Here is a 53,081-nt window from a genome sequence, read left to right as displayed (position 1 = left end):
CAGGTGCCTTGTCACAGTGCAGGCAGTGCTCGCAGTTGAGCGTCCGGCAAAGCCAGGCTTTTACCGGCTGCCAGTACGTGACCATGAAGATGTGCCGAGCACCGGCCAAAGCCAAAGCTACATGCAGCGTCAGGCCTGCGGTGGTCGGACCGAAGAAGATGTTCTGGCTGCGCACCGACACGACGAAGCCAGTAATGGCGATCGTTGTATAGATCAGCTTCCCAAGGATGCCGTCCCTCACCTTCCCGCTCAGTACGCACCAGGCTGCCCACAGCGCGATAAGGCCGCAGGCGATGGAGTTGATCAGTTCAAGATTCATGGTGGATTGCCTCCTCCGAACCGCTGGCGAATGAGCGCCCAGAGGTCAGCGGATTTGATGGCTCGATTGATGGCCGCCAAGAGCGAGCCGCCGAAGGCACCGAGCAGGAAGCCGATACCGGCGACGATCTTCGGCTCGGTCACGCCCAGGTAGGTGCTGACCATGCTCGTCAGGTAGATCGAGCAAGCCATGCCGGTGATGAGAAATATCATCCAGGCACGCCAGTCGTTCAGGTCGTCCTTGTGCCACCAGCTTGCGATGACGGCGCCAACGAGGCCCGCAATCAGTAATTCAAACCTGTCGATCTTGTCGAGCAGGCGCTGTAGATACTCCATGCGCTCGACTCCGTGGGGCATGTTTGAAGAGGTCAGCCCCAGTGGCACTCCCAGCTCAGAGCGATGGATGTGGTGGGGCCGAATACGAAAAAGCCCCGCACAATGGAGGGGCCTTGAATAGTTGCGTGATCTCAGCCACGCGGCGTTGCTTGAGAGCCCCCTTCTTACCCGGGGCTCCATCCTTCAGCGTGACTTACGCAACAGTGCCATCGGCGTTGAGTACGTCCCAGGACATTGCGATGTTGATGGTGTAATCAGCCGAAAGGTTCATGAACAACCCATTACCTGCCGGAATCAGGACATCGTTATAGGAAAGCATGACGCTTGGAATTTGGATCAGGCTGACATCGAAGCGGTTACCTGGTGGCGGAGCCTTCTTGCCGTAACTGGTATCAGCACCACCTGTCTTGGATCGCAGGATGACACCGTGCAGGTTATCTTCAGGGGCAATCAAGGTAGCGATTGAGATTGCATTGCCATTGAAGGATGTATTTTTGAAATATTTACCGAGGGTACGTACAGCCATTTTTTCACCTATTGAGTCGAATGATTTATCGCGGAAGATTTCCGCTTTCATGTCGCTCAGAGGCGATGAGGTGAGGTTCTCGACCTTCTTGTAACTAGGCCCACTACAATGCCGCGGGCCTGAATGGGCACATCCGTCAGTGTTTAGAACTCATAGCCGATATGGCCATAAGTCGGGTACGGACTGGTGCTGTTTTGCTCCGGATCAGCGTTGTTCGGGTAGTACACTTTGCGAGCGCGGATCGTCGGCGTGTAGCCAAATCGAGCCCAAGCGGGACGCGCCTGAGTGATGGTGAGCCGGCCGTTTGCCTGAAGGCTCAGAACCGCATCTGGATTCCCGCCTGTATTCGTATGCCACAAAGCAACACCGCTGGCGTTGAAAATCACCAAGTTGCCGTCACCCTGCATCAAGCAACTGGTACCGCCCTTGCCCTGGGTGTAGCTCGCCCAAACAAGAGCGTTGCCTGCGCCGTAGACAGCCAGATTCCCATCACTTTGGAATACCACGCCAAAGCTACCAACGCTGTAGATCTTACCGACCTCAAGGAAAGTGTTAGGCGGGAAGATGTAAGACGGTTGATCGTAAACAATCGGCAGGCCGGAGGTGGTCCAAAGCGGAGCCAACTCAACGATCACCATATTGCCGTCGTCCTGCAGCTGAAGATGAGTTCGCTGTGCAAGGGTATCGTGGTACTTATCGCCGCCCGGAACGTCGCTGTTTTTTGTCTGCCAAATGCGCTGACGCCTAAAGTCGTTCAGCACCAGGCTGTAGTTCATGAAAAGTTGAGGCGTCGAAACGGCCTTCCACTTGTAAATCATCTGGGTCACGTACGCATTACTTGCGTCTGCGATCCATACGATTGATTCGCCATCGTATAGCGCCAGATTCTCGTCCGGCTGATAAACCAGTCGGAAGCGCTTATTAGGCGACTGCAGAAACTGGCCAGCGCTCATGAGGTTTCGCGGCGGAAGCACGGAGCTGCCATTGGCTGTGAACGGAGTAAATTGAAAACTCATATTGTTTACCTATTGAGTCGACTGATTGTTCGCGGAGGATTCCGCACTCATGTCGCTCAAAGGCGATTGCTCGAGGCTCGCGGCCTTCACATGATTCAACGTCCCACATCGGGTACATTTGATCTGGAGCTCTGTAAACCCACCCGTACGGGCGAGAAGTCTTTTGCAGTTACCGCATCTGAATTCTTTCAACATCTGCAAATTCCTTTTGCTGAATCGCCCTTCCGTGGGCAAAAAAAGCCCCGCACTTGGCGAGGCTCAAAAAATCGAATTGGGTCAGTTGATCTGGACGGCAGTAACTTCAGCAGTTTTGAAATCCAGGCCAGATGTCGCAGTGAATTTCCAGCTCTCTCCAGGGCCTAGCCCCATGCCGCTCGCAACTGCGTTCCCGACCATATTTCCTGCTCCGTCGTAGACCTTGAAAATTAGCGTCGTAGTTCCGAAAGCCGCGCTGGTTTCATTTCGAGCGTAGCCCTGAACAACTTGGGAGCCATCCACTTTAACTACCCGAATATCGGAGATCGAAAGGCGGTTGTCAGCCATAGCGACCGAGGAAAGAAGCATTGCTGCAACAGCTAGGAATTTGCGCATCAGCGAAACCTTAAATTTGAGATGAGCCTCACTTTTGCCCATCGCTGCAATGCTGTCAATATGATGGCGACGTACAATTGACGGACCATCCAAACAGGAAACCCGGCACTTGGCCGGGCTTAGAGTTTCATGTTCGTTTCGCGTTACTTGTGCACTATGGAAAAATTACGCGCAAAACCCCGTCATGTCAACATGATTATGCCGCATCTTGATCTTTTTCTGCGTGGATCACCTGCCATAGTGGTTGTTGAGCCTGAATATCCACTTCCTTGATCACTTCTTTCAGGGCTTCCCACAGATCGAGCCAGTCACGCGTCCAGTTCTTCGGGTCGATGGTCACGCCGAAGAACGTGTTCATCTCGGCGGCTACCCGCGCCGGTCCCCACTCTGCCGATCCGGCGACCTCCCCCTTGTACGATTGCAGGGCCAGGGTAACCAGATACTGCGCCTTCACACGCTTGGCCGATGTCAGGTCAGGCAGCGCCGCTTTGGCGGTGATCAGCAGCACCGCGTTCAACAGATGCCTCATGTTCATCGCCGGGTGGTACAGGTAGTGCCCGAACTGCTGCACCTGGAACGGAAGCGTGTCGATGGCACGCAGTACTTTGCCGATCGTGGCCAGGTGAGCTGCCCGGGCGGTTGACCGGCCGGCAGACGTGCGCCGCGTTTCGCTGATGCTGATGCGCTGCCCCGGCACCGAGAAAGATCCGGCCTCCTCGCCCTTCTCACTGCCCATCGCCGGGAACCTGGCGTCACGCTTGCCTATTGGCCCGCCAGTCTTCAGTGGTGCCGTCTCCGCCCTGTCGATGGCCACAGCGCTGATCGACGCGTTCGATTCGTGCTGAGCCTCAGTCCATACCTGCCTTGCGTTGATCAGTTTCATGCTGCGAGCTCCTTCTTCAGTTCTCTGGCCTTCGCCCGGTAGTAGGCCTTGATGCCCTTGATCTGCTCGACGGTGTATTTGCGCACGCTCTGGTCAGCTTCCAGAGCGTCAACCGCTTCCTGGCCGATTCGCGTGATCAGGCCGATCCGGTAATCCACGGCATTGCCCGAAAGGAAGCGGTTGTCCTGCTTGCTCTGGGCGTGACAGTTACGTTCATCGAAGCGCAGGTGCGGCGCGGAGCCAACGCTGCGATAGTGGCCGGCATCGACTGCGTTGCCGCTCCAGTCCAACGGCTTGCCGCTGGAGATGCAGAGATGGCCGGCGGCATGGTCCCGAGTGCGGATGTATTCGTTGAACGCCTGCTGAGCCTCACGCATGTGTTCACCGCGGCTCTTCAGCTTCTCCTTGCGAACCTTGATCTCGCGGCGCTCAACCTGGGCCAGCGACTTACGCGCTTTGGCCTGGTTCACGTCCTTGATGGCCAGGCCACACTTCGGGCTGCATACGGCTTGGCCCAGGCGCTGCGGCGGAAAGCTGATGCCGCATGCCGGGTTCTTGCACTTCTTCGGTTTGGGTTGCTTGGCGATCATGCAGCCTCCTTGCTGAGTAGATCAGTGAAAACCACACCTTGGCCTGTGAAATAGGCTGCGATGCGGCCGGTGTAATTGATGCCCTGGGCGCGATTGAACAGGCTGGTCACTGGGAAACCGTCGGGGCCGAACAAATGGCACTCGCCCATCATGGCCAGCTTCGTTTCGTAGGGCAGATGGCGCATGACCCGGTACCACTCGGCCTGAAAGCCGGCGTCCTCGTTCAGCAGGATCTGCACGCCGAAGTGCAGCTTGCAGTAACGCCGGGCGTCTGCCGCGTCACCGATCTGGGTCATTTCGGCGATGCGCTTGTACATCCCGAACCACAACCGGTTTTGGTCGAGCGTGCGGTCCTTGCCCGGGCGCAGGGTCACCACGACAAACTTCTTGTCTTTGTACATAGCGCTGATTTTGGTGATGACTTCGGAGAGCTTGGCCTGGCAGTTGACGCTGATTTTGTCGGACATCAGAAACCCTCCTTTCCGCGCTGCGATTCCCACTCAAACGGAATGACGATCACCCCGCCCTCTCGAAGGCGATCAATGCAGCGCTCGCCGATGGCAGCCGGCAGCGACTGCCCATCCAGGTTGGAAACGATCACCGTCGGGCGCAGCTCTTCGTACCGGCCGTTGATGATTGCGAACAGGGTCGTCAGTTCGAAGTCGCTGGGCTTCTCCTTGCTGACGCCGATCTCGTCCAGGATGAGCAGCGAGGGGCTGATTAAGCTCGACAGAATCTGGCTTTCACTCTGGTCGCTGGAGTGATCGTAGGTTGCGCGGATGGCCTGCAGCACAGCGCCGATAGTGCGGTACACCGCTGTTGCGCTGGACTTGGCCATGATCTCGTTGGCGATCGCTACGGACAGGTGCGTCTTGCCGGTACCGGGTTTTCCCAGCAGCAACAGGCAGCGGCCAGTCTCGGCGATCTGCGGGAACTCCGCGGCATATCGGCGGCAGGTGTTCAGCGCCTTTCGCTGTTCCGTGGTGGTGGCGACATAGCCGTCCAGGGTCTTGCTGGCGAAGCGCTTGGGGATCAGGGCGGCACCGAGCTTGCGCTCCATAGCCATGCGGAGCTCCATCGCCCTGTTGGCCAGTTCTGCAGCTTCGGCCTTCGCGCGGATGATCCGGCCGCACTCAGGGCAACCGCTCTTCAACTCCTTGCCCAGCACCGGGAAAATCTTCTGGTCGTAGTGGCCGTGGGTCTCGCATTCGGCGGGCTGGATGCGGGTGCCTGGCGGCAGTTCAGGAGTTTGCTGGGCCGGCTCAGATCGCATAGGAACCGTCCTCACGCTGAATCAGGCCATCGGTGTAGTTGCGCTCAGCAAACCCGGTGTGGCGTGACTGAGGAGCTGGTTCCGGTGCGGACTCAGCCAAGCGCTTGATCACCCAGGAAGCCTTGAAACCCTGCCAGCCAGAATTCAGCGCTTCGGTGATTGCGTCGTCTGCGGTGATACCGGCCTCGGCGCACTTAGCCAGTTCGGTGTTCACGGTCGACCAGACGGTGGCGGTCACTGCGGCGCGCTTGGCTTTGCGCTGTGTCAGCCAGTCGGCCAGCAGTTGCTCAGGGACGTTGTGCGGGTTGTCGGCCAGCAACTGGGCCATGCCGAACGGAGTTTTGCGATCAGGCTTCGGAGGTTCGGCCGGCTCTTGGGGCGGATTAATCTCTTTCGTAGAAAGAGTTAATAGGGGTTCTTTCTTTGTATAAAGAAGGGAGTGAGCAGTTTTGGTCTCACTCGCAGGCGGTCTCAGTGAGACGATATTGTCTGAGTGAGACGTATTGGTCTCAGTGAGACTCGGTTGTTTTTCTTCGAAGAAAGACCACTCGCGGACATGCGCGATGCCGATATCCCCACGGCTCCCGCCAACGCGAAAAATGATCCGGCGCTCAAGGAGGTGGCTGATCGCCTTCGACGTGACGTCACGGCGCAAGTTGGTCTGTTTGCCGATATCGTCGGCAGTCAGGCGTTTGGTTTCCAGTTGATAGCCGATGGTCTGGCGTGCAATGGCCATGAGCACGCGCAGCTCACGCGCTGGCAGGTCAACCGTAGCCAATGCCTCCATAAGGCTATTGTCCATACGGGTGAATCCCCGAGGGTTGTGTAACGCAAAAATGTTTGGCATGATTTCTCTCGCTTAAAGCTGTTGAAGAAGCCGACCTCGTACGTCGGCTTTTTTGTGTCTGAAATTCAGGCTGCCTTCACCGACGCATCCATCACGTCCAGGCTCTGCCGAACGTGATTGATCTCTTGGCGGATCAGGCTCTTTTCGAAAGAGCTGACGTGGTTGTCGTCCAGCGCTTCGTGCACCGCGATCGTCAGGTCGGCAACTTCCTTACCTACGTTGATCAGCGACTTGGTGAGCGCTTGCGGCTCCGGCGCCGACTTCGATACCAGATCAAAGCCGAATTCATTGGCCAGGGCCATCAACGGGCGCATGTCGCTGGTGTGCAGCAGGATCCCAAACAGATGCTCCACGGTCAGGTGATGAGCCTCGTTGTCAGGGTTGGCGCGCTGAAGCAGGCCAACGTGCGGAATACCCATCTTTGCAGCCAGGGTCTTGGGCTCGTTGCCCTTCACTGCGGCCTGACATGCATCCAAAAAGTCTTCCATTCGTAAAACCTCAAATTTGTTTCCGTGGCGCCCTGCCGATGCAGAAGCGATCATTTGCTCAATGGATCGGCGGACATGGATGTCAGGCGGCCTGAGCCTTCTTTGCTGCCTTGAACCTGCCCTTGGAGAGAACCTGAATCTGGTATTGCCTGGATTCAGGGATTGTTTCGCCCCACATGGTCACTGCGCTTGGGCGGATACCCAGGGCTAGCGCCAGCTTTGTCTTGCTGCCGAAGAATTCGGCGACTTCATGCGTGTTCATTGCGCATCCTCGTTCGAGCCTGTCGCAATTTAAGCATGCTTAAGTTATGGCATCAACGGTGTTTTCTGCCTACTGCATGCTTAAATTCAGTTAACTTAATATTGAGTCCATGGAAAGACACGAACGCATCGCCCGCGCCATACAGGTCAGCGGTAAAAAGAAAGGAGAAATTGCATCGCTTTGCGGCGTTGCAAATTCTGCCGTTACTCAATGGATTACTGGTGAGAGCAAAAGCCTCAGACCGGAGAACCTTTACGCGCTGGCGAAAGCGACTGGCTTCCGGGCCGAGTGGCTTGCTATCGGTGAGGGTGAAGAGCGCGAGGTTTCAGAGTCGAATGTCTCCCCCGCAGCTCAACCAACCAAATCATTCCGCTACCCGGTAGTGAGTTGGGTTGCCGCCGGCGCCTGGGCGGAAGCAGTGGAGCCATACCCGGCTGGAATCTCGGACACCTACGAGTTTTCGGAGTACGACTCCAAAGGCCCGGCGTTCTGGCTGACAGTTAAAGGTGACTCGATGACAGCGCCCGCCGGCCAGAGCATCACCGAGGGCACTTTGATCTTGGTGGACACAGAGGCCGAGGTCGCACCAGGTAAGCTGGTCGTGGCCAAGCTACCGGACAGCAATGAAGCCACATTCAAGAAGCTGGTCAGCGACGGCGGTCGGTTATTCCTGAAACCGCTGAACCCAAGCTACCCGATCGAGGCAGTTGACGAGAACTGCCGGATAGTGGGCGTGGTTGTACAGGCACTACAGAAATTTTACTGATGCGCAAGTGTGCCGGGGCGGATATGCCCGGGCGGCAAGCTAAATCGAAATATCGCGAGCTGATTAGCGCTCGTATACACAAGGGAATGTGGTAATGAATGCCTTTCGGATCGCGACTCTAATAGTCGCCCCGCTTTTTATCTCCGGCTGCTACAGCGCGTCAAAAGAAAAAACTGAGTACGAAAAACAGATCGACGCAGTACCGATGCCTGTAACGGAAGCTGAACGGGTTGAACAGTGTCGTAACTTCAAGAAAAGCGCAGATTACCAGCAGGCTATGGATATTTTGCAGTACTCACAGCGATCCAAGCTCGGCGCCTCGTATTATGAATTTACAGAGTCTCTAGCGCTTTCGCGTCGCCTCAGAGCCATGAAGTGCCCTGGGTATGGGTGGTTTTCCTGATGATGCTGCCCACAGTGAGCCAATGATGGCATGGCGAAAGCAGAGCTTCTTGAGCAAGGCATAGACCTATGCGTTACTGGCACTTATCGTAGTTTTCACCTGCGCAACGGGTGCAATTCGGGCAGGCGAGGAGTTGTCCATCCGCAAACGTACGTTCTGACTACTAGGAGGGAATATGCGGTCACTCGAAAAGAACTTTGAGGGCGCTGAGAGGCTTTCCATTATTTCCGATTTTGACTTCTACAACCTAAATCTTGTGCAGGGATTCAGATTGGAGCGAGAGAATACGGGGCAGACAATTCAAACCTATAAAGTGAGCCTTGAGATGCTTTATGAGTGTGAGCAGTCGACGTTTGAGGTTCTCTTAGAGCTTACAGGAGTTCGTCACTTAACATTTCCTAACGTGTGCGGAGGTTTTTGCTTAAGTGAGATTGAAGTGGACGATATCTCCACTGATCAGCTTGAGGGCGTTAAATACAGGCTTAAGGACTATGGCGGCACAGGGTTTGAAGTGCTTTCTCGAGGATTTTCAGTTATCCGCTGCAATCGGCAACTGTGATTATGAAAGCTAAAATTTTGCTTGTCGTTACTGACTCACCGCTGCCTCCAACTCCTTCGCCCTAACCGATTCAGGCTCAGTCAGCTGTAAAAAGCCAGGCGGCAATTCTGAAATATCACCTTGGCCGACGGCTAGCAAACCGGCCTTTGCGTCTTCGGGTGCAGCGATGTTTTTGAAGAGTGGACTCTCTCTACGGGGCGAGTATTGATCACCAGGCTTCTGCTGACCAGAATACAGGCCTGAGAGCCCGGCCCAGCGCCGGGCTTCTTGTTTCTGCCCTTCGTCGTGCCACCATTGAGCCGGCAATCCGCGAGATTGCACACTGGCAACGCTGAAGGATCGGCAGCCCCAGGTGTTATAGAGAGCCCGCCCAATGCGGGCTTTTTCATGCCTACCGGAATGCACTCACCATAAAATATGCATTTATGCATGAAACCACTTGTCGCCCTCTTGCCAAGACACGTCAGCACAAATACTGTGTATACATACAGCATTCGCAAGGAGCGAAGGATGATCCAAGCCCCCTACCCCACACCGAAACCGAGAAATTCCTACGAGCTTGTCGGCCGCCGACTGCAAGGTCTCATAACCTCCCCCCGAGTGCAGAGGATTCAATTGGTTGAGGTTTCCAGGCGCGACGATGAAAGCCCTGAAGCGTGGCGCCAGGTCATCCAAGACATAGGCGAAACCGTAGGAATAAGGGTCGAGCATCTGGCTGACGGCGCCGTCAGGATCGGCTGGCGCGAGTACTGCGATTCATAAAAGAGCCCGCCACTGAGCGGGCTTTTTATTGCCTGTAAATTTCAGCAATCTGAATTATTTAATTAAGCATGCTTGACACGCTAATTTCAGCTTGCTTAAATTCAACTCAAGCCAGCTACGAAGAACGCCGGCCAGCAGCTAAACCTGCGCCGCTCTTTAGCGACACCCCTTGCCGGATCACCACCGGCCCAGATTCAAAGGCAGCGATGAACCGGCCTAAACGGTTCAGAGGGTTGGCAACTGACCCGGGCGTGCAGCGTAAAGCGCCAAGAACAGTTATCCAGCGGGAGAACAAGCCGAAAGGCCCGCGGCTGGAAGAACAATCAGAAGAAGCCGGTGACCGACGCCAGTAGCGGGTCACGGCGGAAAGCATCACTGAGCAGCCTTCTCGCGAGGGCTGCTTGGGATGACAACCGGGAGTAAGTGAAATGCCGAAGTAAATGCTCGACTACATCCGGCTTTGCCGGGAGTGCAGCCTGGATCTGCGCACGATCGGCAACATGATCAGCATCGTGATTCCAACTCTGCAGCGTGAGGCGGCCGGACTGCGCGGCGCAGTAAGCGAGTTTGCCGGAGCCTTCCCTGAGCTTGAGCAAGACGCCGAACTGCTGGAGTCAGCAATACGGGCCGGAATCCAGCGCTGCACGCCCCAGCCTCACCAGCAAGAGCTGTTCGCAGCATGACGGACCTTTTCACTGATGCACCTGGTGACGGGTGCATTGGGAAAACAACCGGAGGAAGTGAGATGGCCTACTACAAGACAAGCGATGCCGGTGTTCTGGCGGCTTGGAAGGCGTACAGAGAAAGCGCGGATCGTTTGCAGGTGCTGGGCGAAGAGTTCGCCAAGCGGTTTGTAGGCGCCACCGCACTGTTCCAGACCAGCATGCACAGCGGTCGTAACTTCTACGGCCTGAAGTTCAGCCCACCAATGCCACAGCCGCTGTGGACGAAGCCAGACCCAAAGGCAGATAGCTCGCAGTTCCCGCGCTCAAGTCTGCCGCCGGGCACCAAGGGCGAAGAGCGGAAGGCGTTGAAGCTTGAGCTGCAAAAGCTGCAAGAAGAATTCAAGGAGCATAAGCCGAAGGACAAAGCGGACCTCCAGCCGTTCCTCGACGCAATGGGCCTTGGCGGTGGTTCGCTGTTCTTCTCCAGTTACAAGCATGTGGTCACGCCTGACTGCATCTACGTCAGCACGTCCGCCAAGCCGAATGGTGTGATGACCGAAATCCTCGGCAGCGAGTACGAAGCCGCTGAAGCCGCAAACAACTGAACAACCAGCGCCACGACAGCCTGTCGTTAAATGCCCGGTCACCTGCATGACAAAATTTTCGTACTTTATGGAGCCAATACAATCTAGTAGCTTAGAACTGAAATCCTAAACGTGAAACGGCATACCGCCGCTACATGATGAACATCTTAAGGTCTCGTAGAATGAGTTTGACAAAAAATTGGCTGAGGCTGTCCTTTGCGCTTTTGTGGCGCGCGTTTCTATTGTTCCAAATTTTCGGTTTGGTATTTGGTGTACTGCTTGGAAAACTCCTACTGCCGAGCTCATTCGTCATATTGATTAAGCCTACAATTTTGTACGGATCATTAGCTCTGGTAGTAGTTATCGCTGAAGCCGGATTCAAGCTCAATCTACTTCAATGCATTTTTGGAAAACGTTTAAATCTGTCAAAACCACAATGGCGCATGTGTGCACTTTCACTGGCGTTGCTTCTCGCAACTATGGCTGTGTTGAACGTTGCGGTGGCTTTTTCCACGCCATTTGATCTTTGGCTTTACTACAAAGTTTTCGGCAGTCCGGTGATATTTGTTGCTGGCATATTCGCTATTTCTTGGATTGCCATCAGCAAGACCAGCATTCACCAGTAATCGCACCTCCCCTAGTGGTGGCTGACTGCTCTGAACAGGGCCTCAGCTCCACCATTCCTACAGCAATGCATTGAGGACTCCCTGTCCTCTCATATCAATCCGATTTTTTGGATTCCCACCTCTACCCGTCAGCACTCCTCCCCCGCGCCCATCGGCAACCAGCGGGAGGCATGAGTGTTGACGAATACAGGTGAACCAACGAATGGAGAAAGTCATGACGACAGAAACCGGCGGCCCAGCGTTCCCAGGAACCGAAGCCAACTACGTGCATGAAGGTGAAGCAGGCATGACGCTGCGCGACTACTTCGCGGCGAAGGCAATTGTGAAGATCGCACCGAGCTTCGGAGAAATCGGCGAGCTTGCAACTGCAGGCAATGAGGTAGACGAGATCCTGTCGACCGCGGCGAAGTATGCCTATGAAATTGCCGACCGGATGCTCGCCGCCCGCTCTACCTAACCTCAAACACTGGAGGTCACCATGCACCACAGCATCCAATCACGCCGCGACATCGTCGATGGCTTGCGTCAACGCTCCCGCATCGCCACTGCCGACTTCTACCGACTGATTGGGCGGCCGGAGCCCGCGGTCCGCTTCAGGATGACAGTGAAGCCGGCGGGACGTGACTTCTTCCATGTGGTTGATACCCGGACCGACAAAGTGATGGGGTTCCGCCGCGATCACAACGAAGCCTGCGCGCTAGCTCGGCGCCTGGAGTCCCTCAATGCCGACCAGTTACGCGGATAGTGCCCAGGCACGTGAATCAGACAGGCGCTGGGACTTCCCGGAGCGAACACCGCAAAGCCGTGCAGCCCTCTTTCACGAGTACACCGAGGAAGATTTGGCAGAGCGTGAAGTCCGCCGGCTCGCAGAGCGTGCAAGTCTCAAACGCCGCATTGGACTGGCTATGGCTCAAATGGAAAACATTTGTCCGCCGATTCGTGGAGAAACATGAACACCGCCCAGCGAGACCACCAGAACGCCGTCAGCTGGATCGAGGCAGAGATCGAAAACATGATCCGCAACCTTGGCCAGCCCAACGCCAGTTCGGCGGCGACATCCTGCGTCACCCTGGCCTTCATGCTGCGGGCCATTGACGAGGCCGAACATCGATACTTCCGGGCGCGCATCGACAAGATTTATGCCAACTACAACGCCTCTATCGCTTCCGCCGCTTAACGGCCCCACCCCACCACAAAACTTTCAATGCTGCGCTAGGCGCGGCGAGGGATCGTCATGTCCACCAATCCTAAAAAGGCACCCGCACAAGAATCGCTCGAAATGAGCGAAACGGAAGAATCCAAGAAGTCCATTGCCCCTGCTGTCGCCGTCACCGACATCGCGGAGTATCGGCCGCACGAGGAGCAAATCGTTCGCCTGGAAACAACTTACGCGAAGCTGGTCGTTGACTGCTCGACCAGCGAAGGCTTGGCGAGCGCGAAGGAAGTTCGCGTCGATATCCGCGATGTGCGCTACGCCCTGGATAAGACCACCAAAACCGCATTGGTGCCATATCAGCAAAAGGTCAAAGAAGCTCAGGCTCGCGTCAATCAAGTTAAAGAGTTCGGTGAAACGCTCAAGACTCGTGTGCTGGCGATTGAAGAGCCTGTCGATGAAGCGATCAAGGCGGAAGAAAAACGTATTGCCGACGCGAAGGCCGAGCGCGAGCGTGTCGAGGCTGAGCGTGTCGAAGCCATCCGGGCCAAGATTACCCGCTTCAGCTCTGTCGCTGCCGCATACGCAAGCCGCAGCGCTACCGACGTCTCAAGCGTTCTCCAGAATGTCAAAGACTCGGTAATTCTGCCCGAGGAATACGGCGAGTTTGAAGCCGAAGGCACCATCGCCCGCGATAACGCCATTGAGCAATTGGAAGCGCTACACAAGGCTGCCATTGATCGAGAGGAAGCTGCTGCCAAGCTGCTGGCCCAGCAGAAAGAACTGGACGAGCTGCGCGAAAAGCAACGACTCGCCGACGCAGAGGCTGAAGACCTGCGCAAGCAGCGCGCCGAGGAAGACCGTCTGCGCTTGAAGAAGCAGCAGGACGAGCTGGACCAGCAGCGCCGCGACATGGAAGAACAACAACGCAAGCACCGTGAACAGCAGGAAGAGCAACAGCGCCAGCAACTAGAACGTGAAGCGCAGTATCAGCGTGATCAGGAAGAGCTGGCCCGTCTGCGTGCCCAGGCTGCTGCGCCCGCCCCAGCAGCGACTGTTGTTGCGGCTCCAGTGATTGCTGACCCAGCACAAACGGTTGTAGCCGCAGTTAATCCGGCCCCAGCAGCGGACGCACTCGCTGACTCGAACATTCCAAGCGCCATCGAAGTAGTCGAGGTCGTAGCAATGGCCTTCTGCGTCAGCAATGACGAGGCCTCTGCCTGGCTGCGCGCCTTGTCGTTCTAAAGAACCCTGAAGCCACCCCGGAGGCCGGCCAAAGTCGTCGGCTATGGAGTTAGCAATGAACGCCCCAACCCAGATTTCTACCGTACCAATGGACACCAGCCCGACAGGGCTGATCCTCAATCGCGACAGCATGCAGTCGATGACTGAGCTCGCGGGCATCATGGCGGGTGGCAAAACCACCCTGCCGAGGCACTTTCACGGCAACACCGCCGACTGCATGGCAGTGATCATGCAGTCCATGCAATGGGGAATGAACCCATTCCAAGTGGCGCAGAAGACCTTCATCGTCAACGGAGGCCAACTGAGCTATGAAGCCCAGCTGGTCAACGCGGTCATCACCACTCGAGCCCCGACCATTGATCGAATCCACTACGAGTGGTTTGGCGACTGGGACAAAATCATTGGCAATTTCCGCGAGATCGAAAGCAAAAAACAAACGGATGACCACGGGCAGCCGAAAAAGTATCGCGTCCCAAACTGGAACATAAATGACGAGAAAGGGTTGGGCGTTCGTGTTTGGGCTACGTTCGTGGGCGAGGATACCCCGCGCGAACTGACCACCTTGATGACCCAGGCACGAACCCGGAACTCGACGCTGTGGGCAGACGATCCGAAGCAGCAGATCGCCTACCTGGCCCTCAAAAAATGGGCTCGCCTGTACTGCCCTGACGTGATCCTAGGCGTGTACACACGCGAAGAGCTAGACGATGGCTATACGCTTCCGGAAACAGACGTTACCCCGAGATCTACCAGCGAAAAGCCCGCTGACGTTGGTGCCGCCTCAGTACCCCAGGGCGACACAACAGACGCGACCTCCGACCTTTTCGAACAGCTGAAAAAAATCGCTCAAGAGCAGGGCATCGATGGCTATGAAAAAGCTTGGAAATCCCTGAAACCACAGCAGCGCGGCGCCATTGGCGTGACCCGTCACGGCGAACTGAAGGCCATTGCACAAACCATCGACGCCGAGTTCACAACTGTCAGCGATAGCGCCGACGCTGCTGCCGGCGTCGATAGCCAGGACGATGCTCAATGAACGCCTCTGTAGACCTTCAGCGCACCGAGCAGTGGCACCAGGACCGCAGCGGGCGACTCACCGCCAGCCGATTCAAGGATGTTATTGCATGGGGCGATCGTGACAAACACGGCAAACGCAAGCCGCTTGCGGCCCGTACTACCTACATGCGCGAGCTGGCTTTTGAGCGCCTGGCCAACCGATCGAAACATTCGGTCAGCAGCAAGTCGATGGCCTGGGGAACCGAGGTTGAGCAGTCGAGCCACGACTTCTACGAAATCCTGACTGGTAATAGCGTCATAAAGTCGGGTTTCGTAGTTCATCCAAAATACGACTGGCTGGGCTGTTCGCCGGACGGATTGATTGGCGAGGACGGGGGTATTGAGTCGAAATGCCCATTCAATGAGGCCGTCCATGTCCGCACCTGGCTCGAAGGCATGCCCGAGGAACATAAGCCGCAGGTTCAGGGCTGCATGTTCGTCACGGGCCGGGAGTGGTGGGATTTCCTGTCATTCGATCCACGCCAGGATGAAGACTGCCGGCTGTATATCGAGACCATTGAGCGCGATGAGGAGTACATCGCGATGCTTCATCAAGAGTTGGTCCAGTTCAATCTGGAGCTTGGCAGGATGGTTGATGAAGTCGCGGACAAAGCCCGGGCGCAAGCCTATCGCCTAGGAGCCTGATCATGATCAGTAACCTGAAATCAGACATCGAGTTTCGGCGCGAGAAAGCGCTGGAGCTTTCCAGTCAGGTCCGTCGGCACCTGGCCGCCGGCGGCAAACTCACCATCGGCGATAGCCCGGCGATCAATCCAGCGCCGGCGAAGCGTTCGGAATTCGTCGATCCGACAACCATCCTCAAGCGCCGCAAGCCGCTCATCACCCGGGCCGAGCGTGAAGCGCTGCGCAAACTCGCGGAGGCATTATGAGCAAGCGCAAACCGCATAACCTGCAAGCACGCATTGCCCGGTCGTGCCGCTCGCTGCTGGCATCCAATCACGTCGCAGTGGTAAACATCGACCCCAGCGGCCGCCAGGGGATGATCAACTACAGGTCGCTGAAGAACATCGCACCGGGGAAGATTGGCCAGGCCGTCTGCGGTATCCCCCACCGGTGGACGATCTACCTAAGCGCCCTCTGCATCGACGCCCGCGGCGACCGCTACAGCAAGTCGGTGGAGGTGGCGCCTGATGGCGTCTACCTCTCAGACCACTTGGAGGACGTGATCGAGCATTGCTACAAGAAGCTGCGCGACGAGGCCAACCAAAGCCAGATGGTGGCTTCGGGTTGGATCGCCATACCAAAAGCGATATCGCTGGACGAGGCGCACGCCGCGCGGATCTTCGAAGCTGTCGGTGCCTGGCACCAGGTGAAGGTCGATTCATGCGCCGCATAGCCCGCACCCAGCAACGCAAACGTCAAACCTGGCTCGCACTGCCGGCCAGCGGAATAGAAGAGGTAGGCCATGGCCAAGACTGTTCAGGAACGATCAGCCAAAGCAGCGCAGAAGCGCTTGGAGGTCGCCGAGAAGGAATTGCGGCACAAGGTCAGGCCGGGTATCGAGCAGGCCATGGAGCGTATCCGGCTTCGCGGCAAGGTGCCGATCATCAGCGAGGTCCTACAGATCGCCATCATGAAGATGGACTTGATGGGCGACAACGAACTGATCGAGTTCTTGCGTTATCCGCGCCACGAAATCGTGATTAGCGAAAACGTGGCGCGTGCATTTCAGGAGAAAAGCATCGCTGAGGCTAGCCGAAATCCTGGAGATGAGATCCTTAAGCCCTGTGTCCCAGACACCAGATAACTTCGTTGTTAGATTGCTTCGTTGTTCTTCGGAAGTGAGCGAACGCGCCCGGCTAAATCCTCAATCGTCACAGCTCCCGCCAGCATGCCATTTAATAGATCTTCTCGAACAGAGTCGAAATCCATATTATTAATTCCGGACCCTATGGGCGCGATAATAAAATTGTACGGTGTAAGAAATCTTGCACGAATTTCGGCATTTCCCTCAAGCGCTACTACTTGTCCATCCACAACAGTCGCACCGTCGTCATATTCTTCTCTGGTAATATAACGCCCCTGGAAAACCCCAAATTCTTCAGAGGCATACCCCTTCCGCTTAACCTGGGACTCAATATCTCTATTCGGATAGACACCGGTCGAGGGCATCGGGTTGGTTTCCACATATACGAACTGTTGCCAATATGCACCTGGATCAACTGCGGCTATCCGCTTGATGAGTAACTCGTCCCCATTCATTACAATCAAATCATCTGATTCTCGAATCAGTGATGTAATTTGCAAATCGCCAGTGCGCCACCACCAAATAGGAGATGTATTAGTAAAAACCAAAGGATCTTTCAATAAGAGACAGAGTCTATCAGCGGCGATTTTTGGTTCATCAAACCACTCAATACCCCTGACACCTGGAAATGCCTTTCCGAAGCGTTCACTAAAAAATGAGGATGAGCTTTCATACAAAGTTGGTTGTGGCTCAGGCGGAGTGGCGAATGGGCTAGGCCCTAGTGCAGGTTTAGGCTGGAGCTTAACTCCGTACAACTCATGGATCAGCGTCTTAAGGTTATTGTCATAGTCATCTTGATTAGTAAAATCAGTATACATCCTGCCATCCAAACAGGTAGGCGTTTTGGGGTCAGTAGTAGCACCAAAAACCACAGGAATATACTTTACGCTATCTTGCCTCCTATATATCTCAGCGGTGAGTATTTGTCCTTCGTAACCCGCACCGCCTTTTCCTGCATTTGATTTTTCGTTATAATTATTAGTGCAGATAACTAATACTTTAGCAGCAGAACTTAGCCCCTGCTCCATAAATCTTGGTAAGTTCCCACCCAAGACCAAATCCCACTGATCAAGTATTGCATCAAGTCCTTGCGCTCGGAGATCAGTTGCAAGCTTAAGAACCCACTGTTTGTGTTCATCACTATCGTGAGAATACGAGATAAAAACCTTAATCGGTTCAGTAGTCATCTTGATAATCCTTCCCTGAGAAACTCATAAAATCTATACGGAAAATCTTTACTTAACCCACCCTGCTCGCTGCATCCGGCACTGGAAGCGTAAGTCTTATGGTCCATGTATTTCCTCAGCCGTAGGCCTTGGTGCTCCTGTCGAAGCTGCTGCCTTGCAAGTTAGTACAGCAACAGCAAGGTGGTCCTGGATCTCAGAAAGCATTTCAGCCCATTTTTTGTGATACGGCTCGTACTGCTTAACATTACCCCACGAGTGATGAGTAAGCGTACCGATAGCATCGGCGGCGAAAGTTTGTATCAATCCCAATGCTCTTGCCGATCTTTTGGCTGCGTGATTATTCAAATGAAGCAACGGATATAAATCTTCAATTGAAATTGCTCGGGCCGCTGCCTCTAGTTCCTGAACCCTTAAAAAAACATATGTGTATTGACCATCGAACTCTTCGTCTTCGAGGAAGAACCAGGCAAATAGGTACGACACTTTACTCTCGAGCGCCGAGAGTGGGCTGAGCATCTTCGCTGCTGCCATTTCCGAGCGATCCTTTTCGGCTCTTCCGTTTGACCTGACAGACTGAACGGAAAACCACAGAGCAACTACAACAGCCGCAAGAGTTCCTACAGCGGACAGCGCGTTCCACCACCAATCTTCCATAATTTTCCCCGTCAGTTGCTCATTAACTGCCACGACTCCTCGTCGGTCACTTGTAATACCCCAACCCAAACCAAATTGCCACTACCTCACTCGGTGACGACATGCCTGATATGTACTCAGACCAGCGCACGCGGTTGCTCAAAGAAAAGATCGCCTACGACCACGAGACCGGCTGGTTCACCTGGAAGGTGGATCACTGCCGTCGCAAGGCAGGCGAAGCGGCTGGCTCGATAAAGCCTGATGGCTACGTCTACCTGAAGCTCCACGGGCAAACCTACAGTGCTCATCGGGTTGCATGGATGCTGATTTCGGGTTCATGGCCAGAAGGCCCAATTGACCATCGAGACGGTGACCGGAGCAACAACCGACAAACAAACCTGAGGTCGGCCACCAGGGCGCAGAACAATGCAAATGTGCCTGGTAGAGGCGCGTCAGGGCTGAAGGGTGTGTGTTACAGCAAGACGGACCGAAAGTGGAAGGCTCAACTCTGCATCAAGGGTAAGCAGACTTGCTTGGGATATTTCCATACGCCCGAGCAGGCTCGCGCCGCATACCAATCAGCAGCCAGTCAGCACCAGGGCGAGTTTGCGCACCACCGCTCACGAACAGCTTGAACACTCCCCTAAAAACGAATCACGCCAGCCGGCGAGGCAGGCGCACGCTTGGAGATAACCCATGAGCACCTTTGCAGTGTTTGGAATGACCCTCGATGTCGCCAAGACAGAGGCCCGCAAGAAGACGGCTGGCACCCGGAAGAACCCGAAGGCTCCTGGCGGCGTCGAGCCGATCCCAGAAGCCGAATGGCTGGAACTGGTCGCAAAGCGCACCGAGAAGATCATGGGGGGGGCGGCGGTCCGCCAGCTCTCGCCACTCTTCGACGCGCCGCAGTACGCCGAGCAATTCATTGAGCTGGCCCGCAAAACGCTGAGGTGCCGAGACATGCAGATCAGGGCCAAGGCCGTGCTGGTGGATGCCAAGGGCAAGCCGATCATCAATCCCAAAACAAAGGCGCCACGCGTGGGGTTTTCGGAGTGGCCACCGAGGGATGAAACGCGAGCGGCCTGACCGAGTAGACAAGGATCTTTAAATTACCATGGTCTGCTTGGTGAGCGACCATACTTGGTCATCCAAACTAAAAACTCGCTTCCTCGTGGCGCAATATTCAGAACGCCATCCCCTTGAACTATAAGTTCCCTAGCGATTAAAAAGCTTATAAAGGGTTCTGGCTGCCATTCGTCCAAGTGCGGCTTGAACCGCTCCTTGTAGGCAGCCCACTCAACTTCCGCCTCGGAATTTGACAAGCCAGTAATCCGTCGCTCGTTTAGCAATTGCAGTAATTGAATCTGTCCACCAAAGATATATGAATACGTATTTTCAAAAAGCCATAGAACTCGCCATCCCGCATCAACACCTATCAGATATTTGAGCTGCTCATCCTGATTTTTCCCTGCGACCTCTGACTCTACAAGATTTAGAGCAACTGCAAACGTGCTCGGGTAGTCGACGCTCTGGTTATATTGCGGGTCCTTCTCTTCTTTAAGTGTCGGCTGTGCAAGAGGCGGTTGCGGGTCTACTTCCACTCCACCAGTTCCGATTTTTTTAATTCTCGGAATGACGCCTCTAACTTCATGCCTAAAAAAATAGATCCCGATACAAACTATTATCAACGCGGAGTGAGGCCACTCTAAGCCGCTCCAGAAAACTGAAACAAAATTTTCAAACCAGCCAAAAGTGGCGCTTGCCACTCCAGCAAGTTCTGCCCAAAAACCGGCTTCCGATGATCCGCTCACTGCCTTCTCCTTTCCAGTAAATCCTGGGCCAAACACAAATACCTTTTTTCTACGAACCACGCCAGTCCGGGCATGGCCCAAGGACTCCCCGTGCTCACAGCAATTGACTTGTTTTCTGGTTTCGGCGGATGGACCCCGGGGGGGGGGCGGGAAGGACGCTAGGGTGAATGTTTAAGGCCGCCAACCACGGGCTGGCAGCCGCGAATAGTGCATCAAAATAAGCCATAGCCCCAGCATGGCTGCCAGTAAGGTCTCCAGATAGAAGGCCGCAATCTCCGAAGCCAGAAGACTGCTGCCCCTCCAGCAGTCAGTTGCCCTGCTGAGTCGACTTACATGCCAGTGCACTGCATCAATCCTACGCCCTTAAAATTGACCTGTCCGTTATTGGGTGCATGACCTTGTATTATAGATTTCTAATACCCCAAGCATAGCCATTACTTACCAAGACCATGGCCCTGGCCTTAATCTCTGCCAGCTTAAGAGCTTCGGATACTAACTGTATAACATCATCCCGAATTTTTCCGGTCGTTGCACCTTCAAACTTACCGCAATAAACCATATCAGGCAAATTAAGCTTTACCTTCTTATCGCTAACAACATAAGTATCAAACCCCAACTCGCGAATGACATTCTCCATATCTTCCTTTTTTTGAGGTGAAAGCTGATCCGCCGACAATACGACCGTAACAAAAGAAATCACTGACCTTCCTCCTCGGCCGCGCTACCAACACCATCGCTACCAGCACTTTTCTGCTTCAGCGGCCGAGTGGTCAAAGATTTAGCACTAAATGGACTAAAAACAATTGCAAGGATAAGACCAAAAACCCCCAAAACTATCCCGCCCACCCACTGAATAGTAGATATCTGGGAGTCAACAGCATCTTTAAGAGCGTATTTTCCTTGATCACCAATCAGATTCTTGTAGTTCCCTTGCAACTCCTTAAGTTCAAAAAATGATGACGGGTCTTTCGCAACAAAGTCTTTCAACCCTTTAACCTCTTCGTTCAACTTCACCAGGGAGCGAATATCATCAACATTCAACTTACCCCCAGCGACGGCCAACTCAATTTTTCGAATACGCCCGTCAACGGACTCAGTAGTTAGTAAGGCCTGCCTCTTTTCTATCCTTCCAAGCGCCTCTTCAATACGAGGAATTCTCTGCAGCCCGTCAAGCTGGGCCGACATAATCTCTTCTTTTTTAATCAGAATTCCTTTAATTGGCGGTATTATAGAGAAAGCGCAATAGAACAACAGTCCGATTACCATGTTCACCCATAGCAAGGTATACACTCTACTGACCACTACCTCCCTACTTCCAGACAACCACTTATTTGCCTGATTTTTTGCTACTGAATCGTCCGATGCCATTTACAGTCCCTGTTAGTTAACCGTGCGCCTTCGTAAACTTTGCTCAACAAATAAACAATTCGTAAAAACAAAGTACCTCTATAAAAATTTCGACGCAAATTATGCCCACAACTAAGGCCTCATGCAACAATGAAATATGGATAACACCACATCTAGGCACACAATTCGCGTCGGCCAGTACCCGTTGATTACTTACAAACGTGCCTATCAATCAAAGCAAAACGCCATAGCGGCAAGGGCACCCTTTACGGCGCAAATTCACCCAGGCTTTTGCGAGCAGTTGGGATGGCGTACTCAAGCAACTCTAAAGGGACATCCTGCTCGAACAAGGTCACCTAAAAACGCAGCCTCTCGTCATTCCTGAATATATCAAAGACTAAATCGTTGCCGCGCCAGCACTCAATAGCCAACCCGTCATGCCTCTTTGTTACGTGTGAGGCGGTAAAACTCGTATTCAACTCCGTGTACGACCATATCGCACCTCCTTATCTGAGGTGGCAACGATACCTCTCCCCTCTACGAATTTGATAGCCGCTATCGCGGCAAGGACGAAGTTATGCCCGAACAAAAGATTACGTTCGTCAACAGTGAGCCCGCCAAGTGCGGCTGCAAGATGGAATTCAGCTCTGGTGGCGGGCACTACTCCGACGTGGTTTACGTCACTCCCTGTGAGGCGCACAGCGGCAGCAAGCCGTTTGGGCCGGTCGATGTGAAGCGCGATGCAGGCGGCTGGTGGTATCACCCTAACATTCCGAGCTTTGGCGAAGGCGAAGACCCGGCGCCCTACATTGCCTGGATCAAGGAGCAGGGCCTGGAACTGAAAGGCTGGCACTCTGGCGACGAAACCTACGATCTTCCAGATGAAGATGCCGCATGCACCACCTGGAACCCCGAATCGCCAGGCCCTGAGTGGTTCCTGATGGGGATCTTCGATACGGATGACGGCCCCTATGTTCAGTGGGCGCGCCGGGTGACGCCATGATCGCCACCCTCTGGTTCGCCTACGTCTTCATCTATAAGGGGCCGAGGCCATGATCATCAAGATCGCTTTTGACCCAGACAACCTGAAACCAGACGATGAAGCCTACCCCGCATTCCAGGCTGGCGGCATCACGCTTAAGGTTTGGGCGCTCTACAAAAAGCACTTCATAACCTGCCAATACTTCCGGGAAAACCTAATCGCGATGGCAGAACTGTTTGAGCGAATGCTTGATATCGAAGACCACGACATTCTCCCGTACACAAACATTGATGAGTTCGTTGCCTACCTGGGCGCCTGTGGAATTTACGGGACAATCGCTGGCCCACGGCACAAAGAGATGGTCGGGTGGGTTGTTCGGTACTGGGACTATTTCAACCTGGCCACCCAGTGGTCTTTGACCCTTCAGTACAAAGTCGTGAAGGAGGTTGACGAAACCTTGACCATTCGCGGCTTCCACACCGCAACAGCCTAACCCCAATCCCCCTACATGCCTGCCGGTGAGCGGCGGGCGAGGTATTCCCGTGGACGAAGAAAGCCAAGTGCAGTGCACCCGGTGCCGAAACAAACACCTTCACAGCGATCGCAAGAGCGTGCCAAGCAGTTGGCTCAAAGGTGTTCGCGATCTCGTATGCCCACGCTGCAACTGCCGCAATTACTACCGTCTCGGCGCCGACGGCAAACGCACCAACTAACTCACCTTCTGCCGCCCAGCGCGGCAAGGACACCACATGTTCGCATTCAAACTCACCCTGATCCTGCTGGGCGCTTTGCTGTACCTGGGAGGCACCGCCGGCTGGTTCTTTTGGCTCGCCCCACGCCTTCTGGCGGACGGCGAAACAGCCGACATCCTCTACGCCTTCGCCGGCACCTGCGGCTGGCTGCTGATCACCTTCGGTTTCATCGTTCACATCATCAAGGCAGCGCGGCCCACTACGGGCGCACGGAGCGATCCATGAGCGGAGTTCAATTCCTATCGCATGAAGAGGTTTGCGAGCTGACCGGCGCTCGGACAAAGGCTGGCCAGATCCTGAACCTCAAAAGGAACGGCATCAGGCACACCATCAAAATGAACGGTTGGCCGAGCGTGACAGCCATGGCAGTTACTGCCGTCGGCATGTCCGAGCCAGAAAAACTCGTATGGAAACCACGCAAGGCAAGCTGAAATGGGAAGAAGACCAAGTAAGCCGGGCTCCATCGCCCGGCTGAGAGAGCGCAAGAAAGCCAGCGGCCGTGTTTTTTACTATTACGACACCGGCGGAAAGGACCGCAAGGAAATACCCTTGGGTAGTGACTACGGCTTGGCCATCATGGCGTATGCAAAGCTGGAGCGTGATCGCACTTCAACCGAACTGGTTGCCAGGGTGATCACCTTTCGGTACGTGGCAGAAAAGTACCTGGTTGAAGTTGTGCCCACCAAGGGCGCAGCGACTCAGCTCGACAACCAGCGAGAACTGAAAAACTTAATGGCGTTCTTCGATGATCCGCCCGCACCGCTTGAGACTATCGAGCCTCTTCATGTTCGCCAGTATCTGACCTGGCGAAAGTCAGCGCCGGTAAGAGCCAATCGAGAAAAGGCCCTGCTCAGCGCGATATGGAACTACGCCAGGGACAAGGGCTATACATCACTGGCGAACCCATGCGCCGGAATCAAAGGAAACAAGGAGACTGGACGGGACACATACGTTGAGGACGAGCTGTTCAAGCGAGTTCACGACAAGGCTGACGCCGGGTTGCGTGATGCCATGGACCTCGCCTACCTGACTGGTCAACGAGTCACGGACACACGGCTGATGGACGAAAGAGACGTAAGGGATGGGCAGATCTGGGTCCTCCAAGGGAAAACAAAGGCAAAACGTCGAATCGAGGTCACCGGCGAACTGAAGGTTTTGATTGATCGAATAATGTCCCGAAAGTCAGGGCATAAAGTCCGCTCGACGCGGCTGATCGTTGCGGAGGATGGCACACCGATGACGGTGGCAATGTTGCGTAGGAGATTTGATATAGCGAGGGAAGCTGCTGGGGTGGCTAAGCCTGAGTTTCAAATGCGGGATCTGCGCGCCAAAGCTGGTACGGACAAGGCCGAGTCCAGCGGCGACATCATGCAGGCCAAGGATCAACTTGGGCATACCACCGTCGTGATGACTGAGCAGTACATCCGCAACCGGAAAGGCAAGAAAGTCTCACCAACGAAGTGAATTGCGGACCAGTTATTTTATTGCGGACCGGAAACAAACAAGGGCTTGCATCAGCTTTCGCCCGCAAACCCTTGATTCTAGATGGTGCCCGAAGCCGGAATCGAACCGGCACGCCCTTACGAGCGGGGGATTTTAAGTCCCATGCGTCTACCAGTTTCGCCATTCGGGCGGTAGCGCTATACAGCGAGCCAAGCAGCTTCAAAAGCCCTTGAGCGTTGCAGCAGGCTAGGGAATATATAGATCCAGCCCCCTCGATGCAAGGTCGGGCGCGGGCTTTTTCAAACAAACCAGCGGCTCCTCTGCAAACAAAAAAGCTCGCCAGATCAGTGATCTACAGATTTCAGCCGCAGTGCTGAGCAATAGCAGCACCCACCGCTTCGGCATCTGCGGCACTCGCCACCAGGCGCATCAGGAAAAATAAGTCATGACGGCAATGACCACTGAAACCCAAACCAGGGTCATCAAAAACGACAGCGCAGCCAATGTTTTGCCCATTTGCCTACTCGCCCCGATGAAAACCGCTTCAGTGAATCAACTCTTTTGCCTTCTCCAGGCACTCCGTGGCGCTGTCCAGTGCTTCGGCCGCTTTGGCTGAGGCAGAATTGCCATTTTCAGCGCGATTGCCGGTGATGACAAACAACACATCGACACCGACCTTGGCAATCGCCGCCAGGTAATCTGCCCGTGGAAAACGCACACCGTTTTCATAACGCCCCTGGGCATTGGTCTCAACGCCTCCGACCTTGCCCAGCGTCGCTTGAGAATAGCCAAGCCTGACACGCTCTGCCTTTAACCTCGCCCCAATGCTCATAAACAACCTCCTTTGTGGGATCGTGGATACGATACTGCGCACAAAAGGTTAGTTCCTTGACCGAACTGAGCCGCTATTTATTGCCTGATCCTAGAAAACCATCACCCCTTGTTATCCGGCACCTGCGGCGCCTGAGGGCATCTGATACGCTTTTTTCTTCTGCATCTGACCCTGTAACGAAACCCGTCCTGGCCTGACAATACACCCACTCCCGACACGCCCGTGGAGCCCGACAGGAACCGTCCTGCCGGCCCGTTCATTTCGGAGGCCTTATGGCTAAGATGGCATTTTTCCTGTTCGGTTTTCTTGCGCTGACCATTGCGATTGGTCTGCTTGCCACCATCTCACCGGTCTAGGATCCCTCCCCTCGCCTGACGTCAGAGGGAGTTTCAGCCGGCAAAAAACATCGGATACAACGACAGCACCAACAACCCCGCCATCGACCAGTTGAACACCCACAACCAGCGCGGCTCGCGCAACACATTGCGCAAGCCGCTGCCACAGCCGGCCCACACACAAACACTGGGCAGGTTCACCAGGGCAAACACCGCCGCAATCAACAGCACGTTGGTGACATAACCGTCGGCAGGCGTATAGGTGGTGATCGCGCCCAATGCCATGACCCAGGCCTTGGGGTTGACCCACTGGAATGCCGCCGCGCCGAGAAAAGTCATGGGTTTGCGCTTGTCATCGGTGTCATCGGACATCGCGCTGGAGGTTGCAATCTTCCACGCCAGGTACAGCAAATACGCCGCCCCCACATAGCGCAATACGGTGTAGGCCCACGGCAACGCCTTGAATACCTCACCCAGCCCCAAGCCTACGGCGATCACCAACAACATGAAGCCAATGCTGATCCCCAGTGCATGGGGAATCGAGCGAATAAAACCGAAGTTCACCCCGGACGCCAGCAACATGGTGTTATTGGGACCTGGGGTGATTGAGGACACAAAGGCGAACAGCGCAAAGGCTGACAACAGGCTTGAAGACATAAGCATGGCGCGACATCCGAACGAGTACTGTGGCCGTGACAGTAGAACGTTGCGCCAGCCTGCGCCCCGTACAGCTACGGGTAGATAGAGGCATACACTTCGTCAGCCCCCCAACAAGCGCCTTCGAACCAAACTGCCATTGGTTTGCCTTCATTGATCGGTATACTTGCGCCCTCCTCTGCACCCTGTGCTGAACACATCCTGAAAGGACACTCGATGAGCAACTACCTCGACCGCGCGCTGACGGGCCTGCGGACCCTGGGCATTAATCTTCTGCAGCCGGTTCCAGATGCACCGGTACTGGTATTGCTGGACCGCGTGGCCCAGTACGACACCGCCAAAGTCACCGCTATCGCTGCCGTGCTGCAACAGTCGACCACCTTTAACAGCGTGGTTCGCGAACAGATCGCCGGCATGGATATCTCCACACGCTTCATGGACATCACCCAGAGCTTCACCTCGATTCGCGAAGACGCCGCCGCCATGGCCGGCTGGATGGATGACGGGCGCCTGGATACGCTGGAGAAGCTCAAGCTGAGCTGGATGAACCTGCGTCGTGGCTCGATCCCCAGCCGCTTCAGCGAGATCCGTGAAAACTACCTGCAGGTGTGCAAGTCGGCCAATGACCAGATCTCCCGGGAAACGGTGATTCTGGAAGCCTACCTGGACTTCCGCATGGCCATGAAGGCGGCCGAGGTCGATGCCCAACAAGTGCTTGCCCTGGCCGGCCAGGTCCTGGAGCAGCGTACCCAGGCCTTGAACGAAGCCAACGCCCAAGTTACGGCTGCCGAAACCCTGGCGCCGGCCGAACGCGCGGCCCTGGAGTTGCGTCGCGATGAAGCCGTACGCGCGCTGCAGGACGAAGACAAGCGCTACCAGATCGTCAAGGACATCGCCGATGACCTCAAGGTCGGCTACAACACGGCCGAAATGGTCTTCGCCCGGATCAACCAGGTGCATGTGATCAAGGAGCGCCAGTACCAGCGCATGGTCTCGTTTTTCTCCACCAACGAAGTGGTATTGACCGGCCTCGCCGTGTCGTTCACCAGTAACAGTGGCCTGGCCGAAGCCACCAACACGCTGAATGCCACCACCGACGGCATCAGCAAGGGCCTTGAAGCCCTGGGCAGCACCGGCAACACCCAATTGGAAGCGGCGGTCAAGGCCAGCTATGGCTCCACCATCAAGGTCGACTCGGTGCGCGCCCTGGCCGAAGCCACCCTGAGCTTCCAGACTGACATGCACGGCCTGACGGAAACCTACCGCGCTGAATCCAGCAACGCGTCCCGTGACATCGCCGAAGCCGTCGAAGAGGCCAAACGCAAGTTCGCCGCATTGCTGACAAAGGCCGCTTGATGAGCGACATTCTTCTCTCCGAGCAACTCGGCGCGATGGCGCTGGTGGATCAACTGCGCCACCAGCAGATGGCGGTTGAAAAGGACTTGAGCCTGCCCCAACGCCGTGCCGAAGTGGCGGCGCGCATCCGCGAGTATTACCAGAACAACGGCATTCAATTTACCGAAGCGCAGATCGACCAGGGCGTGCGCGAATTCTTTTCCAAACGCCTGGTGTTCGAGGCCCCGGAACTGAGTGCGCTTGACCGTTTCTGGAGCAACGTACTGCTCAGGCGGCATCGCGGCATACTCGTCATCCAACTCATCGCGGTCACCTTGCTGGTGGTGCAATGCAGCCGGGTGATGGTCGCCAGACACGAAATCCAAGAAGCTCAAAGAGCGGCCATCGCCGTCGAGACGAGCGCGGCACAAAAACAATCAGACATCGCCCACCTGAAGGCTCGCCTGAGCGCCGTGCAACAGGACCCGGCCTATATTGAGGGCGGCGACCTGTTCAGTGCCCTGCCCCGCCTGAATACCAAGGCCGAACATGCCCTGGCCATGGTCGATACCTCCGGGGTCGATTACGCCAGTGAGCAGATCGGCGTGCTGGAGGCGTTTTTAGCCAAGGTCAAGGCAGTCCAGCCGATGACCGATCAGCTCAACGAGTTGACCCGCAAGGTCGCCGACATTCACCTGCCAGCCGCCGACAGTAAAGCGACGCGGGGCATGCAGGCCGAATTGGTCATGATCAAAGACCTCATCGGGAAATTCGAGATCGAAAAAGCCGGCGGCCAACTCAGGGCCCTGCGTGCCAACACCGAACTGATCCCCAAGGAGGTGACCATTCGGGTTGTCGACCGCCCCGGCACGCCGTCCGGTGTCGAGCGCTGCTACGACAAGGCGCTGTGTAATTCCAATCCTGGTTCGACCCAGGGCAAGAGCTGGTATTTGGTTGTTGAAGCCGTCGACCTGTCGGACAGGCCGGTGCTGCTGCCCACCGTCAGCAGTGAGACCGGCACCGGCGCCTGGGCCAGCCAGTTCGCTGTGCGGGTACCGCAGGCCGAATACCTGAAGGTCAAGGCCGACAAACTCGACGACGGCCACCTGACCAACCGAGTAGTCGGCCGCAAGCCAGCCGGCAGGATGGAAGTCACCTATTTGAGCCAACGGACCACCGACCCGCTCGAAACGATATTGGAGTGGTGAAGACATGACGCCTGACACCCTGATCGGCATCACCGAACGTAACTCCCGCAACGCCGAATTGATGATGCGCACGGCCGAGCAACACCTGTCTGAACTGCTCGGCGAGCAACTGGCGCTGGAGCAGGACATTACCCAGCGCCTGGGTAAAATCGCGGCCCTGCACCTGGACCAGGGCAACACGCAGAACGAGCAAGTCGCCGCCGCCCTGAACCTGCGCCAACAGTCCCAGGACCTGCTCCACCAGCAACTGCGCGACGCTGAGCAGGCCGTGGCCCAGGCGCTGGCGGGCAAGGAAAAATTGCAAGCGCGTGCCGACACCCTCGATCAGCAAGCCCGGCAATCCCTGGAGCAAAACCCTGACTACGCCCGCCAGGTCGAGCAACTGGACCTGGCCCAGGCCGCCCACCGAGAACACGTCAGCGGTTATGAAGACCTGCGCCAGGAGTGCGCACTGAAGCGTCCGACCTTTGATACCAACCTGGTCTACGTCTACCTGCGCGGACACGCCTTCGGCACCGACCAATACCGGCGCAACCGTCTGAACCGCTGGATGGACAACTGGCTGGCGACCAAGGTGAACTACCTCGCCAACCGTAAGAACGAGCTGAGCCTGATCGCCCTTGGTGAGCGAAACGAGACCTTGCAGGCCGAGCGCATCGCCCTGATCAGCACCTTGAGCGCAAGTGTCGATGCGCAACTCGCTCAGGCACGTGACCAGCACGGACAGGCCTCAATACAACCCGAGCTCGATACCCTTCAACGCGTGGTCGACAACGCCAAGCGCCAGGCCAATACCATCCAGGAAAAACTCGGCAGCTACTCACGCAACGAAGACCCGCAGTACCAGCGCGCTCGGCAGTTGCTCACTGACCAGTTGAAAACCCAGAGCATTGGCGAATTGATCGACCTGGCCAGCCACACCCCGGGCGACGCCGACGACCTGATCGTCGAGCAGCTGCAAACCCTGAACCTGCGCTTGAAAGCGGTGGTACAGCAACTGGAGCAGACCCAGGAAGAAGCCGTGGTGCACCAAAGCAGCTACCAGCGTGCCAAAGACCTGGAGCGCAAAGTTCGCAACGATGCGTTTACCGGCCGCGATGTTTACTTTGACCTGTCGACTGACTTCGAGCGTCTGGTAGAGAGCTACATGACCCAGGGTGCAACCCTTGGCCAGGTTGTGGATGTGCTAAGCCGGGGCCTTAAAATCGTGCGCCGCAGCCAGGTAGCGGCAGGGGCGACGCGAGGCTATGTCAGCGCATCGATCAGCCCTGTCGTCCTAGGCGTCGCCACCGTCGAAAGCAGCAATAACAACACGGCCAGCTTTTCGACGTCAGGCAGTACAGGCGGCGGCAGCTTCAGGACGACCGACAGCTTCTAGCCTGGCGCGAAGCAAATCCGGGACTTCCTCGTTGCTAGCTGTCAGACAACGAGGAAGTGATCTGCGCAATCGCATCCTGATCCAGCCCGTCCAGCGTGCGGTAGTGGTTGATGATCAACGTCTCCTTGTCACTCAGGGTGGCCTGGTTGATAACCGCCCTCTCCCCCGTCAACACGTAAAGCACGTCCACGCCTTTATGCCGGAGGGCAATCAGGTAATCGGTCTTGGGCGCCCGCGCGCCACTTTCGTAGTGCACCTGAGCATTCGCACCCACACCGCCAATCGCACCAAACTCCTGTTGGGAGAGCCCCAGGATCTTGCGTTCTTCCTTCAGGCGGATGCCGAGTTTATCGTCCATGGTGGGTACCTCAATAAACGTGTTTAACACCCACCATACGCTTATGTGCCGGAGCGGGGTCCATTCATTCGGAAGGGTTACCGGCAGACAATATTCATCAGGGTTCACGTGACGTCAGCGGCGAGCCGACTTACCTTGGCCACCCGCCCCTCTTACTGGTGCAGAGCGTGCTAAAGATCACCACCCTTGCCGCCGGGTTTATCTGCCTGTCGATGCTGCCTGCTACCCAGGCGAGTGATGGGTTCTACGTCAACCCGCAGTCCACCGCCGCACAGTGGGTCCAGCAGCACCCCGATACGCCTGCCACTGCAAGTATCCGCTCAACCATTGCCGAGGTGCCCAGTGCCCTGTGGCTGACCGGCACCAGCCAGGCTGCGGGCACGCTCCCGGCTCGAGTCAATCGTTACGTATCGGCCGCTGCCGGCGCGGATAGAACGCCGATCCTGGTGGCCTACAACTTGCCCCATCGCGACTGCAGCGGCGGCGCGTCTGCAGGGGGCGCACCGAATGCGACAGCGTACCGGGCCTGGATAGACCAACTGATCAACGGTATTGGAGACAAGCCTGCGGTGGTTATTCTGGAACCGGATGCACTGGCCGATATGCAGTGCCTGGACAAGGACAAGCGCTCCGAGCGGCTGGAGCTGTTCAATTACGCCGTGTCGGGGCTCAAGCAGCGCGCACACCATGCGGATGTTTATCTGGACGCCGGCAATCCAGGCTGGAAATTCCCAGGCACCATGGCCGAGACGTTGAATGCAGCCGGTGTAAAACAAGCCCGCGGGTTTGCCCTGAATATCGCCAACTTCTACACCCTCGCCCAGGTGCGCAGTTACGGTGACGCGATCAATGCCAGGCTGTTAAGCGAATACACCTATACAAAAGCCATCGCGGTAGACACCAGCCGCAACGGCAACGGCGCAACGCCTGGTGACTGGTGCAACCCCACGGGTCGCAAGATCGGTATGACACCGCAAGTGCTTTCGCCACAGTTGGTTGCCCTATGGATCAAGCTTCCGGGCAACTCGGACGGGGCGTCTTCGACAAAAGCCGATTGTCACGGTGGCCCGGCGGCAGGCACGTTCAGCCCCGAACTGGCGTTGCGCCTGATTGATGGGAACTAAGAGCGCCCCTTGCATCGCGCTGCCCCATTGCCCAGGATGGCCCTCTTGAGCTCAACACCGGCAAGGAAGCATCACGTTACCGAGGCCGAACGAACATGACGCTCCCTGAAGATAACCCGTTGAAGACAGAGGAGTATCAGCGCCAGGCGAATCTCTGGTACTGGCTTCCCCTTGGTTTATTGGTGGTTTTTTTAACGATTACTTCAATGATTTTCCTGGGGGCAAACCCACCAGAATGGATGTTTGTCGCACTCAACGTTGGCTGGGCCATCGTTGCATTGACGCTGCTGGTGCGGCTATCGGGCGTGTACTGCGCCAAGTGACGTAGCACGGCGCGTCGCCATCCTGGTACTTCGTCTCGAGTAGATGCTCGTCTTAAAAACCCATCAATGTGCGAGAAACAACGTGAAACAACTCACATTTATGGTGTTTCGCTGTTGAAGGTCAAAAATTGACCAAATATATTTCGCTGCACCCGAGCGCTCACTTCTATACGGATATTGTTCTGCGCTTGCTCGGGCCCCCGGATCTGCGCAGGCAATAAAACATTGAGGTTTGCCATGCGCCTTTCCAGACTCGCACCCGCCGCCGCCCTGTTCAGCCTGTTCACCCTCACCGCCCAAGCCGCCGACCTGTCAGCCCTCACGGGCGCCCTGTCATCTGCCCTCGGTGGCGCCAGCAACAGCAACAACACCGTCAACGCCAATAACGCCAACTGCCAGCAACAGATCCGCGACCTGCAGACGAATATCAATGCGGCCAATGCCAAGGGCGATACCTTGCGCGCGACCGCGTTCCAGGCAGCGCTGACTCAAACCAACAAAAGCTGCAGCAACAGCACTTACAACGCTCAGGCGCAGGTGGATACCAATCCCCAACGCCAGCAAAACGTGAACAAGGCTGCGGATGCGATCAACGCCATTGGCGGGCTGTTCAAGTAAGTTGGGATGCACTGTGAGAAAGGCCCGTGATTGCGGGCCATTTTTCTGCCAAGCCTATCGTTGATAAGCCTTTCGGTATGTTGTTGGGCTCACGCCCACGATCGAGAAAAAGTGCTGACGTAACGACAGGCTTGTACCAAACCCGCAGGAACCGGCGATCGTCTCAATGCTATGGTCGGTTGTTTCTAGCTGCAGTTGGGCTGCCTTGATTCGCTCGTTCGTAAGCCACTTCCCAAACGTCGAGCCGGTGAGTTGCTTGAAGTGTCGAGTGAAACTACGCCGACTCATCGCCAGCCTCGTCGCGACTTGATCGATTGACAAAGGTTGGCCCAAGTTTGCCCGAAGCCAATCCAGCAACTGGCCGAGGCGCTGGTCGCTTGCGCCTTGAGGAACAGGCTGACTGATGAACTGAGCCTGGCCGCCGTCCCGATGTGGGGAAACAAGCAGTTGACGCGCCAACGCGTTGGCAACCCCCCGCCCATAAATGCGCCTGACGATGTGGATACAGCAATCGAGCCCCGCGGCCACGCCCGCCGAGGTCAGGATTTGCTCCACCTCGACATAGAGCACTTTGGGGTCTACTTCGATGCGTGGGAAGTCTCGCGCCAGATGCGCCGCCCAAGCCCAGTGCGTGGTTGCCCGCTTGTCGCTCAGCAGCCCCGCATGAGCAAGCACAAACGCCCCCAGACACAGGCCGACGACCAGCGCGCCTCTTGCATAAGCAGCCTGAAGCGTTTCGAGGAGTGCTGTCGGCGGCGTTTCGGTGACATCCCGCCAGCTTGGAACAATCACGATATCGGCCCCGGCCACCTGATCCAGACCATGGTCGCAGTGGATGGCGAAACCGGCGTTGGTAACCAGCACGCCCTCCTCGCCCGCACAGACCACCAGATCGAACCAAGGCGAATCCCCCACTCTGCGATCTTTACCAAACACCAGGCAGGGCACGGACAAGTGAAAGGGGCTGATGCGGTTAAACGCGATGACTGCAACGCTCACACTTTTTTTCACGGAGGCTGGCCTGATCAAGATTGGCCCGATTCTAATGAAAAATGGTCATTGGGCCAATGGTACCAATGCTCGGATACGTCCACTCTGATCCCAGCTGCATTTCGCCGGGAAATGCGCAAATCAGAGCCCAGGCCTCAATGAACATCGCGACCTTTTGCACCCTAGGAGTACTTATGACGACGCTCTCGATGACCGAACCGACATACGCTGCCGAACCGGTGCCCTCCATCCCCTACACCACCGAGTCCACTGGCTATCACTGGACCAGCGTGGAAGGCGTGAAGGTTTTCTATCGTGAGGCCGGCCCCAAAGGCGCGCCGACCCTTGTGCTGCTCCATGGCTACCCTTCTTCGTCGCGCATGTGGGACTCGTTGATACCGCTGCTTGCTGATCGGTATCACGTGATCGCACCCGACTACCCTGGGTTCGGCAGAAGCGACGCACCCTCTGTGGCGACCTACGCCTACACGTTTGACCATCTGGCCGACACCATGAGCAAGCTGCTCACGCAATTGCGCATCGATGAGTACACCCTGTTCATGCAGGACTACGGGGGCCCGATAGGCTTCCGGATGATCCTCAATGCGCCGCAAAAACTGCACGGCATCATCATCCAGAATGCCAACGCCTATAACGAAGGCCTGGGAGCCAAGTGGGCGAACATCGCCAAGTATTGGAAGGCCCCTTCCGAACACCCCGAGCAAGTCGATGCGTTCATCGGATACGAAGGCACGAAGCAGCGCCACTTGGGCACCAGCCCTCATCCCGAGCGTTACAACCCTGATGCCTGGGAAGACGAGTTTGCCGCATTGTCCCGCCCGGGCCAGCGGGCGATACAGTCGGCGTTGTTACTGGACTACCAAAACAACGTCGCCTCTTACCCAAAATGGCAGCAATGGTTGAAAGACCATCAACCGCCCATGTTGGTCATGTGGGGGAAATACGACCCGTCGTTCATTGTGCCGGGGGCCATGCGTTACAAGGATGATGTGCCGGGTGCAGAGGTTCATGTTCTGGATGCGGGGCATTTCGCACTGGATGAGAAAACTGAACAGATTGCCAGCCTGACGCGGCTGTTTATGGCGCGCATTACCGGCAGTAAATAGTCAGTGCCGGCACTTTTCCAGGCCCAATAAAAATCGCTTCCACTGTTTAAAAAATTCTCGGTTTTTTAAGGGCCAGCAAGGCAAATCGCTTTAACTTGCGGGACGTTTCCTAGAGAATCCTTCGGCCTTGTGCCCGCTGGAATCACTGGCTAGTCTTCGCTTCGTCGCTGCATATCAGCGACCGGGTGTGAGAATCCGGAACCAGTAGGCGCCAAGCGCCACTACCGTCTGTAGCATGCTCTATGGCGGCTGTGTGCGGGCAGACTTCGGTCTGGCCGGAGTCCTACTGTCCGGTATTCTCACCCTGCACATAGCTGCCACCTTTTGTCGAGTGAGACCGATACGAGGAAGTCACTACCTCCGACCCGATCCCGTCTCCCACCCAATATTTACCGTTCACCAAGACGTCAGCTTTGAAGACGCAATCGCCCAAATCTCTGAATTACTGCGCTGTGCAGCCGCAACGGCTGAGGGTTCTGTGCAGGGATCAACTGGCGAAAACCGGGGCATGGCGTGTTCCACCGTTCACCTGATAGACATGGCTAGAACGTTGGCAGATCAGGCGTTGGATTGTTTAAAACCGCGCTAAAACAAAAAGCTTGGGGGCTGAACTACTTGAAATAAAAGAAATCAGTCCCCTTTACCCGCTTTATCCCTCATCAAATCGGCAGCCTGCTCCGTCACTTCATCACCACATGAACCTCATAGCCCTTTCCGGTCGGCCATTCGTCCCGAAGTACCTCCACTGTTCCAGTCCCGACCTCTGCCGTTTCCGGCTGACCAAGCACGATGGCCTTCTTGATGGATGCTGGCAGCGGCGCTCCCAGCGCTTTCGATGCAAGCTTCTCCGCTGCTTTTCCGAGCGCTTGTATTGAGGCACCGGGTGATTTGGGCTGGTTGAAATTCAACACGAGCTTTACCTGATCAACCGTCGAGCCGCTACCTGTTGCGTAATAAGCCAAGTTATTAGCCAGTGGAGCCCCGCCGCCGATGTCCTTGTAATTGCTGGCGCATCCCGATGTACCATCACCGTAATCAGTCCACTTTCGACCCTTCAGGCCCGAGTCGGAAAGGAACGCACAGACATTTTCCGGGGACGATTGCTTTAAATCCGCAAAACACGTCACCGAAAAAGCCAGTAATAACGGCAGAACAGTAATTTTAAGCATCTTTTTAGTCTCCCTTCCTGTGGGCACTTTGAGATCCGGCGTCATTCCGGCCCGAAACGAATACTCTGTTTCTCTCAAAAAAACCATCCTGAAGCCCCCGCCGAGGTACCCCCATGGAATCCCAGACAATAAAAAACCCCGTAGACATTAATCTACGGGGCTTCTAAGAGTGGAGGCCGAAGTCGGAATCGAACCGGCGTAGGCGGATTTGCAATCCGTCATTGATCGTCCATTTCATTGGCCTAAACCGAGGAACCCCCCGTATCCATTGGCTTTTCACTAATAGTCCATCTTCTGCATTCATGACTATATGGGACATCCATTGTCCCACCCTCCCCCAGCGTCCTGCCGAAGAACACAATCCCACCTGACACACCCCGAGTTCACTTGTAGAATCGGCCCGCTCGCAGGCAAGGCAGGCCGGCGGAAATCACCCAGCGCTCACAGAAGTCGCTTAAATGACGGATAACCAATTGCAGAAGCTAAACAATATTCAGTTCCTACGGTTCATTGCGGCCGTGCTGGTCGTGATTGCTCACGGCTCCGTTGCTCCCTTCGGCTTACCCAACGAATTCTTCAATACTGGCAGATTCGGCGTGGACATCTTCTTTGTGATCAGCGGGTTCATCATCCCGTACATCCTGTTCGGGGGTTCCCACACTGAGATGTCAAAGGTCAAGCTGTCGGGCTGGGCATTCTTCCTGCGCCGCGTGGCCAGGATCTGGCCGATGTACTTCCTCGTTACCATGCTCGTATTCGTGTGCGTCTGGATCGTTGGTAGCGGGTGGTTTAAGCCGAACCCCGACCTAGCATTTGCCTTTAGCGTCGCCAAGCTGGATATGAAACTACTTTTCGAGTCCCTTACTTTCACGCACTCATTCATTGCGCCGACACTAGATGTGGGCTGGACGCTCCAGTTTGAGTTCATGTTCTACACCATCATTGCAATACTGATGGTTGTCGGGGTGAGAAGGTTGGAGACATTCATAATCTCCACCGCCGCCGTCATGCTGATATCGCTGTTCATTTTGAACTCAACGGCAAAGCCCTATCTTGACTGGATCGCTCCGGTAAAACTGATTGGCTCTTCCATGATGTTCGAATTCCTGTTTGGGCTTGTTCTATATCGTGTCCACTCGGCTGGCGTGCATCTGGCAAAAATCCCGGCCATCCTGATACTGGTTTTTGCAATCCCGCTACTGCTGGTGGTGCAGTTGAACAACCTACTGCCAGGGCTCAATGGCCAGGCGTTTTATCGCCCCATCGTATGGGGCGCACTGGCGTTCATGATGGTGTGGGCTGCGCTGAGCCTTGAGGGCATATACGAGCCTCACAGGTATCTGGTGCTTCTGGGTAATGCTTCATACAGCTTGTATCTGATCCACTGGATCCTGATGCCGTGGGTAGCCCACTTCTTCGACACCTATGGGCTGTACAAATACGGTGTTGTTTTCTTCTACTTCGTCTACCTTGGTGTGTGCTTGGGTGCATCGGTTGTGCTGTTCAAGTACGTCGAAAACCCGATGAATACGGCGATAAAGAAACACCTCCTGTAAAAGATAAGCCCGGCATAAGCCGGGCTTTCTCGTTTAGAAGTTCCTGCTTTGCTCAAACCAGACGCCGCCGGTCTGCAAGAAGTCCATAAAAGTGTTGGTTGTAAGGCCTGAAATGTTAGTCCCCCCTTTAAGCCATCAGCTCCTTGGCCCGACCGCGCAGCATTTCAAAGATCTCGGCGATTCTCTGTCTTCAAGGTTGCCGGTGGCAGCCCGCACAGCGTTAATGCAAGGGGTCATTTACCGTTCCTTATGTCGCATACGGCCGCGGCGCGGTATGCCTTGGAGTACTGTTCGGCGCGATCTGCAAGGGCCTGAGCGGCTTCTGCTTCATCACGACTCGCCGCTACAACGTCGGCCCTGTCCTTCTCTGGTAACTGGTCAAGCATCTCCTAGACCAAAGCCTCGTCCTCGTCATAAGCCTGCTTGGCGGCGTCGAGTTCATCCTGTGGCTGGGCTTTCGGGGCGCTATCGGCGCGCAGGCTTTCTGCCTGCGCCTACGGATCAATGCGCCGCGCCGACGGGCGCTTCACATATTCCATGGCGCTTGCGGCCTTGGCTGGGTACTCCAAGTCGAACATGGCCTGAACATCGGCGTCGCGACCGCTTACGGCCTGAGCTATCACGGTGCGCAACGCGCTGTCACGTACGGTTCAGTCTGCATCTGCCGCAGTATCGCGGGCGGTGCGAATGGCGGCGCCCAGTGGCCGCTCCTGATACCCTTGCATGATTTGCTTGGCCCTGGCCTCTATTTGAGGACGAAGACGTTCTGGCACTTCGCCTTTGTCGATCTGGTTCAGGTCGCGCCGGTCAAACTCGCCGGCCGTATTGCGCTCAAGCGTGGTATTGATCTCGGCCTGTGTAGCGATCTGTTCTTTTGGGTCGCGATAGTGTCTCTTGCCGCGCGCTCAGCTTGTTTCCCGGTCATCTGCTGAGACTTAAACCCTTTGGCCAAGTCCTTGTATGTAGAATCAAGGCTCATGGCCTGCTGGGTAAGGGCCAGGCGAGCGTCACGGTAATCAGCCAGATCGGATGATCGAAGCTCGGCAAGCGACTTCCGCCCGTACTTGCTTTCGGACCACGTCTTGATCCGCGTGAGTTTCTATCGGGCCCCCTTCTTTTGCGGCGAGACCTCCCTGGAGTATCGCGGCAACGCCTCTGCGACGGTAGTGGATTCAGCCTCTCGGGTATCCACGAACCGCTTTCGCGACATATCTCCCTCGATCTCAGAACCCCACCGCTACGCTTCCGCTTTCGCATCAAACGAAGCGGAAGGTGATGGGTATCCCTTTTTGCGGATCTTCGTCCGCCATATCCCATTGGGACGCTGTTCGATAGTGGCCATGAAGCGGATTTTGCCGATCGTCCATGGGACATGCAAACTTTCTCAGTGTCCCAGAATTGTCCCAATTGACCCGGGCAACAAAATCTACAGGCATAAAAAAGCCCCGCAACCCAATGGCTGCGGGGCTTTCTAGAGTGGAGGCCGAGGTCGGAATCGAACCGGCGTAGGCGGATTTGCAATCCGCTGCATAACCATTTTGCTACTCGGCCTCAAACGATCAATGCCTTACAACCGACATTCACCGCATACAAACTTGAGTGGGCTACGTGAAGCTTGCCTCTACTCTATCTCATTGAAAACATTGAAGTTTTTAATGCTTCAGTGCGTTCGATGGGCGCAATTATGTACTCATTTGCCAGGGCTTGCAACCCCTTGATTTCAAAAAATATTCTCTCAAGGGGCTTCGTTTCCCGGTGGGCTACCCTACCGCCCGGCTTCTTCCTTGTCACGGATAACCTGCAATTGGTACTGCGGGTCCGCCTTGATCTGCTGTTCGGTAAACGGCAGTGGGCTGAGTTTTTTCTCGGAAAACGCCTGGGTCTGGTCCTTGTAGTATTTCGACGCCGGGTCGCTGGACAGGGAGAACGCCAGTACGCCTTCGGCATTGGGGCCCTTCTCGTCGAAGGTCACGATCTGCAAGTAGCTGCTGCCACTAACCACCTCGCGCTTGCCGTCAGCCCTTGGCACGCTTTGCATGGCGTTGTACACGCCAAGCTCTTGTGGCCCGCCATGGATCTGGGTTTGGCCCGAGACCTGGATGTCACCCCAGCGGCTGTCGGCGGTCAGCCCGCGTTTCGCAACGTCGGCGGCTGAGGCAAGCATCGCTCCATGCAGGGCCTTGGCCACGCCTGCGCGTTCAATTGCCAATCCACGAGGCGTGGTCAGTGGTTGTGCCGGGTCGAAACCCACCTTCCATGCGTCGGGCGCTTGCGCCAGTTGTTCCGCCAGGTTGATGAAGTGCACCAGGCCCAGGCCGCTGTCGAGGTTGGCGCGCTGGTCCCAGCTTTTCAGGCTGTCGCACACGGATTTCACGGCGGCGTCGGCACCCGCGCAGTACTTGAGCAGGTCCGGCATGACTTGGCTGGCAAGATACACCTGGTTGTCCATGACCATGTTCTGTAAGTCGGCAGCTTTGATCGGCTGCTTGTCGAGCTCCTGCAAGCGCTGCAAGGCGAAACGGGCACGTGGGCCCAGGCCGATTTTCTCCTGGCTGATCACCGGCGAGAATCCGGTCAGCGGCGCCTTGGGGTTGGCCATCCACGCCGAGTCATTGGAGTGCTGTACGTAGTCGGTGCGCTGCAGTTGTGGCAGTTGATCGGCCGGGAAGATCCCGGCTTGGGCGGCACGCGGGTCTATGTCCCAGGCGCAGGCGCTGCGGGAGCCGTCGAGCATGATGAATTGCAGGCCAACCCGGGGATCGCTGCACTGCGCGAGTTTTTTCGCGCTGACGTTCGGTACCACCGACAGGTTCATGTACAGGCTCTGGCCCAGGTCGTCCGCCGCCAGGGTGTTGACCCACGGGATACCCTGCAGGGTGTGCACCGAGGCTTGCAGCTCCTTGAGGTTCGCAGCGCGGTTCATCGCATACCACTGTTGCAGAACACGGTCGTTGCCCAGGTTGGCGTCCCGCAGGCTGAAGGCATATTTGTTGTCCCAGTCGAGCTTGCCAGGCCATTGCACCACCGGACCGAACTGCGAGCTGTAGACCGTGCGGGACTCTTCCTTGTTGCTGCCGTCGGCAGCTTTGACCTGCACCTTGATGCTGGTTTTATCCATGGGCAGGGATTTGCCGTCCAGCAGGTAGCGGGTCGGGTCCTTGGGATCCAGGGTCAGGCGGTACAGGGTGAAGTGCTTGGACGTATCCACGGTGTGTGTCCAGGCCACGTGCTGGTTGAAGCCGATATTGATCACCGGCAGGCCCGGCAAGGCGGCGCCCATTACATCCAGCTGGCCGGGAATGGTCAGGTGCATCTCGTAGAAGCGCATGCCGCCAATCCATGGAAAATGCGGGTTGGCCAGCAGCATGCCGCGACCATTGAACGAACGGTCGCGGCCGACGGCGACGGCGTTGCTGCCGCGGTCGAGGGCAAAACGCTGTTGATTGGCTGCTGCGACCTCAAATGCCTTGGCATCCACCTGGGCGACGGCATTGGGCGGCGTGGCGCCCACCACCGCTTCGGCAAACTGCCCGACGCCACCTTCCACCAGCAGCCGGCGAGTCACCTTGACCAGGTCTTCAGCCGTGATCGGCCGTACCCAGGCCGCCTGGCACTGCGCCGGCAAGCCTTGGGCGGTACGCTCCTTGAGGTAACGGTTGTAGCCGGCGACATACCCTTCAATGCGCTGCTGCATCGCCGGGGGTTGCGCCTTCCAGAATGCCGCAACGGCCTCGGGTGTGTTCAGCCAGGTGAAGAACACGTCGTTGGTCAGGTTATTGCGCCCTTCCTGGGTCGCCTGCTCGGGGCCAAAGTACTTGGCGCGCTCGCCGTTGACGGTCACCACTTCATTGGCCAGCAGGCACAGGTTGTCCTGGGCGTAGGCGTAACCGATGCCAAACCCCAGGCTGCGCTCATCGTTGGCCCGGATATGCGGGACACCAAAGCTGGTACGCCGAATCTCGGCGGTGGTCTGTTGCTCCTGCACCCGCGCCGTGGCCGAAACACTCAGCCCCAGCAACGCCCCAGCCACGCACACCCTGAACAACCCGTTGGAAATAATCACGCAGACTCCACAGCCAAATTAAAAACACCGTGACGAGGGACAGCTTCGCCAACACCTCAGTTAAGACGTAAATACCGGAAATAATTTAGCAGCCGCAGATGGTTATTCGGACATGCCGGTATGTCTCCAGGATGTTACCGACAAAATTTCTACATCCCGCGCTTCATGATTTCGGCTGCTCGTACGTCTTATTAACTAAGAGCGCCATCATTTTCCTGATCAGGCTCTGATAAGGAGTTTTTTGCATGTACAACCCGCAACTGCCCACGGAAGGACACTCATCCATGCATGACGGAGGCTTTGGCACCGGTAACCAAGCGTTCGGCAAAGCGCCGGAACATGGCAACCAGCGCATTCGTCATTTGCTCAAGTGTTTCGGCCTGCGCACCAGCCTGATCCGGCTGAAGGTCATCGACGCCCTGCTGACGGCCGCCGACAACCAGCGCACCCTCGGTGTGCGGGGCGTGCACAGTCATTTGCTGGAGCTGGGCATTCCGTTGTCGTTTCTCAGCGTGCGGGAGGTGCTCAAGCGCCTGTGCACCGAAGGCGTGATTACCCTGAACGCCGACAAGAGCTACAGCCTGCACGAGCAGGCTGCCAAAGTCCTGGAAGGCCGGGCCTGAGTCAGAGGTTAGGCTTGACCTTGCGGCGCATCACACCGTTGATCACCACCACGGTGACCGCTACGGCAATCGCGATGTACTGGAACGTCTTTTCGCTGATGACCCCATTGTTCTGCAGGTAGGACAGGCCAAACATCGTCCCCAGCACCACCAGGGAGATCAGAATCGAGTATTTCAAACGTTGCTTTTGGGTCATGACGGGTTCCTGAAGCTAAAAAATTGTATCCACTTTGTATCGACTGCCACACCAAGCACATACCCATTGGCGGGGATGGATTGGGGTCGGCGGGGTCTCATGTTACAGGCGATGAAAAACTTTGGCTTGCCCAACGCCTGATTGAACCTGTGAGTACCCTAGAGGATTTTGAAATGCTTCGTCGAATCACACTGCTGATTCCCTTGCTGATCATGTTGAGCATGAGCGGCTGCATTATTTTCCCCCACGGCGGCGGCGGTTGGCATGACCATCGCTACTACGACGGCGGACCGGGGTATTACCATCGCTGATCGGTCATCCGTACATTTTCTGACAACTTGAACACTGTCCAGGCGGAGCCGCCCCCCCTGTTTCCGACACTCAGGAAGAGCGTCCAGGAAGCAGGGAGGTTTTCCTGAAAGGCGCATTCCTGAATGAGCGTGCCTCAAGGTGTTCACGATGACCTCAATAGTCAGCAACTCTGTTCTTTCCTCCACTACTTATCCGCCACCTCCCCCACCTCCGATACCACTCCCCGATATTCCGCCTTATCCCGATGAAACATTGCAAAGCGTAACGGAGGTTGAGGATCCCGCGGCTGACGCACCGCCCCCCGATGCCCCGAAAGCCCTGAAGGCCGCGCTGGCCGACCGAAAAAACTGGCAGACACTGGCGCAGCAGCTCACTGATGTCGCCACGGTGGTAGGGCCAAACCCGCCTTTTTTGGCGGTGCAGTCTGCGCTGAGAAGCCGGCTGATGGACCTCGCCCCCAGCTCTTCGTATCCCCCCCATAGTGCTAACGCCGTCAGTCTTGCGAACTTTCTCAAGGCTAATGGCCTGCCCGAGCCAACCACCCATGACGAGCTGCTGACCCTGGCGCGGGCATCGCTTGCACGCTCACACCCCCATCCATGGGGAAATCTGGGCGGTGCCTTGTCTTGGCCCCTGCCCTTGAGCACACACCAGCAAAGCGAATTGCTGACAGCCGCCAGAGAGCATGTCGGTAGTTTTCAGCAAGCTAGCCAGCAACGGGGACTCCTGGAGTTTCTGAACAGCAACCTGCTGCTCTCCGCCGACACCTCAAGCGATCCGGTCAAAGCACTGGAAGCCCTCATCGGCTCCCCCCGCGGCCAAGCGTTGGGAGAGGCCTTGCAGAACAAGCTGGAGAGCATTTCGACTGATAGCAGTGTGAATGATCACGTCCTGGCAGCCATCAACCTCGACCTGGATCAGGCGTCCATCACCCAACCCCGCCGCAACAAGGTGGCCGGATTCGACCTGTCACATAAACAATATTGGGGCAAACCCACCTCGGCGATTGTCGCCGGCCTGCACCAACACTTGATTGATACCGGTAAAACCTCACCTGCCCACGCCTCGCTGGGTACCCACCTGCTGTTGATGCGGGCGGCGCCGCAGTTGCTGATCAAGGATATTCCCGACAGCGTGGTCTACGGCAGCCAGGCCTGGGCCAACTTGTGCATCGCGGCGGCCGCCGTCGAAGCCAAGTCTCCTGGAAGCGTCGCGAATATGTGCTTTGCCAAGGTGATGATCGCCGCTGATTCAAGTGGGCCTGCTCCCGAGTCAGCGCAAACGGCGGCGCTGTTGGATTGGGCCGTGGTCAATGGGGTGCTTGAGGCGAAAGACGACAGGCTTTACGAAAAGGCAGACATTGATACCGCCATGGACGCGTTCAACTATCAATTGGGCAAGCTGAAACACGCTTCCGGCCTGCTTGACGCCCCGGTACCCAGTCGCAAGCAGATGGCGCTGGACGCGCTCAAGGAAAAATTCGGCGAAGACGTGCCCTTTGAAGAGAAGGTCTTGCTCAAACCCAACAAAACCGCCAATAAAATGATCCCTCCTCGCGGTCCTTATTCCATGCTGGACCTGACCATGCAGGGCGAGAAAATAACGGCATCAGACTGGACACTCAAACCTGGCACGCACGGTGTCAACCTTGACGCCTTCGCCGCCTTTACCCAGGACCCCGGCGTCAACGTCCCCGTCACCTTTGACAACGCCATAAGCCAGACCATAAGCGACTATAAAACCGTCAAGAAATATTCCATCTTGAATGCCCTCGCCAACCTTCCACCGGAGGACAAAGAAAACCTGCGGCTAGGCAAGCTGAACTTCTACCAAGAAAAATCCTACAGAGTCAGCTGGACGCCATTCGCAGGCAAAACTCTCTTCCATACAAGCAAAAAAATACTGGTAACCACAAAACACCAGAACAAGCCGTCCACCTATGAGTTCGATACCGAAAAAGGCAGCATCAGAAAAGTCAGCAACACTCTCATCACGCGCCAGGACCAGAAGATCGCCAACGAAGTAACCCAAATAGAAGAGTTCTCCACCTTCGATTCCAAGCGCGACTACATAAAGCAAGAGAACCCGCGGGAGGGCTTGAACCCCAACCTGTTCAAAAACTTCCGGGCAGACTACCTCGCGGATTCAATCGTCGAGGGGCTCGATCTGGATGCCATCAGGCATCAAGCCGCCGGGACCACTCCGGATGAGCATAGAAGAGCCGTCGCCGACACCATCGGTAACTTTTTCCTCGACCTTATCCCTCTCAGGTCAGCCATCGTCAACTTGAGCAACGGAAACTATAAGGACGGGTTCTCTGACCTGGCATTTGATGCGTTTGGCTTTCTCACGGCAGGTGCGGGCGTCGCCGCCAAGGTCGGGAAAACGCTGAGCACTGCCAGCAGCGCGGCCAGCAAAGCCCTCAAGCTGAGCAAGATTTTCGGGGTTACCGCACTCTCGGAACTCAATCCGCTGAGCGGTCTTGGCGACTTGGCAGTCGGCGCGGGCAAACTCGCCATCAGCGGCGCAAACGCTGCCACCCAGGGCTTGAAGACACTCAAAGGCACTGCGAACAGTCGGGAGCTCGTCGCCGCTGGTAATCGATATGAGGCAGCCGCTACCGGCTCATTCCAGATGGGCGAGCAGACGGTCGAAGGCAGCGCGGTGCAGATCAAGGGCAAGTGGTACGCTTTCGACGCACAAAAGCACCAGCCGTACGGCAGCCCCCTGCAAGCGTTCAGTAGCGCTGATACGCTGGAGCCCTCCCCGAACGCCTATGCCTCTTCGAGCCGGAACACTCATCGGTTTAACCCGATAAATACCGTTAACCGCCCACCTCGAATCAGGACACCGTTACCCGACGGTCAATACGTGGAAAGTTTGAAAGGAAGGCTCGAAGTAGACCATTTCAAGCCCGACACCCGTCAGGCAACGCTGGATAAGTTTCGGGTGGAAATGGAGGAATATTATGATGCGATCAAAGAGGGAGGCCTTCCGCCACGCCCGGTAATCCCCAATGTTCCCGTACCGATTCCCGCAGCCGCTCTCCTCACAGAAGCATTGAAAGCATCAAACGGCGTGGTGTTTGGAGAGTCTCACTCGCAGATGGCCAGCTTCAAGCTGCTCTACGACAACGTGGGCACGCTGAAGAGCCAAGGGGTAAAGAAGGTCTATTTCGAAGGGTATATCGACATGCCTGGGGGCGCGAAGGACGATGGTATCGGTATGCTCGGAAAATCCGGAGTTCCTCGCACGAACCCATCACTGACGCAGCTCACGCAAAAACTTGAGGTTAACGGCATAGAGCTTTTACCGATTGATCATTATTATTTAACGCGACATAAACATGACAAGTCGCGCAGCACAACACAGTCGGGCGTCAACTCTGAACAACGGCTCAAGGAGTTCAACTACTACGCTGCAGAAACCATCCTGGCAAACTCGGGCACCGAAAAGTGGGTCGCGTTAGTGGGGAGCGCGCACATGAACACCTCCGAAGGTGTTCCCGGCTTGGCGGAACTCACGGAAGGCATTGGCATCGGGGTCTTTGACAACAAGAACATGACCTACAGCAACATCGGGCTTAAAGCAAAAAACCCTGTGCCAGACCCGAACCGGCCATTACAGCCCAACGATATTCCAGGCGACCTGCGCATCTACGTGAAACCCTGAGCACATCGCAAAGGCCCGGAAAGCCTCCGAGCCTTTGCATAAGGTGTTCACCCTCCATGCACCCAACGCTGATGCAACCACCGCGCAAACGCATCCAGGGCAAAGCCCAACAGGCCAATCAGCAGCACCATCGCCATCAGCTCCGAGTAAGCCAGTCGGTCGCGAGTGTCGAGGATGTAATAACCCAGCCCGGCACTGACCCCGAGCATCTCGCACGGCACCAGCACGATCCACAGGATCCCGATGGCCAGGCGCACGCCGGTCAGCACGTGCCCCATCACGCCGGGAATAATTACCCGGCGCAAGGTTTCCCAGCGTGTCGCGCTCAAGCTCTTGCTCAGTTGCAACCAGCGTGGATCAAGCTGACGCACACCCGCCGCGGTATTCAGCAGAATCGGCCACACCGCCGCGAACGCCAGCAGGAAGTAGATCGGCTGGTCGCCCACCCCCATCAACATCACCACGATGGGCATCCACGACAGCGGCGAGATCATCCGCAGAAACTGGAACGCCGGCGTGGTCGCCGCCTCCAGCTTGCGCGAACTGCCCACCAGCAAGCCCAACGGCACGCCAATCAGCAATGCCAGGAACAGCCCGACGAAGATCCGCTTGAGGCTCACGGCAATGTTCAGGTACAGCTCGCTGCGCCCCAGCAATTCCCACAGGCTGGCGAGGGTCGCCGACAGCGAAAACCGCGCAGACAAACCGTCCGCGCTGCCGAACACCTTCACCCCCAGCCACCAGAGCAACAACAATCCCGCCAGCCCACTCAAGCCAAGCAACCAGCCCGGCAAGCCCAAGGTTTTGCCGTTATTCAAACGCCAATCTCCTCGTGCCGCTCGAAGCCTTCCGGTAAGCCGAAGGTCTTCATGCCGCCCACCGCTGCGATGGCGTTGCGCACGAAGCGGTCGTCCACCAGGTCCTTGGCGACAAACGCCGGGTCCAGGTCGGCGAGGAATTTCTTGTCGCCCTCGATCAGCGTGTCTTTCAGGCGGCGCACCAGTTCCTCGGTGTAGCTGGGGAATGGATACGGTTGGAAGTCGATGCGGTGCTCGTCCCAGTTGGCGTGCTGAATCGCGCCGTCGGCCAGGTACGCCGCACGGTCGCTGGCAGCCGGTGCCAGGACTTTACGCAGCACCGGTTCAGCATGCGGGGTGTAGCGATTTTCGCCGTCCTTGGACAGCAGTTTCACCGCCTCTTCACGGTTGTCGCGGGTCCAGACCTGGGCCTTGACGATCGCATTCACCACCTTCTGCGACCATTCCGGGCGGTTGGTCAGGTCGTGCTCGTGCATGAACACTACGCAGCACGCATGGTTGCGCCACACGTCGCCGGTAAAGCGCTGCACCCGACCCACGTTGAGGTTTTCCGCCAGGGCGTTGAACGGCTCGGCGACGATGTAGCCGTCGATGCGTTTGCTGGCGAGGGCCGGCGGCATGTCCGAGGGCGGCAACACGATCAGGTTGACCTCGTTGGCCGCAATTGCACTGCCGGCGGCACGGGCCACCGGGGTCAGGCCGTTGTCACGGAACAGCTGCTGCACCACGACGTTGTGGATCGAGTACCAGAACGGAATCGCCACCGACTTGCCGCCCAGTTGCTTCACATCGGTAATGCCCGGGGACACGGTCAAACCCGAGCCGCCCACGTGGTTCCAGGCCACGACCTTGGCCGGGACCTTGCTGCCGTAACGCGCCCAAACCGTCATCGGCGACAACAGGTGAATCACGTTGACCTGGCCGGAAATAAACGCCTCGATCACCTGGGCCCAACTGCGCAGCAACACCGGGCGCTCGGCCTTGATGCCTTCAGCTTCGAACAGCCCGTTGTTGTGGGCCACCAGCAGCGGCGTGGCGTCGGTGATCGGCAAGTAGCCGATGCGTACCGGTGCGTCCGGCTCACTGGCCGCCCGGGCCTGCAAACTGCTGAGCAGTGGCAAGGCACCGGCGGCACTGAGCACGGCCGAGAGTTTGAGAAAGTCACGGCGCGAGTGAGTGAGGTCATCCAGACACATGGCAAGGCTCCAGCAGTTCAGGGGGTTGGGGTTCGGTGCGGCTCGCCCGCCGTAGGGTTTTGAGAATGTCGATGCGCAGGGTGCCGATGGCTTCTACCTGTTCTTCCCGCGGTTGCGGCAGGTCGATGCGCCATTCGCCGAGGGTCCGCGCCGGGCGGTTACCCAGTAGCAGAATCCGGTCGGACAACAGCAGCGCTTCGTCAATATCGTGGGTGATCAGCACTGCGGCCGAACCTTGCTCGCGATTGACCTTGAGCAGCAGGTGCTGCATGTCGGCACGGGTCACTTCATCCAGGGCACCGAAGGGTTCGTCCAGCAGCAATACCTGCGGCTGGCGGGCCAGGCAGCGGGCCAGCGCCGTACGCTGGGCCATGCCGCCGGACAGCGCCGCCGGGAACTGCTGCCGGGCGTGTTCCAGGCCCACTGCATGGATCGCGTGGTCGACCCGGTTGCGTCGTTCTTCAGGACTGAGGTGCGGTTGGCGGGCAAAGTCCAGGCCAAAGGCGACGTTCTTTTCCAGGCTCAACCACGGCAACAGGCTGGGGTCCTGGAACGCCACCGCCACCCGCGGATGCGGGCCATTCAACGGCTCGCCCAGCAGGTGAATGCTGCCGCCCTGGGGCGCCTGCAAACCGGCAAGCACCCGCAGCAGGCTGGACTTGCCAACGCCGCTGGGGCCGAGGATCGACACCACTTCGCCGGGCTGCAATTGCAGGTCGAACCCTTCCAGCACCGAGTTGCCCCCATAGCCCAGGCAAATTCCCCGGGCATGCAGTACCGCCTGGCTCATAGATTGGCCTGACGGTTCAACTCGGTGCGCAACTGCACCAGGCTTGGGGTCACGATCGGCACAAACGCCGACTCGCGCCAACGCCGGGCGAAACCGCTGCCGTGGGCAGTCAGGTAGGCCTTGCCGCCGCTGGCTTGCAGCTCCAGTTGGACGGCGCTGGCGGCAATTTCCGCGAGAGCAATGCGCAGGCGGAACAACGGTACCGGCTCGGTCCCGAAGCGGCCGCTCAGCAAACCTTTCTTGAGGTCGTTGACCGCCTGTTCCAGCGAGGTGCGCAGCACTTCCAGCTCTTCACGCAATACGGTGCGGCTGGAGCCCAGGTGATTGGCCACCTCCGCCAGCGAGCGTCGCGCCAGGCCGATAGACATGCCGCATTGCAAGCCGAGAAACGCCGGGCGCACGGCCGGCAGGAACTTGCGTGCATCCTCATGCAGCAACCAGTCGCGGCTCAGTTCCACGGCTTCAAAGCCGAGGGCTGCGGTATTGCTCGATTGCAGGCCCAACAGTTCCAGGTCACGGGAACGTTGCAGACCGGACACCGAATCCGGGATCGCCAGGATAAACGGCGCGCCACCCTGGGCATGCTCGATGGCGGCGGCCACCACAAACCCGTTCTTGCGCAGATTGGTCACCCAGTGCAGGCGGCCATTGAGGTTCCAGCCGTCATCCGTCGGCTCGGCGCTGATTTGCAGCGACTCGATACCCGACAAGAATTTCATCGCATTGGACAGCCCGGTAGCCCCGGCCAGTTTGCCGCTCAGCAGGTCAGGCAGCAGTTGCTCACGCAGGCGCTGATTCGGGCTTTGCAGCAGATACTCGATAAACGAGCGTTGGCCCCAGCACACAAACGCCGACGCCAGGGAATGACTGGCCACATCGGCGATGGCCTCTATCGCGCCCGTGACATCGCCGCCCAGACCGCCGAGGTCCTTGGGCACACCGATACGTAATACATTGGCCTCTGCCAGCCGTGGCAGCACTTCCTGCGGATCGCAACTGCCCACATCCAGGGCCTGCGCTTGAACATCGAGCCAACGGCTCAAGATTGGGTCAAGCATTCATGTTTCTCCTTGTTACAGCATGTTTACATCGCGAACGCTTGCGCGCCTTCAGCTTGCCGGTTTTTCCCAACGGTACTGCGCCAGCTCCGGGTTGAGCGGAGTCCGCGCAAACACGTTGGCGAAATTGCACAGGGTGGCCAGGCTGACGCCCAGAATAACCTCAAGCGCATGACCATCGGTGTAGCCCGCTTCACGGAACGCGGCGTAGCCGGCGTCGCTGACATCACCACGGGTGGCGATCACTTCACGGGTGAACGCGGCCAGTGTCTCATAACGTTCGTTGGGCAGTTCGCCACGCTGGCGCAGGGCGTCGATCACGTCTTCCGGCAGCTTGGCCTTGTTGCGCGCTACGGCAGTGTGCCCGGCGACGCAGAAATCGCAACCATGGTTGGTGGCGGCAATCAGTTGCACCACTTCACGGTCGGCCAGGCTCAGGTCGGACTTGGCGTTCAGGCCGGACACGGTGATGTAGGTTTCCAATGCTGCCGGGGCATTGGCCAGCACTGCCAACAGATTGGGGATGAACCCGGAACCTTTCAGGGCATTTTCCAGAAAGGGCTTGGCCGCTTCAGGGGCGGTTTCCAGGGTTAGCATCGGTACGCGGGACATGGAGTGGTCTCCTCATGGATTCGTGTACCAAGTCTGTTGGTTATAAAAAATCCGCTCAATAGTCTAAAGTAGCGATTACTTGCTCTAGAGTCTTTCCGTTAGATGAATTCGTCCAGTTCGCTCGTCGATTGGTTATTAGATAGCCTCGAACTCAACACCAGTCTGTTTCACGTCGGGCGTTACTGCGGCGACTGGCACGCCAGCACCCATGGCCTGGCGAGCGCGAGTTTTCATCTGGTGGTGCAAGGGCAGTGCTGGATGCACATCGATGGCGACCCGACCCCTTACCCACTGAACAACGGCGATGCGGTGTTCCTGTTGCGGGATCTCGCGTACCGCTTGTCCAGCGATGGCACCGCCGCCGGTGCCCAGGAGTGCCCGCGCAAGCCAATGGTGCCACTGGACAGCCAGGCGAATGACGGCGTGGGTTTGGTGTGCGGGTTCTTTCATTTCCAGTCCGGGCTGTCGGCGATGATTGTCGACACCCTGCCCGCCTGGATCATTTTGCGGGCCGGTGACCCTTCGCTGACCGCCGCGCGCAACCTGTTCGAACTGATCCTGCAGGAATGCGAGCGCACGCCGGCGCCCTCGCCCGCCCTGCTGGAGCGCCTCTGCCACCTGTTGTTCTTGTACGTGCTACGCCAACAGGTGCTGGACAACACCGACCTCGGCGGCCTCGCAGCGCTGGCCCGGCAACCGGCGTTTGCCAACCTGCTGGAACAGTTGATTGCACGCCCCGCCGATCCCTGGACCCTGGAAAGCATGGCGGCCTGCACCGGCTTGTCGCGCTCGGCGTTCTTCAAGCGCTTCAATGAACTGTGCGGCCAGTCGCCGGGGCAAGTACTGCTGATGATGCGCGTACGCCACGCCTGCCAGCTGTTCAAGCAAGACCAGACGGTGGCAGACGTGTCCCTCGCCGTGGGTTATCAATCGGTCGCCGCCTTTACCCGCGCCTTCCATAAAGTCACCGGCATCCAGCCCGGCGCCTACCGCAAGGCTCAAGGCTGACGCTGCAACCCGTTGCCCGGCCGGGCGCAAAGCTCCACCAGCCAATCGACAAATACCCGCACCCGTTGCGACAGCTGGCGATGGGGCGGGTACAACGCGGTGAGCGGCAACTTCGGCGGCGGCTGATGCGCCAGCACCTCCACCAGCGTGCCCGCGTCCAACTGGCGAACGGCGTGGTAGTAAGGCGTCTGCACCAGGCCGTAACCCGCTTCACAAGCCGCCAGGTAGCCATCGGCACTGTTGACCGCGACTTGCTTGGGCAGGTCGACCAAACGGATGTCGTTGCCGATCTGAAATTCCAGACCATAACGTTTGCCGCTGGTGCTGGAGAAATACTCCACCACTTGATGGCCGCCCAACTCATCCAGCGTCGATGGCACGCCGAACTGCTGCAAGTACCCGGGACTGGCGCAGGTCACCTGATCCATCAATGCCAGCGGCCGGGCCACCAGTGACTCGTCCAGCGCCAGGCCGCCGCGCAACACGCAGTCCACGCCTTCACGGATCAGGTCCACCGGGCGGTCGTTGAGGCCGATTTCCAGATCAATCTGCGGGTAACGCGTGGTGAACTCGGGCATTGCCGGAATCACCAGGAACCGCCCGATCCCGGAGGGCATATCAATACGCAACGTGCCGCGCGGGTTGCGCCGGCTGGTGGAGAACACCGCCTCGGTTTCCTCAAGGTCCGCCAACAGGCTCACGCAACGCTGGTAGTAGGCGGCACCGTCCAGGGTCGGGCTGACCTGGCGCGTGGTGCGCTGCAACAGTTGCACCCCAAGGTGCGTCTCCAGTTGCTTGATCAGGATGGTCACCGAGGCGCGCGGAAGTTGCAGGCTGTCGGCCGCCCTGGC

Annotated in this window: 68 protein-coding genes, 2 tRNA genes and 2 pseudogenes (1 of these 72 running past the window's edge); 36 read left to right on the top strand and 36 right to left on the bottom strand. The window is 56.9% G+C overall.

From position 1 onward, the window contains the following. The 13 genes from K0H47_RS29775 to K0H47_RS29715 form a co-directional block, all read right to left on the bottom strand. Positions 1–319, bottom strand: the 5' portion of a protein-coding gene (locus K0H47_RS29775) for a hypothetical protein (protein ID WP_219274073.1). The gene continues 26 nt to the left of window position 1, outside the view; only the first 319 of its 345 coding nucleotides appear in the window; it begins with the start codon at positions 317–319; its stop codon lies beyond the left edge, outside the window. Further along, a complete protein-coding gene (locus K0H47_RS29770) occupies positions 316–654 on the bottom strand; it encodes a hypothetical protein (protein WP_003218335.1) in 339 nt (112 codons plus the stop codon). Before K0H47_RS29770 ends, K0H47_RS29775 begins: the two co-directional genes overlap by 4 nt. A 193-nt stretch (positions 655–847) precedes the next feature. After that, complete coding sequence (locus K0H47_RS29765; RefSeq protein ID WP_063030590.1) at positions 848–1,231, bottom strand: hypothetical protein; 384 nt, start codon at positions 1,229–1,231, stop codon at positions 848–850. Positions 1,232–1,323: 92 nt separating this feature from the next. Further along, on the bottom strand, positions 1,324–2,196 hold the full coding sequence (locus K0H47_RS29760) for a putidacin L1 family lectin-like bacteriocin (protein ID WP_177071703.1): 873 nt from the start codon (positions 2,194–2,196) through the stop codon (positions 1,324–1,326). A 9-nt stretch (positions 2,197–2,205) separates the two neighbouring features. After that, positions 2,206–2,397 (bottom strand): Com family DNA-binding transcriptional regulator, encoded by a 192-nt coding sequence (locus tag K0H47_RS29755; protein WP_219274072.1) that lies wholly within the window; start codon positions 2,395–2,397, stop codon positions 2,206–2,208. A 75-nt stretch (positions 2,398–2,472) separates the two neighbouring features. Continuing rightward, a complete protein-coding gene (locus K0H47_RS29750; RefSeq protein ID WP_219274071.1) occupies positions 2,473–2,787 on the bottom strand; it encodes an FxLYD domain-containing protein in 315 nt (104 codons plus the stop codon). Positions 2,788–2,983: 196 nt separating this feature from the next. Beyond that, positions 2,984–3,670: a hypothetical protein gene (locus K0H47_RS29745; RefSeq protein WP_219274070.1), complete on the bottom strand. Its 687-nt coding sequence runs from the start codon at positions 3,668–3,670 to the stop codon at positions 2,984–2,986. Further along, positions 3,667–4,260 carry a recombination protein NinG gene (locus tag K0H47_RS29740; protein WP_219274069.1) on the bottom strand — a complete coding sequence of 198 codons (594 nt, stop codon included), beginning with the start codon at positions 4,258–4,260 and terminating at the stop codon, positions 3,667–3,669. Before K0H47_RS29740 ends, K0H47_RS29745 begins: the two co-directional genes overlap by 4 nt. Further along, positions 4,257–4,727: a hypothetical protein gene (locus K0H47_RS29735; protein ID WP_219274068.1), complete on the bottom strand. Its 471-nt coding sequence runs from the start codon at positions 4,725–4,727 to the stop codon at positions 4,257–4,259. The genes K0H47_RS29740 and K0H47_RS29735 overlap by 4 nt, the downstream gene beginning before the upstream one ends. Further along, the gene (locus K0H47_RS29730) at positions 4,727–5,533 is read right to left on the bottom strand and encodes an ATP-binding protein (protein WP_219274067.1); all 807 of its coding nucleotides are present in this window, start codon (positions 5,531–5,533) and stop codon (positions 4,727–4,729) included. Before K0H47_RS29730 ends, K0H47_RS29735 begins: the two co-directional genes overlap by 1 nt. Further along, positions 5,523–6,380: a replication protein gene (locus tag K0H47_RS29725; RefSeq protein ID WP_219274066.1), complete on the bottom strand. Its 858-nt coding sequence runs from the start codon at positions 6,378–6,380 to the stop codon at positions 5,523–5,525. The genes K0H47_RS29730 and K0H47_RS29725 overlap by 11 nt, the downstream gene beginning before the upstream one ends. A 65-nt stretch (positions 6,381–6,445) precedes the next feature. Then, the gene (locus K0H47_RS29720) at positions 6,446–6,868 is read right to left on the bottom strand and encodes a phage regulatory CII family protein (protein WP_219274125.1); all 423 of its coding nucleotides are present in this window, start codon (positions 6,866–6,868) and stop codon (positions 6,446–6,448) included. 82 nt (positions 6,869–6,950) lie between these two features. Next, positions 6,951–7,130 (bottom strand): Cro/CI family transcriptional regulator, encoded by a 180-nt coding sequence (locus K0H47_RS29715; protein WP_024075251.1) that lies wholly within the window; start codon positions 7,128–7,130, stop codon positions 6,951–6,953. A gap of 109 nt (positions 7,131–7,239) precedes the next feature. Between K0H47_RS29715 and K0H47_RS29710 the strand changes: the two genes are divergently transcribed. From K0H47_RS29710 to K0H47_RS29635, 16 genes are all read left to right on the top strand, one after another. Further along, positions 7,240–7,896 carry a LexA family transcriptional regulator gene (locus tag K0H47_RS29710; RefSeq protein ID WP_219274065.1) on the top strand — a complete coding sequence of 219 codons (657 nt, stop codon included), beginning with the start codon at positions 7,240–7,242 and terminating at the stop codon, positions 7,894–7,896. Between the two features lie 94 nt (positions 7,897–7,990). Further along, complete coding sequence (locus K0H47_RS29705) at positions 7,991–8,299, top strand: hypothetical protein (protein ID WP_219274064.1); 309 nt, start codon at positions 7,991–7,993, stop codon at positions 8,297–8,299. A gap of 175 nt (positions 8,300–8,474) precedes the next feature. Next, the gene (locus K0H47_RS29700; RefSeq protein ID WP_219274063.1) at positions 8,475–8,858 is read left to right on the top strand and encodes a hypothetical protein; all 384 of its coding nucleotides are present in this window, start codon (positions 8,475–8,477) and stop codon (positions 8,856–8,858) included. Between the two features lie 510 nt (positions 8,859–9,368). Then, a complete protein-coding gene (locus K0H47_RS29695; RefSeq protein ID WP_219274062.1) occupies positions 9,369–9,620 on the top strand; it encodes a DUF1654 domain-containing protein in 252 nt (83 codons plus the stop codon). Positions 9,621–10,060: 440 nt separating this feature from the next. Next, positions 10,061–10,303, top strand: a complete 243-nt coding sequence (locus tag K0H47_RS29690; protein WP_257626771.1) for a hypothetical protein — start codon at positions 10,061–10,063, stop codon at positions 10,301–10,303. Positions 10,304–10,365: 62 nt separating this feature from the next. Further along, positions 10,366–10,890, top strand: coding sequence for a hypothetical protein (locus K0H47_RS29685; protein ID WP_219274061.1), 525 nt, complete (start codon positions 10,366–10,368; stop codon positions 10,888–10,890). A gap of 161 nt (positions 10,891–11,051) precedes the next feature. Next, on the top strand, positions 11,052–11,495 hold the full coding sequence (locus K0H47_RS29680; RefSeq protein WP_219274060.1) for a septation protein IspZ: 444 nt from the start codon (positions 11,052–11,054) through the stop codon (positions 11,493–11,495). A gap of 214 nt (positions 11,496–11,709) precedes the next feature. Beyond that, complete coding sequence (locus tag K0H47_RS29675; protein WP_063030624.1) at positions 11,710–11,952, top strand: hypothetical protein; 243 nt, start codon at positions 11,710–11,712, stop codon at positions 11,950–11,952. 21 nt (positions 11,953–11,973) lie between these two features. Then, positions 11,974–12,240, top strand: a complete 267-nt coding sequence (locus K0H47_RS29670) for a hypothetical protein (RefSeq protein WP_063030625.1) — start codon at positions 11,974–11,976, stop codon at positions 12,238–12,240. A 204-nt stretch (positions 12,241–12,444) separates the two neighbouring features. Next, complete coding sequence (locus K0H47_RS29665) at positions 12,445–12,672, top strand: hypothetical protein (RefSeq protein ID WP_219274059.1); 228 nt, start codon at positions 12,445–12,447, stop codon at positions 12,670–12,672. Positions 12,673–12,729: 57 nt separating this feature from the next. After that, positions 12,730–13,893 (top strand): hypothetical protein, encoded by a 1,164-nt coding sequence (locus tag K0H47_RS29660; RefSeq protein WP_257626770.1) that lies wholly within the window; start codon positions 12,730–12,732, stop codon positions 13,891–13,893. A 55-nt stretch (positions 13,894–13,948) separates the two neighbouring features. Further along, positions 13,949–14,929, top strand: coding sequence for a RecT family recombinase (locus K0H47_RS29655; protein WP_219274058.1), 981 nt, complete (start codon positions 13,949–13,951; stop codon positions 14,927–14,929). Beyond that, on the top strand, positions 14,926–15,594 hold the full coding sequence (locus tag K0H47_RS29650) for a lambda exonuclease family protein (RefSeq protein ID WP_219274057.1): 669 nt from the start codon (positions 14,926–14,928) through the stop codon (positions 15,592–15,594). The genes K0H47_RS29655 and K0H47_RS29650 overlap by 4 nt, the downstream gene beginning before the upstream one ends. Positions 15,595–15,596: 2 nt before the next feature. After that, positions 15,597–15,839: a hypothetical protein gene (locus K0H47_RS29645; RefSeq protein WP_219274056.1), complete on the top strand. Its 243-nt coding sequence runs from the start codon at positions 15,597–15,599 to the stop codon at positions 15,837–15,839. Then, positions 15,836–16,306 carry a hypothetical protein gene (locus K0H47_RS29640; protein ID WP_219274055.1) on the top strand — a complete coding sequence of 157 codons (471 nt, stop codon included), beginning with the start codon at positions 15,836–15,838 and terminating at the stop codon, positions 16,304–16,306. Before K0H47_RS29645 ends, K0H47_RS29640 begins: the two co-directional genes overlap by 4 nt. A gap of 69 nt (positions 16,307–16,375) precedes the next feature. After that, a complete protein-coding gene (locus K0H47_RS29635; protein WP_219274054.1) occupies positions 16,376–16,717 on the top strand; it encodes a hypothetical protein in 342 nt (113 codons plus the stop codon). Between the two features lie 8 nt (positions 16,718–16,725). Here the strand turns inward: K0H47_RS29635 and K0H47_RS29630 are convergent, their stop codons facing one another. Next, on the bottom strand, positions 16,726–17,904 hold the full coding sequence (locus K0H47_RS29630) for a toll/interleukin-1 receptor domain-containing protein (RefSeq protein ID WP_219274053.1): 1,179 nt from the start codon (positions 17,902–17,904) through the stop codon (positions 16,726–16,728). A gap of 96 nt (positions 17,905–18,000) precedes the next feature. Next, the gene (locus tag K0H47_RS29625; RefSeq protein ID WP_219274052.1) at positions 18,001–18,591 is read right to left on the bottom strand and encodes a hypothetical protein; all 591 of its coding nucleotides are present in this window, start codon (positions 18,589–18,591) and stop codon (positions 18,001–18,003) included. Between the two features lie 68 nt (positions 18,592–18,659). Between K0H47_RS29625 and K0H47_RS29620 the strand changes: the two genes are divergently transcribed. Further along, positions 18,660–19,172 (top strand): HNH endonuclease, encoded by a 513-nt coding sequence (locus tag K0H47_RS29620; RefSeq protein WP_219274051.1) that lies wholly within the window; start codon positions 18,660–18,662, stop codon positions 19,170–19,172. Between the two features lie 61 nt (positions 19,173–19,233). Next, complete coding sequence (locus K0H47_RS29615) at positions 19,234–19,623, top strand: hypothetical protein (protein ID WP_219274050.1); 390 nt, start codon at positions 19,234–19,236, stop codon at positions 19,621–19,623. A 23-nt stretch (positions 19,624–19,646) separates the two neighbouring features. On the opposite strand, the gene K0H47_RS29610 is transcribed toward K0H47_RS29615, so the two are convergent. The 4 genes and pseudogenes from K0H47_RS29610 to K0H47_RS31545 form a co-directional block, all read right to left on the bottom strand. Beyond that, positions 19,647–20,348, bottom strand: coding sequence for a hypothetical protein (locus K0H47_RS29610; RefSeq protein WP_219274049.1), 702 nt, complete (start codon positions 20,346–20,348; stop codon positions 19,647–19,649). A 403-nt stretch (positions 20,349–20,751) separates the two neighbouring features. After that, positions 20,752–21,048: a hypothetical protein gene (locus tag K0H47_RS29605; protein ID WP_219274048.1), complete on the bottom strand. Its 297-nt coding sequence runs from the start codon at positions 21,046–21,048 to the stop codon at positions 20,752–20,754. Continuing rightward, positions 21,045–21,716, bottom strand: a complete 672-nt coding sequence (locus K0H47_RS29600) for a hypothetical protein (protein WP_219274047.1) — start codon at positions 21,714–21,716, stop codon at positions 21,045–21,047. The genes K0H47_RS29605 and K0H47_RS29600 overlap by 4 nt, the downstream gene beginning before the upstream one ends. A 245-nt stretch (positions 21,717–21,961) precedes the next feature. After that, positions 21,962–22,190, bottom strand: a pseudogene (locus K0H47_RS31545) (hypothetical protein). A gap of 82 nt (positions 22,191–22,272) precedes the next feature. Here K0H47_RS31545 and K0H47_RS29595 point away from each other — a divergent pair. From K0H47_RS29595 to xerC, 5 genes are all read left to right on the top strand, one after another. Then, positions 22,273–22,698 carry a hypothetical protein gene (locus K0H47_RS29595; RefSeq protein WP_257626769.1) on the top strand — a complete coding sequence of 142 codons (426 nt, stop codon included), beginning with the start codon at positions 22,273–22,275 and terminating at the stop codon, positions 22,696–22,698. 49 nt (positions 22,699–22,747) lie between these two features. Continuing rightward, positions 22,748–23,170 carry a hypothetical protein gene (locus K0H47_RS29590; RefSeq protein ID WP_219274046.1) on the top strand — a complete coding sequence of 141 codons (423 nt, stop codon included), beginning with the start codon at positions 22,748–22,750 and terminating at the stop codon, positions 23,168–23,170. A 256-nt stretch (positions 23,171–23,426) separates the two neighbouring features. Next, entirely contained in the window at positions 23,427–23,654 is a 228-nt protein-coding gene (locus tag K0H47_RS29585; RefSeq protein ID WP_219274045.1) for a hypothetical protein, read from the top strand. Next, positions 23,651–23,860: a DUF4224 domain-containing protein gene (locus tag K0H47_RS29580; RefSeq protein ID WP_063030663.1), complete on the top strand. Its 210-nt coding sequence runs from the start codon at positions 23,651–23,653 to the stop codon at positions 23,858–23,860. Before K0H47_RS29585 ends, K0H47_RS29580 begins: the two co-directional genes overlap by 4 nt. A gap of 1 nt (position 23,861) precedes the next feature. After that, complete coding sequence (gene xerC / locus K0H47_RS29575) at positions 23,862–24,893, top strand: tyrosine recombinase XerC (RefSeq protein ID WP_219274044.1); 1,032 nt, start codon at positions 23,862–23,864, stop codon at positions 24,891–24,893. An 82-nt stretch (positions 24,894–24,975) separates the two neighbouring features. Here the strand turns inward: xerC and K0H47_RS29570 are convergent. The 3 genes from K0H47_RS29570 to K0H47_RS29560 form a co-directional block, all read right to left on the bottom strand. Continuing rightward, positions 24,976–25,062 (bottom strand) — tRNA-Leu (locus tag K0H47_RS29570). 354 nt (positions 25,063–25,416) lie between these two features. Beyond that, a complete protein-coding gene (locus tag K0H47_RS29565; RefSeq protein WP_063030667.1) occupies positions 25,417–25,704 on the bottom strand; it encodes a helix-turn-helix domain-containing protein in 288 nt (95 codons plus the stop codon). Between the two features lie 389 nt (positions 25,705–26,093). Continuing rightward, on the bottom strand, positions 26,094–26,702 hold the full coding sequence (locus K0H47_RS29560) for a LysE family translocator (RefSeq protein WP_219274043.1): 609 nt from the start codon (positions 26,700–26,702) through the stop codon (positions 26,094–26,096). A gap of 210 nt (positions 26,703–26,912) precedes the next feature. Here K0H47_RS29560 and K0H47_RS29555 point away from each other — a divergent pair, with 210 nt between their 5' ends. The 3 genes from K0H47_RS29555 to K0H47_RS29545 are packed head-to-tail and all read left to right on the top strand — an operon-like array spanning position 26,913 to position 30,617. Continuing rightward, complete coding sequence (locus tag K0H47_RS29555; protein ID WP_063030671.1) at positions 26,913–28,052, top strand: hypothetical protein; 1,140 nt, start codon at positions 26,913–26,915, stop codon at positions 28,050–28,052. Continuing rightward, entirely contained in the window at positions 28,052–29,239 is a 1,188-nt protein-coding gene (locus tag K0H47_RS29550) for a DUF6384 family protein (RefSeq protein ID WP_063030672.1), read from the top strand. The genes K0H47_RS29555 and K0H47_RS29550 overlap by 1 nt, the downstream gene beginning before the upstream one ends. A 4-nt stretch (positions 29,240–29,243) precedes the next feature. Continuing rightward, positions 29,244–30,617 (top strand): hypothetical protein, encoded by a 1,374-nt coding sequence (locus K0H47_RS29545; protein ID WP_219274042.1) that lies wholly within the window; start codon positions 29,244–29,246, stop codon positions 30,615–30,617. Positions 30,618–30,651: 34 nt separating this feature from the next. On the opposite strand, the gene K0H47_RS29540 is transcribed toward K0H47_RS29545, so the two are convergent. Next, complete coding sequence (locus K0H47_RS29540; protein ID WP_017477617.1) at positions 30,652–30,975, bottom strand: helix-turn-helix domain-containing protein; 324 nt, start codon at positions 30,973–30,975, stop codon at positions 30,652–30,654. Positions 30,976–31,142: 167 nt separating this feature from the next. Here K0H47_RS29540 and K0H47_RS29535 point away from each other — a divergent pair, with 167 nt between their 5' ends. Both K0H47_RS29535 and K0H47_RS29530 read left to right on the top strand, forming a co-directional pair. Beyond that, the gene (locus K0H47_RS29535; RefSeq protein ID WP_219274041.1) at positions 31,143–32,099 is read left to right on the top strand and encodes a glycoside hydrolase family 6 protein; all 957 of its coding nucleotides are present in this window, start codon (positions 31,143–31,145) and stop codon (positions 32,097–32,099) included. A 95-nt stretch (positions 32,100–32,194) separates the two neighbouring features. Next, positions 32,195–32,422 carry a hypothetical protein gene (locus tag K0H47_RS29530; RefSeq protein WP_093197426.1) on the top strand — a complete coding sequence of 76 codons (228 nt, stop codon included), beginning with the start codon at positions 32,195–32,197 and terminating at the stop codon, positions 32,420–32,422. 98 nt (positions 32,423–32,520) lie between these two features. Here the strand turns inward: K0H47_RS29530 and K0H47_RS29525 are convergent, their stop codons facing one another. Further along, positions 32,521–32,661 (bottom strand): hypothetical protein, encoded by a 141-nt coding sequence (locus K0H47_RS29525; protein WP_157721253.1) that lies wholly within the window; start codon positions 32,659–32,661, stop codon positions 32,521–32,523. Here K0H47_RS29525 and K0H47_RS29520 point away from each other — a divergent pair. Continuing rightward, positions 32,660–33,040, top strand: a complete 381-nt coding sequence (locus K0H47_RS29520; RefSeq protein ID WP_017477613.1) for a DUF1090 family protein — start codon at positions 32,660–32,662, stop codon at positions 33,038–33,040. The genes K0H47_RS29525 and K0H47_RS29520 overlap by 2 nt on opposite strands. A 54-nt stretch (positions 33,041–33,094) precedes the next feature. Here the strand turns inward: K0H47_RS29520 and K0H47_RS29515 are convergent, their stop codons facing one another. Further along, entirely contained in the window at positions 33,095–34,039 is a 945-nt protein-coding gene (locus tag K0H47_RS29515) for a GlxA family transcriptional regulator (protein ID WP_063030677.1), read from the bottom strand. A gap of 185 nt (positions 34,040–34,224) precedes the next feature. On the opposite strand from K0H47_RS29515, the gene K0H47_RS29510 reads away from it, so the two are divergent. Then, the gene (locus K0H47_RS29510; RefSeq protein WP_257626768.1) at positions 34,225–35,157 is read left to right on the top strand and encodes an alpha/beta fold hydrolase; all 933 of its coding nucleotides are present in this window, start codon (positions 34,225–34,227) and stop codon (positions 35,155–35,157) included. Between the two features lie 340 nt (positions 35,158–35,497). Then, positions 35,498–35,746 carry a DUF6124 family protein gene (locus tag K0H47_RS29505; protein ID WP_219274118.1) on the top strand — a complete coding sequence of 83 codons (249 nt, stop codon included), beginning with the start codon at positions 35,498–35,500 and terminating at the stop codon, positions 35,744–35,746. Between the two features lie 91 nt (positions 35,747–35,837). Here K0H47_RS29505 and K0H47_RS29500 read toward each other — a convergent pair whose 3' ends face one another. Beyond that, positions 35,838–36,326 (bottom strand): DUF6030 family protein, encoded by a 489-nt coding sequence (locus K0H47_RS29500; RefSeq protein ID WP_177026656.1) that lies wholly within the window; start codon positions 36,324–36,326, stop codon positions 35,838–35,840. A 458-nt stretch (positions 36,327–36,784) separates the two neighbouring features. Here K0H47_RS29500 and K0H47_RS29495 point away from each other — a divergent pair, with 458 nt between their 5' ends. Next, positions 36,785–37,882: an acyltransferase gene (locus tag K0H47_RS29495; RefSeq protein ID WP_219274040.1), complete on the top strand. Its 1,098-nt coding sequence runs from the start codon at positions 36,785–36,787 to the stop codon at positions 37,880–37,882. A gap of 946 nt (positions 37,883–38,828) precedes the next feature. On the opposite strand, the pseudogene K0H47_RS31340 reads toward K0H47_RS29495, so the two are convergent. The 3 genes and pseudogenes from K0H47_RS31340 to K0H47_RS29485 form a co-directional block, all read right to left on the bottom strand. Then, positions 38,829–39,224 (bottom strand): annotated as a pseudogene (locus K0H47_RS31340) (site-specific integrase); the annotation flags it as partial. A 135-nt stretch (positions 39,225–39,359) separates the two neighbouring features. Further along, positions 39,360–39,433: transfer RNA gene (locus K0H47_RS29490), tRNA-Cys, on the bottom strand. Positions 39,434–39,647: 214 nt separating this feature from the next. Then, positions 39,648–41,945 carry an acylase gene (locus tag K0H47_RS29485; RefSeq protein WP_219274039.1) on the bottom strand — a complete coding sequence of 766 codons (2,298 nt, stop codon included), beginning with the start codon at positions 41,943–41,945 and terminating at the stop codon, positions 39,648–39,650. Between the two features lie 245 nt (positions 41,946–42,190). On the opposite strand from K0H47_RS29485, the gene K0H47_RS29480 reads away from it, so the two are divergent. Then, positions 42,191–42,568, top strand: coding sequence for a fe2+ zn2+ uptake regulation protein (locus K0H47_RS29480; RefSeq protein WP_093197443.1), 378 nt, complete (start codon positions 42,191–42,193; stop codon positions 42,566–42,568). A 1-nt stretch (position 42,569) separates the two neighbouring features. On the opposite strand, the gene K0H47_RS29475 is transcribed toward K0H47_RS29480, so the two are convergent. Further along, positions 42,570–42,764, bottom strand: a complete 195-nt coding sequence (locus K0H47_RS29475; RefSeq protein WP_010171562.1) for a hypothetical protein — start codon at positions 42,762–42,764, stop codon at positions 42,570–42,572. A gap of 173 nt (positions 42,765–42,937) precedes the next feature. Here K0H47_RS29475 and K0H47_RS29470 point away from each other — a divergent pair, with 173 nt between their 5' ends. Beyond that, the gene (locus K0H47_RS29470; RefSeq protein WP_010171564.1) at positions 42,938–43,075 is read left to right on the top strand and encodes a hypothetical protein; all 138 of its coding nucleotides are present in this window, start codon (positions 42,938–42,940) and stop codon (positions 43,073–43,075) included. A 148-nt stretch (positions 43,076–43,223) separates the two neighbouring features. Next, complete coding sequence (locus K0H47_RS29465; RefSeq protein WP_257626767.1) at positions 43,224–46,748, top strand: membrane-targeted effector domain-containing toxin; 3,525 nt, start codon at positions 43,224–43,226, stop codon at positions 46,746–46,748. Positions 46,749–46,795: 47 nt separating this feature from the next. Here the strand turns inward: K0H47_RS29465 and K0H47_RS29460 are convergent, their stop codons facing one another. The 5 genes from K0H47_RS29460 to K0H47_RS29440 are packed head-to-tail and all read right to left on the bottom strand — an operon-like array spanning position 46,796 to position 51,222. After that, entirely contained in the window at positions 46,796–47,548 is a 753-nt protein-coding gene (locus K0H47_RS29460) for an ABC transporter permease (RefSeq protein WP_172834573.1), read from the bottom strand. Between the two features lie 14 nt (positions 47,549–47,562). Beyond that, positions 47,563–48,762 carry an ABC transporter substrate-binding protein gene (locus tag K0H47_RS29455; protein WP_063030691.1) on the bottom strand — a complete coding sequence of 400 codons (1,200 nt, stop codon included), beginning with the start codon at positions 48,760–48,762 and terminating at the stop codon, positions 47,563–47,565. Further along, positions 48,749–49,552 (bottom strand): ABC transporter ATP-binding protein, encoded by an 804-nt coding sequence (locus K0H47_RS29450; protein ID WP_201142947.1) that lies wholly within the window; start codon positions 49,550–49,552, stop codon positions 48,749–48,751. The genes K0H47_RS29455 and K0H47_RS29450 overlap by 14 nt, the downstream gene beginning before the upstream one ends. Then, positions 49,549–50,610, bottom strand: a complete 1,062-nt coding sequence (locus K0H47_RS29445; RefSeq protein WP_017477604.1) for an acyl-CoA dehydrogenase family protein — start codon at positions 50,608–50,610, stop codon at positions 49,549–49,551. Before K0H47_RS29445 ends, K0H47_RS29450 begins: the two co-directional genes overlap by 4 nt. A 51-nt stretch (positions 50,611–50,661) precedes the next feature. After that, positions 50,662–51,222, bottom strand: coding sequence for a carboxymuconolactone decarboxylase family protein (locus K0H47_RS29440; protein ID WP_017477603.1), 561 nt, complete (start codon positions 51,220–51,222; stop codon positions 50,662–50,664). A 102-nt stretch (positions 51,223–51,324) separates the two neighbouring features. Between K0H47_RS29440 and K0H47_RS29435 the strand changes: the two genes are divergently transcribed. Then, complete coding sequence (locus K0H47_RS29435) at positions 51,325–52,230, top strand: AraC family transcriptional regulator (RefSeq protein WP_063030695.1); 906 nt, start codon at positions 51,325–51,327, stop codon at positions 52,228–52,230. Here K0H47_RS29435 and K0H47_RS29430 read toward each other — a convergent pair. Further along, positions 52,221–53,081 (bottom strand): LysR family transcriptional regulator (locus tag K0H47_RS29430; protein ID WP_219274038.1); only part of this gene is annotated, 861 nt, incomplete at its 5' end. The two genes, K0H47_RS29435 and K0H47_RS29430, sit on opposite strands and share 10 nt — an antisense overlap.

It is taken from the genome of Pseudomonas sp. Xaverov 83, assembly GCF_019352905.1.
GTDB classification, from domain to species: domain Bacteria; phylum Pseudomonadota; class Gammaproteobacteria; order Pseudomonadales; family Pseudomonadaceae; genus Aquipseudomonas; species Aquipseudomonas yamanorum.
This window is presented reverse-complemented; position numbering and strand designations above follow the sequence as displayed.

Excerpts from the sequence above, each read along its gene's own strand:
- K0H47_RS29770 (WP_003218335.1), bottom strand. The coding sequence starts at position 654 with ATGGAGTATCTACAGCGCCTGCTCGACAAGATCGACAGGTTTGAATTA.
- K0H47_RS29765 (WP_063030590.1), bottom strand. The coding sequence starts at position 1,231 with ATGAAAGCGGAAATCTTCCGCGATAAATCATTCGACTCAATAGGTGAA.
- K0H47_RS29760 (WP_177071703.1), bottom strand. The coding sequence starts at position 2,196 with ATGAGTTTTCAATTTACTCCGTTCACAGCCAATGGCAGCTCCGTGCTT.
- K0H47_RS29750 (WP_219274071.1), bottom strand. The coding sequence starts at position 2,787 with ATGCGCAAATTCCTAGCTGTTGCAGCAATGCTTCTTTCCTCGGTCGCT.
- K0H47_RS29745 (WP_219274070.1), bottom strand. The coding sequence starts at position 3,670 with ATGAAACTGATCAACGCAAGGCAGGTATGGACTGAGGCTCAGCACGAA.
- K0H47_RS29740 (WP_219274069.1), bottom strand. The coding sequence starts at position 4,260 with ATGATCGCCAAGCAACCCAAACCGAAGAAGTGCAAGAACCCGGCATGC.
- K0H47_RS29735 (WP_219274068.1), bottom strand. The coding sequence starts at position 4,727 with ATGTCCGACAAAATCAGCGTCAACTGCCAGGCCAAGCTCTCCGAAGTC.
- K0H47_RS29730 (WP_219274067.1), bottom strand. The coding sequence starts at position 5,533 with ATGCGATCTGAGCCGGCCCAGCAAACTCCTGAACTGCCGCCAGGCACC.
- K0H47_RS29725 (WP_219274066.1), bottom strand. The coding sequence starts at position 6,380 with ATGCCAAACATTTTTGCGTTACACAACCCTCGGGGATTCACCCGTATG.
- K0H47_RS29720 (WP_219274125.1), bottom strand. The coding sequence starts at position 6,868 with ATGGAAGACTTTTTGGATGCATGTCAGGCCGCAGTGAAGGGCAACGAG.
- K0H47_RS29715 (WP_024075251.1), bottom strand. The coding sequence starts at position 7,130 with ATGAACACGCATGAAGTCGCCGAATTCTTCGGCAGCAAGACAAAGCTG.
- K0H47_RS29710 (WP_219274065.1), top strand. The coding sequence starts at position 7,240 with ATGGAAAGACACGAACGCATCGCCCGCGCCATACAGGTCAGCGGTAAA.
- K0H47_RS29705 (WP_219274064.1), top strand. The coding sequence starts at position 7,991 with ATGAATGCCTTTCGGATCGCGACTCTAATAGTCGCCCCGCTTTTTATC.
- K0H47_RS29700 (WP_219274063.1), top strand. The coding sequence starts at position 8,475 with ATGCGGTCACTCGAAAAGAACTTTGAGGGCGCTGAGAGGCTTTCCATT.
- K0H47_RS29695 (WP_219274062.1), top strand. The coding sequence starts at position 9,369 with ATGATCCAAGCCCCCTACCCCACACCGAAACCGAGAAATTCCTACGAG.
- K0H47_RS29690 (WP_257626771.1), top strand. The coding sequence starts at position 10,061 with ATGCTCGACTACATCCGGCTTTGCCGGGAGTGCAGCCTGGATCTGCGC.
- K0H47_RS29685 (WP_219274061.1), top strand. The coding sequence starts at position 10,366 with ATGGCCTACTACAAGACAAGCGATGCCGGTGTTCTGGCGGCTTGGAAG.
- K0H47_RS29680 (WP_219274060.1), top strand. The coding sequence starts at position 11,052 with ATGAGTTTGACAAAAAATTGGCTGAGGCTGTCCTTTGCGCTTTTGTGG.
- K0H47_RS29675 (WP_063030624.1), top strand. The coding sequence starts at position 11,710 with ATGACGACAGAAACCGGCGGCCCAGCGTTCCCAGGAACCGAAGCCAAC.
- K0H47_RS29670 (WP_063030625.1), top strand. The coding sequence starts at position 11,974 with ATGCACCACAGCATCCAATCACGCCGCGACATCGTCGATGGCTTGCGT.
- K0H47_RS29665 (WP_219274059.1), top strand. The coding sequence starts at position 12,445 with ATGAACACCGCCCAGCGAGACCACCAGAACGCCGTCAGCTGGATCGAG.
- K0H47_RS29660 (WP_257626770.1), top strand. The coding sequence starts at position 12,730 with ATGTCCACCAATCCTAAAAAGGCACCCGCACAAGAATCGCTCGAAATG.
- K0H47_RS29655 (WP_219274058.1), top strand. The coding sequence starts at position 13,949 with ATGAACGCCCCAACCCAGATTTCTACCGTACCAATGGACACCAGCCCG.
- K0H47_RS29650 (WP_219274057.1), top strand. The coding sequence starts at position 14,926 with ATGAACGCCTCTGTAGACCTTCAGCGCACCGAGCAGTGGCACCAGGAC.
- K0H47_RS29645 (WP_219274056.1), top strand. The coding sequence starts at position 15,597 with ATGATCAGTAACCTGAAATCAGACATCGAGTTTCGGCGCGAGAAAGCG.
- K0H47_RS29640 (WP_219274055.1), top strand. The coding sequence starts at position 15,836 with ATGAGCAAGCGCAAACCGCATAACCTGCAAGCACGCATTGCCCGGTCG.
- K0H47_RS29635 (WP_219274054.1), top strand. The coding sequence starts at position 16,376 with ATGGCCAAGACTGTTCAGGAACGATCAGCCAAAGCAGCGCAGAAGCGC.
- K0H47_RS29630 (WP_219274053.1), bottom strand. The coding sequence starts at position 17,904 with ATGACTACTGAACCGATTAAGGTTTTTATCTCGTATTCTCACGATAGT.
- K0H47_RS29620 (WP_219274051.1), top strand. The coding sequence starts at position 18,660 with ATGCCTGATATGTACTCAGACCAGCGCACGCGGTTGCTCAAAGAAAAG.
- K0H47_RS29615 (WP_219274050.1), top strand. The coding sequence starts at position 19,234 with ATGAGCACCTTTGCAGTGTTTGGAATGACCCTCGATGTCGCCAAGACA.
- K0H47_RS29600 (WP_219274047.1), bottom strand. The coding sequence starts at position 21,716 with ATGGCATCGGACGATTCAGTAGCAAAAAATCAGGCAAATAAGTGGTTG.
- K0H47_RS29595 (WP_257626769.1), top strand. The coding sequence starts at position 22,273 with ATGCCCGAACAAAAGATTACGTTCGTCAACAGTGAGCCCGCCAAGTGC.
- K0H47_RS29590 (WP_219274046.1), top strand. The coding sequence starts at position 22,748 with ATGATCATCAAGATCGCTTTTGACCCAGACAACCTGAAACCAGACGAT.
- K0H47_RS29585 (WP_219274045.1), top strand. The coding sequence starts at position 23,427 with ATGTTCGCATTCAAACTCACCCTGATCCTGCTGGGCGCTTTGCTGTAC.
- K0H47_RS29580 (WP_063030663.1), top strand. The coding sequence starts at position 23,651 with ATGAGCGGAGTTCAATTCCTATCGCATGAAGAGGTTTGCGAGCTGACC.
- xerC (WP_219274044.1), top strand. The coding sequence starts at position 23,862 with ATGGGAAGAAGACCAAGTAAGCCGGGCTCCATCGCCCGGCTGAGAGAG.
- K0H47_RS29565 (WP_063030667.1), bottom strand. The coding sequence starts at position 25,704 with ATGAGCATTGGGGCGAGGTTAAAGGCAGAGCGTGTCAGGCTTGGCTAT.
- K0H47_RS29560 (WP_219274043.1), bottom strand. The coding sequence starts at position 26,702 with ATGCTTATGTCTTCAAGCCTGTTGTCAGCCTTTGCGCTGTTCGCCTTT.
- K0H47_RS29555 (WP_063030671.1), top strand. The coding sequence starts at position 26,913 with ATGAGCAACTACCTCGACCGCGCGCTGACGGGCCTGCGGACCCTGGGC.
- K0H47_RS29550 (WP_063030672.1), top strand. The coding sequence starts at position 28,052 with ATGAGCGACATTCTTCTCTCCGAGCAACTCGGCGCGATGGCGCTGGTG.
- K0H47_RS29545 (WP_219274042.1), top strand. The coding sequence starts at position 29,244 with ATGACGCCTGACACCCTGATCGGCATCACCGAACGTAACTCCCGCAAC.
- K0H47_RS29540 (WP_017477617.1), bottom strand. The coding sequence starts at position 30,975 with ATGGACGATAAACTCGGCATCCGCCTGAAGGAAGAACGCAAGATCCTG.
- K0H47_RS29530 (WP_093197426.1), top strand. The coding sequence starts at position 32,195 with ATGACGCTCCCTGAAGATAACCCGTTGAAGACAGAGGAGTATCAGCGC.
- K0H47_RS29520 (WP_017477613.1), top strand. The coding sequence starts at position 32,660 with ATGCGCCTTTCCAGACTCGCACCCGCCGCCGCCCTGTTCAGCCTGTTC.
- K0H47_RS29525 (WP_157721253.1), bottom strand. The coding sequence starts at position 32,661 with ATGGCAAACCTCAATGTTTTATTGCCTGCGCAGATCCGGGGGCCCGAG.
- K0H47_RS29510 (WP_257626768.1), top strand. The coding sequence starts at position 34,225 with ATGACGACGCTCTCGATGACCGAACCGACATACGCTGCCGAACCGGTG.
- K0H47_RS29500 (WP_177026656.1), bottom strand. The coding sequence starts at position 36,326 with ATGCTTAAAATTACTGTTCTGCCGTTATTACTGGCTTTTTCGGTGACG.
- K0H47_RS29495 (WP_219274040.1), top strand. The coding sequence starts at position 36,785 with ATGACGGATAACCAATTGCAGAAGCTAAACAATATTCAGTTCCTACGG.
- K0H47_RS29480 (WP_093197443.1), top strand. The coding sequence starts at position 42,191 with ATGTACAACCCGCAACTGCCCACGGAAGGACACTCATCCATGCATGAC.
- K0H47_RS29475 (WP_010171562.1), bottom strand. The coding sequence starts at position 42,764 with ATGACCCAAAAGCAACGTTTGAAATACTCGATTCTGATCTCCCTGGTG.
- K0H47_RS29470 (WP_010171564.1), top strand. The coding sequence starts at position 42,938 with ATGCTTCGTCGAATCACACTGCTGATTCCCTTGCTGATCATGTTGAGC.
- K0H47_RS29465 (WP_257626767.1), top strand. The coding sequence starts at position 43,224 with ATGACCTCAATAGTCAGCAACTCTGTTCTTTCCTCCACTACTTATCCG.
- K0H47_RS29455 (WP_063030691.1), bottom strand. The coding sequence starts at position 48,762 with ATGTGTCTGGATGACCTCACTCACTCGCGCCGTGACTTTCTCAAACTC.
- K0H47_RS29450 (WP_201142947.1), bottom strand. The coding sequence starts at position 49,552 with ATGAGCCAGGCGGTACTGCATGCCCGGGGAATTTGCCTGGGCTATGGG.
- K0H47_RS29445 (WP_017477604.1), bottom strand. The coding sequence starts at position 50,610 with ATGCTTGACCCAATCTTGAGCCGTTGGCTCGATGTTCAAGCGCAGGCC.
- K0H47_RS29440 (WP_017477603.1), bottom strand. The coding sequence starts at position 51,222 with ATGTCCCGCGTACCGATGCTAACCCTGGAAACCGCCCCTGAAGCGGCC.
- K0H47_RS29435 (WP_063030695.1), top strand. The coding sequence starts at position 51,325 with ATGAATTCGTCCAGTTCGCTCGTCGATTGGTTATTAGATAGCCTCGAA.